Annotated in this window: 40 protein-coding genes and 1 tRNA gene; 22 read left to right on the forward strand and 19 right to left on the reverse strand. The window is 47.1% G+C overall.

Annotated elements, in window-relative coordinates:
• Positions 1-142: 142 nt before the first annotated feature.
• Complete coding sequence (locus QUA04_RS15575; RefSeq protein ID WP_333258265.1) at positions 143-760, forward strand: Uma2 family endonuclease; 618 nt, start codon at positions 143-145, stop codon at positions 758-760.
• Between the two features lie 186 nt (positions 761-946).
• Entirely contained in the window at positions 947-2,122 is a 1,176-nt protein-coding gene (locus tag QUA04_RS15580) for an AI-2E family transporter (protein ID WP_333258232.1), read from the forward strand.
• Positions 2,123-2,219: 97 nt separating this feature from the next.
• Here the strand turns inward: QUA04_RS15580 and QUA04_RS15585 are convergent, their stop codons facing one another.
• Entirely contained in the window at positions 2,220-2,870 is a 651-nt protein-coding gene (locus tag QUA04_RS15585) for a Uma2 family endonuclease (protein WP_333258233.1), read from the reverse strand.
• Between the two features lie 199 nt (positions 2,871-3,069).
• Here QUA04_RS15585 and QUA04_RS15590 point away from each other — a divergent pair, with 199 nt between their 5' ends.
• Positions 3,070-4,245: a homocysteine biosynthesis protein gene (locus QUA04_RS15590; protein WP_333258234.1), complete on the forward strand. Its 1,176-nt coding sequence runs from the start codon at positions 3,070-3,072 to the stop codon at positions 4,243-4,245.
• A gap of 92 nt (positions 4,246-4,337) precedes the next feature.
• Here QUA04_RS15590 and QUA04_RS15595 read toward each other — a convergent pair whose 3' ends face one another.
• Positions 4,338-5,579 carry a hypothetical protein gene (locus tag QUA04_RS15595; RefSeq protein WP_333258235.1) on the reverse strand — a complete coding sequence of 414 codons (1,242 nt, stop codon included), beginning with the start codon at positions 5,577-5,579 and terminating at the stop codon, positions 4,338-4,340.
• Between the two features lie 581 nt (positions 5,580-6,160).
• Between QUA04_RS15595 and QUA04_RS15600 the strand changes: the two genes are divergently transcribed.
• The 5 genes from QUA04_RS15600 (at position 6,161) to QUA04_RS15620 (ending at position 9,402) form a co-directional block, all read left to right on the forward strand.
• Complete coding sequence (locus tag QUA04_RS15600) at positions 6,161-7,093, forward strand: tetratricopeptide repeat protein (protein WP_333258236.1); 933 nt, start codon at positions 6,161-6,163, stop codon at positions 7,091-7,093.
• Between the two features lie 255 nt (positions 7,094-7,348).
• On the forward strand, positions 7,349-8,242 hold the full coding sequence (locus tag QUA04_RS15605) for a Uma2 family endonuclease (RefSeq protein WP_333258237.1): 894 nt from the start codon (positions 7,349-7,351) through the stop codon (positions 8,240-8,242).
• Between the two features lie 91 nt (positions 8,243-8,333).
• Positions 8,334-8,711 carry a hypothetical protein gene (locus QUA04_RS15610; protein ID WP_333258238.1) on the forward strand — a complete coding sequence of 126 codons (378 nt, stop codon included), beginning with the start codon at positions 8,334-8,336 and terminating at the stop codon, positions 8,709-8,711.
• Positions 8,711-8,926 carry a hypothetical protein gene (locus tag QUA04_RS15615; RefSeq protein WP_333258239.1) on the forward strand — a complete coding sequence of 72 codons (216 nt, stop codon included), beginning with the start codon at positions 8,711-8,713 and terminating at the stop codon, positions 8,924-8,926. The genes QUA04_RS15610 and QUA04_RS15615 overlap by 1 nt, the downstream gene beginning before the upstream one ends.
• Entirely contained in the window at positions 8,923-9,402 is a 480-nt protein-coding gene (locus tag QUA04_RS15620) for a hypothetical protein (RefSeq protein ID WP_333258240.1), read from the forward strand. Before QUA04_RS15615 ends, QUA04_RS15620 begins: the two co-directional genes overlap by 4 nt.
• Positions 9,403-9,490: 88 nt before the next feature.
• On the opposite strand, the gene QUA04_RS15625 is transcribed toward QUA04_RS15620, so the two are convergent.
• Together QUA04_RS15625 and QUA04_RS15630 are read right to left on the reverse strand one after the other, a co-directional pair.
• A complete protein-coding gene (locus QUA04_RS15625; RefSeq protein ID WP_333258241.1) occupies positions 9,491-11,218 on the reverse strand; it encodes a succinate dehydrogenase/fumarate reductase flavoprotein subunit in 1,728 nt (575 codons plus the stop codon).
• A gap of 129 nt (positions 11,219-11,347) precedes the next feature.
• Entirely contained in the window at positions 11,348-11,662 is a 315-nt protein-coding gene (locus QUA04_RS15630) for a hypothetical protein (RefSeq protein WP_333050135.1), read from the reverse strand.
• Positions 11,663-12,080: 418 nt separating this feature from the next.
• Here QUA04_RS15630 and QUA04_RS15635 point away from each other — a divergent pair, with 418 nt between their 5' ends.
• Positions 12,081-12,806, forward strand: a complete 726-nt coding sequence (locus QUA04_RS15635; RefSeq protein WP_333258242.1) for a lysophospholipid acyltransferase family protein — start codon at positions 12,081-12,083, stop codon at positions 12,804-12,806.
• Between the two features lie 106 nt (positions 12,807-12,912).
• Positions 12,913-13,734: an alpha/beta fold hydrolase gene (locus tag QUA04_RS15640; protein WP_006633214.1), complete on the forward strand. Its 822-nt coding sequence runs from the start codon at positions 12,913-12,915 to the stop codon at positions 13,732-13,734.
• A 159-nt stretch (positions 13,735-13,893) separates the two neighbouring features.
• Here the strand turns inward: QUA04_RS15640 and QUA04_RS15645 are convergent, their stop codons facing one another.
• From QUA04_RS15645 to nadA, 8 genes are all read right to left on the reverse strand, one after another.
• Positions 13,894-14,601, reverse strand: a complete 708-nt coding sequence (locus QUA04_RS15645) for a DUF2996 domain-containing protein (protein WP_333258243.1) — start codon at positions 14,599-14,601, stop codon at positions 13,894-13,896.
• 187 nt (positions 14,602-14,788) lie between these two features.
• A complete protein-coding gene (locus QUA04_RS15650) occupies positions 14,789-15,676 on the reverse strand; it encodes a hypothetical protein (RefSeq protein WP_333258244.1) in 888 nt (295 codons plus the stop codon).
• A gap of 137 nt (positions 15,677-15,813) precedes the next feature.
• Positions 15,814-16,368 carry a hypothetical protein gene (locus QUA04_RS15655; protein ID WP_333258245.1) on the reverse strand — a complete coding sequence of 185 codons (555 nt, stop codon included), beginning with the start codon at positions 16,366-16,368 and terminating at the stop codon, positions 15,814-15,816.
• Positions 16,369-16,705: 337 nt separating this feature from the next.
• Positions 16,706-16,822 carry a photosystem I reaction center subunit VIII gene (locus tag QUA04_RS15660; protein ID WP_293127047.1) on the reverse strand — a complete coding sequence of 39 codons (117 nt, stop codon included), beginning with the start codon at positions 16,820-16,822 and terminating at the stop codon, positions 16,706-16,708.
• 57 nt (positions 16,823-16,879) lie between these two features.
• Positions 16,880-17,389 (reverse strand): photosystem I reaction center protein subunit XI, encoded by a 510-nt coding sequence (locus QUA04_RS15665; protein WP_333050145.1) that lies wholly within the window; start codon positions 17,387-17,389, stop codon positions 16,880-16,882.
• Between the two features lie 113 nt (positions 17,390-17,502).
• Complete coding sequence (locus QUA04_RS15670) at positions 17,503-18,219, reverse strand: TIGR04283 family arsenosugar biosynthesis glycosyltransferase (RefSeq protein ID WP_333258246.1); 717 nt, start codon at positions 18,217-18,219, stop codon at positions 17,503-17,505.
• A 420-nt stretch (positions 18,220-18,639) separates the two neighbouring features.
• Positions 18,640-19,257: a TIGR04282 family arsenosugar biosynthesis glycosyltransferase gene (locus tag QUA04_RS15675; RefSeq protein ID WP_333258247.1), complete on the reverse strand. Its 618-nt coding sequence runs from the start codon at positions 19,255-19,257 to the stop codon at positions 18,640-18,642.
• 161 nt (positions 19,258-19,418) lie between these two features.
• Positions 19,419-20,387, reverse strand: a complete 969-nt coding sequence (nadA, locus tag QUA04_RS15680) for a quinolinate synthase NadA (protein ID WP_333258248.1) — start codon at positions 20,385-20,387, stop codon at positions 19,419-19,421.
• A gap of 211 nt (positions 20,388-20,598) precedes the next feature.
• Between nadA and QUA04_RS15685 the strand changes: the two genes are divergently transcribed.
• Positions 20,599-21,516: a TIGR04168 family protein gene (locus tag QUA04_RS15685; RefSeq protein ID WP_333258249.1), complete on the forward strand. Its 918-nt coding sequence runs from the start codon at positions 20,599-20,601 to the stop codon at positions 21,514-21,516.
• A gap of 34 nt (positions 21,517-21,550) precedes the next feature.
• Positions 21,551-21,635: transfer RNA gene (locus QUA04_RS15690), tRNA-Ser, on the forward strand.
• Between the two features lie 160 nt (positions 21,636-21,795).
• Here the strand turns inward: QUA04_RS15690 and QUA04_RS15695 are convergent.
• A complete protein-coding gene (locus QUA04_RS15695) occupies positions 21,796-22,176 on the reverse strand; it encodes a translation initiation factor (protein WP_333258250.1) in 381 nt (126 codons plus the stop codon).
• Between the two features lie 108 nt (positions 22,177-22,284).
• Positions 22,285-22,788, reverse strand: coding sequence for a hypothetical protein (locus tag QUA04_RS15700; protein ID WP_333258251.1), 504 nt, complete (start codon positions 22,786-22,788; stop codon positions 22,285-22,287).
• Positions 22,789-23,460: 672 nt separating this feature from the next.
• Between QUA04_RS15700 and QUA04_RS15705 the strand changes: the two genes are divergently transcribed.
• Entirely contained in the window at positions 23,461-23,979 is a 519-nt protein-coding gene (locus tag QUA04_RS15705; RefSeq protein WP_333258252.1) for a pentapeptide repeat-containing protein, read from the forward strand.
• 99 nt (positions 23,980-24,078) lie between these two features.
• Here the strand turns inward: QUA04_RS15705 and QUA04_RS15710 are convergent, their stop codons facing one another.
• Entirely contained in the window at positions 24,079-24,201 is a 123-nt protein-coding gene (locus tag QUA04_RS15710) for a hypothetical protein (protein WP_006633228.1), read from the reverse strand.
• Between the two features lie 20 nt (positions 24,202-24,221).
• Here QUA04_RS15710 and QUA04_RS15715 point away from each other — a divergent pair, with 20 nt between their 5' ends.
• Together QUA04_RS15715 and QUA04_RS15720 are read left to right on the forward strand one after the other, a co-directional pair.
• Positions 24,222-24,833, forward strand: coding sequence for a DNA-3-methyladenine glycosylase (locus QUA04_RS15715; protein WP_333258253.1), 612 nt, complete (start codon positions 24,222-24,224; stop codon positions 24,831-24,833).
• A gap of 49 nt (positions 24,834-24,882) precedes the next feature.
• On the forward strand, positions 24,883-25,182 hold the full coding sequence (locus tag QUA04_RS15720) for a hypothetical protein (RefSeq protein WP_006633230.1): 300 nt from the start codon (positions 24,883-24,885) through the stop codon (positions 25,180-25,182).
• 143 nt (positions 25,183-25,325) lie between these two features.
• Here QUA04_RS15720 and QUA04_RS15725 read toward each other — a convergent pair whose 3' ends face one another.
• Positions 25,326-26,822: a glycosyl hydrolase family 57 gene (locus QUA04_RS15725; RefSeq protein ID WP_333258254.1), complete on the reverse strand. Its 1,497-nt coding sequence runs from the start codon at positions 26,820-26,822 to the stop codon at positions 25,326-25,328.
• 180 nt (positions 26,823-27,002) lie between these two features.
• On the opposite strand from QUA04_RS15725, the gene QUA04_RS15730 reads away from it, so the two are divergent.
• From QUA04_RS15730 to QUA04_RS15755, 6 genes are all read left to right on the forward strand, one after another.
• Positions 27,003-27,731 carry an AIM24 family protein gene (locus tag QUA04_RS15730; RefSeq protein ID WP_333258255.1) on the forward strand — a complete coding sequence of 243 codons (729 nt, stop codon included), beginning with the start codon at positions 27,003-27,005 and terminating at the stop codon, positions 27,729-27,731.
• Between the two features lie 177 nt (positions 27,732-27,908).
• On the forward strand, positions 27,909-28,712 hold the full coding sequence (locus tag QUA04_RS15735) for a DUF928 domain-containing protein (protein ID WP_333258256.1): 804 nt from the start codon (positions 27,909-27,911) through the stop codon (positions 28,710-28,712).
• A gap of 113 nt (positions 28,713-28,825) precedes the next feature.
• Positions 28,826-32,011 carry a tetratricopeptide repeat protein gene (locus QUA04_RS15740; RefSeq protein WP_333258257.1) on the forward strand — a complete coding sequence of 1,062 codons (3,186 nt, stop codon included), beginning with the start codon at positions 28,826-28,828 and terminating at the stop codon, positions 32,009-32,011.
• A 277-nt stretch (positions 32,012-32,288) separates the two neighbouring features.
• Complete coding sequence (locus QUA04_RS15745) at positions 32,289-33,017, forward strand: response regulator transcription factor (RefSeq protein WP_333258258.1); 729 nt, start codon at positions 32,289-32,291, stop codon at positions 33,015-33,017.
• 231 nt (positions 33,018-33,248) lie between these two features.
• Positions 33,249-33,977, forward strand: a complete 729-nt coding sequence (locus tag QUA04_RS15750) for a response regulator transcription factor (protein ID WP_333258259.1) — start codon at positions 33,249-33,251, stop codon at positions 33,975-33,977.
• Positions 33,978-34,126: 149 nt separating this feature from the next.
• Entirely contained in the window at positions 34,127-34,879 is a 753-nt protein-coding gene (locus QUA04_RS15755; protein ID WP_333258260.1) for a hypothetical protein, read from the forward strand.
• Positions 34,880-35,051: 172 nt separating this feature from the next.
• On the opposite strand, the gene QUA04_RS15760 is transcribed toward QUA04_RS15755, so the two are convergent.
• From QUA04_RS15760 to QUA04_RS15770, 3 genes are read right to left on the reverse strand one after another with little or no spacing between them, the layout of a single operon-like run.
• Positions 35,052-37,442: a CHASE2 domain-containing protein gene (locus QUA04_RS15760; protein WP_333258261.1), complete on the reverse strand. Its 2,391-nt coding sequence runs from the start codon at positions 37,440-37,442 to the stop codon at positions 35,052-35,054.
• Positions 37,443-37,500: 58 nt separating this feature from the next.
• Positions 37,501-38,493, reverse strand: coding sequence for a DUF1822 family protein (locus tag QUA04_RS15765; RefSeq protein ID WP_333258262.1), 993 nt, complete (start codon positions 38,491-38,493; stop codon positions 37,501-37,503).
• Between the two features lie 51 nt (positions 38,494-38,544).
• Positions 38,545-39,327 (reverse strand): sigma-70 family RNA polymerase sigma factor, encoded by a 783-nt coding sequence (locus tag QUA04_RS15770; RefSeq protein ID WP_333258263.1) that lies wholly within the window; start codon positions 39,325-39,327, stop codon positions 38,545-38,547.
• A gap of 438 nt (positions 39,328-39,765) precedes the next feature.
• Here QUA04_RS15770 and glgA point away from each other — a divergent pair, with 438 nt between their 5' ends.
• The gene (gene glgA, locus QUA04_RS15775; RefSeq protein WP_333258264.1) at positions 39,766-41,241 is read left to right on the forward strand and encodes a glycogen synthase GlgA; all 1,476 of its coding nucleotides are present in this window, start codon (positions 39,766-39,768) and stop codon (positions 41,239-41,241) included.
• Positions 41,242-41,527 lie beyond the last annotated feature (286 nt).

Genomic DNA, 41,527 nt, shown 5'->3' on the forward strand with positions numbered 1-41,527 from the left:
AATGCAGTTCACGCTTCTGTTGACGCTCTACCTATTATCCTCTCTGCATAGCACTTTTACAAAACCGGGATGCTCCCAAGTCAATCTCCCCTATCAATTCCGGTCCAACACAAAAATCGAAACCACACTTGAGGCACTCACCATGATTCAAACCATACCTGAATTAGGAACATTCGATGAATTCATTGACTGGGATCCTGAAAATTCAGAACCCCACTACGAACTGCACAATGGAGAAATTGTTGAGAAGCCAAAAGCAACAGGTAAACATTCTAAAGTGGCCGGTTTTACCGCACTGAAAGTCGGAATAGAGATTGAGCGTCTCAATTTGCCCTACTTCATCCCCAAAGAATGCGTCATCAAACCCATGCGCGAGGAATCGGGATATGAACCAGATATTATTGTACTTAACGAACAAACCATTGGAAACGAGCCGCGATGGGAGAAATCATCAATTATCACAATGGGCTCATCAGTCCCCCTAATCGTCGAGGTAACTAGCACTAATTGGGGGGATGATTATGCCCTAAAGCTTGAGGCATATGAGTCAATGGGTATTCAAGAATATTGGATTATAGACTATCTAGGATTGGGCGGCAGACGGTTTATTGGCAACCCCAAACAACCCACTTTTTCGATTTACCAACTAATTGACGGGGAATACCAAGTCAAACTGTTCAGAGGGGGCGAGTGTATTGAGTCCCCAATTTTCCCCGAATTGAAGCTGACAGCGCAGCAGGTGTTCGCAAAAGGGAATTGAGGAGGCTGCTTATACTGATGTCCGAGTAGGCGTATCTGATTAAAGATGCGATCGCCCCCATCTAAGGTATCTTATAGAGATGCGATTCATCGCTTCTGGGCTGCAGAACAATTACCAAGCAGCAATTCCCCATACCCTATTCCTCAATCTAAAATCTAAAATCTAAAATCTAAAATCTAAAATCTAATGAAGCTAGGACAGTGGATGGGCTTATTAGCCCTCATCGCATCTTGTTACATCCTGTGGCAAATCAGGCAGGCCCTACTGCTGCTTTTTGCTGCCGTAGTTTTAGCCACAGCCTTAAACAGACTAGCACGCTACTTGCAAAAATTCGGACTCAAAAGATCGATCGCTGTACTCTTATCAGTTAGCTTCCTAATCCTCATATTCGTAGGCTTATTCCTGATAATTGTACCGCCCTTTACCCAACAGTTTCAACAACTTACCCAAAGAGCCCCTCAAGGAATAGAAAGATTAAATCAGTGGATTGATCAATTTGAGGGTCGCTTTTCAGGACAATTTGGTCAGCGGCTGCCCAATCTTGATGTTAACGACATCATGCAACAACTGCAACCTTTATTCAACCAACTCGTCGGCGGTGCAGGAGCCTTTGTCGGCAACACACTAGGCGTTATTCTCAGCTTTTTGCTCGTCATAGTTTTGACCTTGATGACATTAGCCGAACCTCTATCTTACCGCAAAGCATTCATCCAACTATTTCCCTCTTTTTATCGGCGACGAGTCGATGGCATCTTAGATGAATGCGAAATAGCTCTCGGCCGATGGGTCATTGGCGCTCTCATTAGCATGAGTGTGATTGCTTTTTTGAGCTTAATCGGTCTGTCGGTCTTGCAAGTTCCCCTACCGCTAGCTCACGCTGTAGTAGCAGGGTTTCTTAACCTAATTCCCAATATAGGCCCCACTCTGAGCGTCATCCCGCCAATGACGATCGCACTTTTAGATTCTCCCTTAAAATCCGGTTTTGTCTTCATCCTTTACTTCCTAATTCAACAGTTTGAAAGCAACGTCCTCACCCCCTACGTCATGGCACAGCAAGTATCACTGCTGCCAGCAGTAACGTTAATAGCTCAAGTATTCTTTGCTACCTTCTTTGGATTTTTAGGCTTATTGCTAGCCCTACCCCTCACCGTTGTAGCTCAAGTTTGGATTAGGGAAGCCCTAATTAAAGATATTCTAAACCAGTGGAGTGCCAGCCCTAAAACTTTAGCAGCAATCGATTATGCCATCCATGAAGAACAAGACTCTATAGGAGTCACCGCAAGCCTGCCAGAAAAATATTTACCAGAACAGAAACCCGACATCCCCGCTCCGGCTGAAAATGAGGATCCTGACAATCAATAGTTAAGGTTCATAATGACCTCACTCCGCATTAATTCCCAGTTATAGAACATAATTATTTACTACAGACTTAGGAAAATTGTGGTAAGAACACCCTCAACTAACTATCTTCAAGCCTCGCATTTTCTACCGGATCTCTGCCGGCGCTAAAAATCTGTTGAACACTCAAATTTAACTGCCCAAATGTGGGCGACACAACCCTATCACTACCCCGAAACTGACTGACTTGATACTCACCGTCAATCAACTGGTAAATAGAAAAAGTAGGTTGTTTAGGATTGCCAATATAGCGTCGCCCGCCAAGTCCCAAATAATCCGCAATCCAGTATTCAGAAATGCCCAAAGCTTCGTAGTCAACCAATTTGTAGCCGTAATCATCCCGCCAATTGGTACTGACAACTTCGACAATTAGCCGGACAGAACTACCCATTGTAATGATAGATTCCTTTTTCCATCTCGGTTCGCTGTCCGTGCCTTGCCTGTCCAAAACGATCGCATCCGGTTCGTAACCAGATAGCTCATTATCAGCTTTGACAACGCATTCTTTGGGAACGAAGTAGGGCAACCCTAGCCTCTCGATTTCAATCCCTAGCTTCAGGCAGAGGAAGCCGGCTACTTCTGAATGTTCTCCGGTTGCTTTAGGCATCTCAACAATAGCTCCATTGTGCAGTTCGTAACGGTTTTCAGAATTTTCAGGATACCAGTCAATAAATTCATCAAACGTGACTGGTTTTAATATCGCTTGAGTCATGGCGCTCGCTCCTTATTTTATTTATAATATAACCCTGATATCTGTTATAGCATTTTGCGGTGTTATCAAACCGAGGTCGATCGCCAAAACTGCATTCGCTCGCTCGACATTCCATCAATCCAAAATCAATCCCCAATCAAAATCACTCCAAAATCAATCAATTCAAAATCTAAAATCCAAAATCTAAAATCTAAAATATATGCGATCGATCGACGAAATCAACGATAAAATCAGCCAGGGCAAAGCCACAGTCTGGACAATAGAAGAACTCAAAACTAGAGTTCAAGAAACTAGCATTACCCAAGCAGCCAAAGAAGTCGATGTGATTACCACCGGCACCTTCGAGCCGATGGAATCCTCCGGTGCAATCATCAACCTCGGCCATACCGATCCGCCGATAAAAATCCGCCAGTGCTGGCTGGACGGCGTTTTAGCCTACTCCGGCTTCGGGGCAGTAGACTTGTACCTGGGAGCCACCCAAGTAGCCGAAGACGGCGAAGAATCCCGCGAACGGGGCGGCGGACACGTCATCGAAGACTTAATAGCCGGCAAACCCGTGCAGTTGCGAGCCTTGGGGCAAGTAACAGACTGCTACCCGCGCGCCTCCTTTGAAACCACGATTACCCGCGATACAATCAACCAGTTTTATTTATTCAATCCCCGCAACGCATATCAAAACTTTATTGTTGGCGTCAATGGAGGCGATCGCCCGCTGTTCACCTACCTCGGCCCCCTGCAACCAAACCTCGGCAACGCCGTCTACTCGAACCTTGGAGCCATGTCTCCCCTGCTCAACGATCCCGACCTCCAAATCATCGGCATCGGCACCCGCATCTTCCTAGGAGGCGCCACGGGCTACATCACCTGGGAAGGAACCCAGCACTTCCCGCTGCAAAAACGCCAGCCCAACCGCACCCCCATCGGCCCGGCCGCCACCCTTGCACTCATCGGTGACGCGAAACAGATGAACTCGAAATGGGTGCGCGGCTGCTACTTCAAAAACTACGGCCCATCGCTGATGCTGGGAGTCGGCATCCCCTTTCCAGTCTTAAACGAAACAGTCGTCGCCAACTGTGCAGTATCAGACAAAAAAATAGTAGCGCCGGTGGTAGATTTCTCTATCCCCCGGCGCGTTCGTCCGACCTTCGGTTTAGTCAGCTATGCTCAATTAAAGACTGGCCGCATCCTGATAGAGGGCAAACCTGTGCGGGCCGCCCCCCTTGCGAGTATGTTTCTCTCCCGGCAAGTAGCATTGGAATTGAAGCAGCAAATTGAAGCGGGTCAATTTACCCTCACGGCCCCAGTTGCTCCCCTACCCACCGATAGAGTATTTCTCCCCCAAGATTTGTGGGGCGCACAAGTCCGCCTCGAATAAAGGACTTTAGATTGGCGATTTAGCGGTTGTAAATTAGTCTTGGACACACTAATCTAAAATCTAAAATCTAAAATCTAAAATCTAAAATTGGTTCATTCCTCGATCGGCTTAGGCTTCTTAACCGGCTTAGGAAGAGGTTCCTTCGGGACAGGCGGTGGTGCTGCTGCTGATTTGATGGTAGGACGCCCTACAGGAGCACCGTCACCGCTGGGCCTAGGAGTAAACGGACGCTTCCCTCCTCCCTTGAAGCCACCGGGCGGCTTGCTGCCAGGCGGGAATTTCCGCTTTTTAATCGGCAGGGCACCAATATTATTAGCCTGCTCAATCATCAGACTGTCAGCTTTCAATTTGACGTGGAAATCCCAAAAAAACCCGATCGCTTTTGTTGCTAAATCTCCCTTAAGTTTGAGTTTAAAAAACTTCATCTTGTCGTCATTCTTGCGGGGAGCTTGCTTGATTTTGACGATGACATACTTTTCTTGGTCTTGGGATTGATAAATCACCTCACCTCTAATCGAAAAATAGCCATCTTCAACATCAGGTTCCGAGGGAGGCAAAGATGCGGTCGATGCTTCCCCGCTACCCTCAATCTCCGCTGCTTCCTGATTTTCCTCATCAGAGGACGGTTCGGGAGGTTTCTTGAGCGTTTCCGGCTCCCAAACCCCCATAATCTGGGCGTGCAAGTTGCCGTCTTCTTGCCTGGTGCGGGGATAGACCACCCACAGGTGTTCTTGTTCCAGATCCAGGTGATTTTTGACTAAACTCATGACTCTACCCAGCAAAACTGCGTCGATGGCAGTTCCGTCGGCAGCTATCAGCATACCCCGGGTGAATTGCTCTTCTGATGGCGTGTAGCGGCCCCGCACCAAACCAACAGCTCGGTACTGTCTGGGTTCGCTGGGGGGGGGAATGGGATGTTGGCGCATGACGGAGGGTATGTCCTCAGCGGCCTGACTTTCGTTAGCGGCAGGCTCGGCGTTTGCGGGCGGTGCGACTGCTAGGGCTGGAGTATCGCTGACAGGTGTCGAAGACGCTGCTGGCGGGGGTGCAGGAGCATTGCTGGGCTGGTCTTGTGGCTTTGTTTTGTCCTTGTCGGGGGCAGAACTGTAGCGTGGTCGTTGCAGCCTATCCTTGGACGCTGGGGCGTCTGTTGGTGTTGCCGGTTGATTTTGGTCAACAGGTGCCGCCAACGCCGAAGGCACCGAACTTTCGTCTGGTGTCTCAGGGATGGAATCTGTATCTTTAGGCAGATTGACGGCCAGTTCGCTGGGCTGAGCCTTGGGAGTTGAAGTAGATTTGGACGATTTGGAAGACCGGTTGGGAGAGGGGTTCATAAAAACTCCTTGCAGCGGAGACACATCCCTTAAGGGAAATTAGGAATAAACTGAAGAAACTGCTTTAAAAACTACTAGCACCTGACTTGGGGCTTGCGCCCGGAGGTCTGGTTGTGACCCGTCAACGCCAACTTTCAACGCTACGAGTGCCGATCGGTTCGCTGGCTGCTAAAATCCTTGCTCGCAAGGACTTTGGCAGTTGCTGACCGCTCGATCGCCGATCGCGCTGAGCTGGAGTTGCTGGCTAATAGCATTTAGGATATTCAGCTTGCCTATTTTACTTAATCCAATTACCTAACGGCCTGATCCGCCATATTTTCGGTAATTTTTAGCTTGACCAGACTAAATTGGACAGACACCGCAGTCCTTGGGGCTGCGGGTCTGAGTGTCCAAAATTGTTTAGCTAGCATGGAGTTGTGGGTCTGTTACCATATTAGCTGCAAGTAAAAGGCTGCTTTGTCCGTTCCGACTTTGAAGTTAAGAACTTTTATGGTTGCATGGATCTAGTTAAGTGGCAGACGCCCCTGGGCGATGCGTTAATTCTTAGAAAATAGTAGATTTTAAGCTGGGATAGTTGAATTATGGAAAAAGCAAACAAGCGTCGTGGGTTGATTACTGTCGTGGTGGTGCTGTCGCTCATCGCTTTTTTGGGATTTTCCCTTGTGCCAATTTTAAACAGTATTCTCCAGGCCAGCCAAGCGCAAAGTCGGTCAACTCCAACGCCTACTCAAACGGCGCAGTCTGGGGAGAAGCAATCAGAGTTGCTGCAAGCTCAGGCTAGGGGGTACGAATTGGTTTTGCAGCGGGAACCTGACAACGTAACAGCTTTGCGGGGATTATTGCAGGTGCGACTGGAGTTGATCGGGCAAGGAGTGGGCGACATTAAGGATGCGATCGCTCCTTTGGAAAAGTTGGCTTCGCTGAATCCTGAGACTACTGAATACGGGATTTTGCTGGCTCAGGCTAAGGAACGCACGGGCGATCGCGAAGGGGCTGCTCAAGCTTACAGGTCAATTTTAGCGTCTAAGCCTGGGGAAATTAAGGCTTTGCAGGGGTTGGTCAATTTGCTGCTAGTGCAGCAGCGGCCCGAAGCAGCGATCGGACTGCTGCAAGATACGCTGAAGGCTGCTCCGGCTGCTAATCTGGCTAAACCGGAAAGTGTGGATGTAACTTCAGTGCAGTTGATTTTGGGGCAGGTTTATGCTGTCCAGAAGCGCTACGAGGAGGCGATCGCAATTTACGACGAATCTGCTAAGGCTAATCCCAAAGATTTTCGCCCGACTTTAGGAAAGGCGATCGTGCTGAAGGAACAGGGCAAAACAGATGAGGCAAAAACGCTGTTCGATCGAGCTACTGAGTTAGCTCCTCCTAACTATAAAGACCAAATTAATCAGTTAGCTAGTGGCACTCCTTCGCCTTCTCCTGCCCCGAAAGCGAGTCCCGACTCGGCTGCTTCTCCTAGTCCAAAATCGGCTGCTTCTCCTAGTCCAGAAGGTGCGCTACCGAAACCTTAAGGAAAGTTTTAAGTGAAAGAGTTTTGAGTTGTCAGTGAAAAAGTTTTAAGTTAAAAACTTAATAATTTAAACTCAAAACTACTCGCTTTCTTCTTAATTACGCAGGAGTTAGGAAAAGAAACCCGGTTTCTACGATAAATCTTGGTTGAACGACGACAGATACATGAAGAAACCGGGTTTCTAAGCCCTCGCCCAGCGTCCTGTTACCGACTACCAATTACTAATTACCAATTATGTAAGACCTCGGAGGGAATTATGACCCAAAGCGCTGACCGCGTTGTTCTACCTCCTGCTTTTCCAGACCACACTCAATTACCAGAGTCAGACGGTACTTTTGTGAAAAATTTTCAGGAGCATCCGCAGAGTTTAATTTTAACTGATTCGCTCGGTCAGATTTTGCAGCAGCGGCATCCTGACGGACAATATGCGATCGGTCAAGACTGTGGCATTTACTGGCGAGAAACCGAGCCGGCGGAAAAAGGTGCAGAAGCTCCTGATTGGTTTTATGTTCCCAATGTACCTCCTAATTTAGACGGTCAAATTCGCCGTTCCTACGTGCTGTGGCGAGAACACATAGCACCGTTAATTGCTTTGGAATTTGCGAGCAGCGGGAACGGTGACGAAGAGCGCGATCGTACTCCTTTATCTCGCACTGATGAAGGGGTAATAACGAAACCGGGCAAGTTTTGGGTGTACGAACAGGTGATGCGAATTCCCTATTACGGCATCTATGAAATTAACAGCAGTCGATTAGAAGTTTATCGGTTGATTGAGGGGTATTATCAACTGTTAGAACTCAATCAACGCGGTCATTTTTCCATTGCATCTTTAGGCATAGAATTGGGACTTTGGCAAGGCAGTTATCAAAATCAAACTATGCTTTGGCTGCGCTGGTGGGACGAAGAAGGTAATTTGCTGTTGATTGGCGATGAAAGAGCAGAATTAGAGAGATTGCGAGGGGAACAAGAGCGGGAAAGAGCTGAACAAGAAAGATTGCGAGCCGACAGTGCAGAACAGGCACGACGAGCTGAAGCTCAGACAAGAAGGGATGCCATTCCCCGATTGTTGGGAATGGGTTTGAGTGCCGAACAAGTGGCGGAGGCGTTAAGTTTATCTGTGGAGGAAGTTAGGGAGGATTGTGGAGACTGAGATAGCTGCAACGAGTTATACAAAAACCTTCGGCCTATCCACGTGATTTGTGGTATAATTCTCTAGTCTAGGACTTTCAGCGCTAACTATTATGATTCAACTTGTAGTAGGGTGGGTCAAAAATTTTTTTGAGCCCCCCGGCAAAGTAGAGCAGTTTAAGCCTGTCGAGACACTAACGGACAGTCAAAGGGACTATAAATTCCAGCATTTCGAGACACCAACGCCCAGTCAAAGGGGATATATATTTGAGCATGATGAGCTAAAACGCATCATGGAGAGGCTAAAAGGTTTTGAGACAGTTGAGTTGACCGATGTGTATGGCACATTACTTACACCAGATAGCATAGACGAACGTTTCGGTAAAGATGGTGGAATTGACTGTGTGATCCACATTATTGCTCCCACCGAAAGAGGAGCAAAAAATGTAGCCACTCGGCTCAGAAATATTATTGTTAACGGTGACTACTGATGGCTTCGCAAAAAATAGCCCTTGAGTTTAAGGATCGCCACCTCACTCGTCCAATCTTGGATCAAATCGTCGGTGCTCAACTTCGCGCTGTTCCCGATGCAACTGAAATTATCATTCGCTGTCGTTCCGCTGCGAAAACCGCACGCGAAGCCGTTAATTTATATGGTATCAAAATCACAATAGTAGCTAGAGAAAATAATCCTCAAGACCCATGAAATATACTCTAAATTTTTCGCTGAAACTACAGAAGAACAACTCATTTATCGTCTACAACCGAGAAGCATTCGCCGAAACGCCAATTTCAATATCTGTTCCTGATGTTGTAAAAATTTTCGATCATTTTATTGAAACATTTGAAAAAGTAGGCATTACTGAACAGCCTGCGAATAACACTATATCGAGTGAGGAGAAAACTAAAGATACTACTGCTTTGACAGGCTTGTCTGCTACAGCATATATCTGTCAAGTACAAAAACTAAATGATACGGTTTTCAATAAATTTTGCACTGAACTCACAGAATATTTACAGAAGTGTTGCTCAGAGATTTCAAAGAGTTTTCTTTCTGAGGAAGTCAACTTGTCAATTTCAGGATTAAGAGAGGTAATTGAGGTACGCAACTATCTAGCTAAGTTTACGAAAAGTGAAAAAAAGGCTTACCAGAACGGATATTTGTATATCATGGTTGTTTGAATATGCAGCCAGTAGTAATTAGGGTGCGTCAGCCATTGGGTAATCATGCAAAAAACAAAATTTATTAAGGGCTGACACACCCTACAAATCAATACTTCCTCTCCTGCGGCTCAAACATCGTAATCGCCACAGGCATATAAGCCAAATCAATCCCCGCAGGCGAATAATACGCCATTGTATGCTTCAAGAAATTGCCGTCATCGCGCTCAGTAAAATCTTCCCGGGAATGAGCTCCCCGACTTTCCTGTCGGTTCAAAGCAGAAGTTAAAATCATTTTCCCGACAATTATCAAACTCCGCAACTCCAAAGCTTCCACAATTTCCGTATTCCACAACTTACCTTTATCGTCTAAGTAAACCTCCTCATATTGTCGCTCTAAATCCTCCAATTTCTTTAAACCTTCCTGCATCAATTCGGCGCTACGAAATACGCCACAATACTCAGTCATAGTATCTTGATACTGCTGTCGCACTTGATTGAGTCGGTATTTTCCGGGACGTTCTAAAAGTGCCTGAATTTGCTCGCTGGCTTCCTTGATATAACGATTTTCGTCTACAGATGGTAACTTGCGATTTTGTACGAATTGTGCTATGGTTGCACCAGTAACTTTGCCGTAAACTACGCATTCTAAAAGCGAATTGCTGCCCAAACGGTTGGCGCCGTGAACTGACACGCAAGCTGCTTCGCCGGCTGCAAAGAAACCGTCTACCAAACTGTCAGGACTGCTGCGAACTTGCCCGCTAACATTAGTAGGAATTCCCCCCATTGAATAGTGAACGGTAGGGCGGACGGGCATCGGCTGATTTACGGCATCAATTCCTAACAAACGGTGGGCTTCTTCCCAAGCAAAAGGAATTTTGCTCATGATTTTTTCGCGTCCCATGTGCCGCAAATCGAGGTAGATAAAGGGACCGCCGGCACTACCATCAACATTAATTCCTCGGCCGGCGCGAATTTCTATGGAAATTGACCGCGAGGTGATATCTCTGGGCGCTAATTCCATGCGCGACGGGGCATAATTGGCCATAAATCGATCGCCCTCTGAATTAATCAAATAAGCGCCTTCGCCCCGCACAGCCTCGGAAATCAGCACTCCCACGGGATACAAACCCGTCGGGTGAAACTGTACGAATTCCATATCTTCCAGCGGCAATCCAGCTAAAGCCGTCATCGCCAAACCGTCTCCCGTCGAGGCGTAATCGTTCGACGTAGTATTGTAAACTCGGCCGTAACCCCCCGTAGCAAACATCACCGCCTTAGCACGGACAACCTCAATTTGACCGTCTAGCAGGCGGTACATAACTACCCCCTTGGCTTGGCCTTCTTCCAAAATCAGGCGCGTGACATACCACTCCTGATAGATGTGAACTCCGCAGCGGCGCAGATTGTTGACTAATTCGTGGAGGATGGCGTGACCAGTTTTGTCGGCAGCGTAGCAGGTGCGGCGGTGGGAATGTCCGCCGAAAGCGCGCTGGGCAATTCTGCCGTCTGGGAGGCGGGAGAAGAGGACTCCCATGTGTTCTAAATCTATGACTACACCGGGGGCTTCCCGGGTGAGGATTTCTACCGCGTCTTGGTCGGCTAAATAGTCTGAACCTTTTACTGTGTCGAAGGCGTGGGCTTTCCAACTGTCTTCGGGATCGACATTTTGGAGGCTGGAGGCCATGCCACCTTGGGCTGCGACGGAGTGCGATCGAATTGGGTGAGTTTTGGCAACTACAGCTACCTTTAAACTCGGGTCAGTCCGGGCAATTTCTACTGCGGCGCGGCAACCTGCTAAACCGCCGCCTACAATGATTACGTCGTGTTCTAGCATTTTTTTTAATTATTTTGAGTGTTCTGCTCAACTTATGGTGACGCAAAAAAAAACTTCCTACCAAAAGAGCAGGAAGTTTTTTAACTTTTGATTTGAATGGAAAATCAAAAGTTAAAATTTTAAATTGGACTAGCCGGCGCTTTCGACAGACTGCTGATTGGACTGATTTCCCGTTGCAGAAGGTTGAGTTTCCGTGCCGGGCTCTACGGCAAGCACTTCAATGTTATTTAGCAGAGTTGTAACGAAAGCAAACAGCAAGAAGGGCAGAGACAGCACTAAAATCAAGCCGACGGTAGCCAAGGCGTAGATTTGGCGGGCGCTACTCCACAAGGCGAGTGCCGACGCTAGACTTAGGAAGATGACTATCAGCCAAACAATGATTTGACCGTAAATGTCGCCAAAGGTGAGGGTACATTTAAGGCGATAGTTTTGGATGTTATTCATTTGATGCCTCGCGAGATTGCTATTACGACTTGTCCAAAAATACTTTGACAGTGCGTTAATGCCCACTGTAAATTTCTAAGTTTAGCTGCCGCAACTTGGTTTTGGGGCTGTTTTAAACATTCTTTATATAAGTTGCCACAACACTTGATAAATTTTTGCTTCTGACTGGGAAATTCGGCCCAAACAGTTCGCGATCGCACTCGCCCGGTCTAGAAACCGGGTTTTTTAGGGTTTTGGCCGGCCAACTAGAAGTAAACGTGCGAAAAACCAAGGTGATTGCCGCCCGTGCCTCCAGGATTACGAAACAAAGGCATAAGGGGAAAGTCTACTTTTTGAGGGAGCCCTGACTTGGTAAAGTAATGTTAAGCTGCGTGGAAATGGAATCAACCTTTATAGCGTCGCACCTGTCTTTTCGCCCATGTCTTCAGAGAGCAAATTGCTGATTTCGCGTTGTTTCCTGGCTGGTTTGGGAACACAGATGTTTATGTACCGCGAAGACCGGATTCCCCAAGAGAGTCCGGTGCTGGTGGTGAGCAATCACCGCAGTTTCTTAGATCCTGTGCTGCTGACGGCTGCTTTGGGTCGATCAATCCGCTTTGCTTGTCATCATTACATGGGTCAAGTTCCGGTGATGAGGGAAATTGTCACGACTTTCGGCGCTTTCCCCTTGGAAGCACCGGAACACCGACAGCAGCATTTTTTCTCTCAAGCGACAGCGCTGCTGCAAAGCGGGGAGATGGTGGGGGTGTTTCCAGAGGGTGCAGAACCGATGGTGAAGCTTACTGGGCCGAATACTGTGGGGAAGTTTCAGCGGGGATTTGCTCATTTGGCTTTGCGGGCACCGGTGCGGGATTTGGCAGTTTTGCCGGTGGCGATTAGTTCTTTTGAGGAACACTCAGTACGATCGGGTGTACCGCTCAAGTTGTTGAGTTTGTTTGATCCTTCGGAACCGCTGTTCGATCGATCTGGGTGGCATCCTGTGATAATTTATCAGCGAGTTAATGTTTTAATCGGTCGCCCTTACTGGATTACTGTCGATCGACAGCAGCAATATCGAGGCAAAAAAGCCAAAGCAGTTGTTGCTGAACTCACAGACCACTGTCAGGGGGAAATTGCAGAATTACTCCAACGACGTTGTTTGTAAGTTTGTTTACTGTTGACTGTTGACTGTTGGCTGTGGACTATTGGCTGGTGTCAGATTTCCCATCTAAAATCTAAAATCTAAAATCTAAAATCGATTGACTTGAATCATGGCAAATGCTAACAACAAGGTTCGTTTCCTAACCCCCAAACCCCCGAAACCCGATCGCCCGTTATTTGTATTTTTGCCCGGTATGGACGGGGGCGGTTTGCTGCTGCGCTCCCAAATTCCTAAATTAGCCAATCATTTTGACATTCGTTGCTTAACTTTACCTGCTGACGATACGCCTAGTTGGGATGTACTGGTTGGGGAAACAATTGCCTTAATTGAAGCCGAAAAGCAAGCCGGAAAGCCGAAGCGGCCGGTTTATCTGTGCGGCGAGTCATTTGGGGGGTGTTTAGCGATGAAAGTGATGTTAGAAGCTCCCCAATTGTGCGATCGATTAATCTTAGTTAATCCAGCTTCTTCCTTTCGACAGCAGCCTTGGGTGCAGTGGGGTTCGTACCTGACTCAGTGGCTGCCGGCCAACCTTTATCCGCTGTCGGTAATCGGTTTATTGCCGATATTAGCATCATTAGGAAAGATTGGGCGCGACGATCGCCGCGCGTTGCTAGAAGCGATGCAAGCAGTACCGCAAAACACGTCTGTGTGGAGATTGGCGTTAGTGCGATCGTTTAATGTTGACGAAAATCAGTTGCGCGGCATCAAACAGCCGACGCTAGTAATTGCTAGCGGTGCCGATCGGCTGCTGCCTTCCCTAGTAGAAGCGAAGCTTTTAGTCAAAGTAATTCCCAATGCTGAAATGGTGCTGCTGGCTAACAGCGGTCATGCTTGTTTGTTAGAAACCGATGTTAACCTTTACGGGATTATGCAAGCTCGCAATTTTTTGACAAAATCCGAAGAAAATCTGTCCTTAGTCAATAGTCATTAGTCATTAGTCATTAATTATGACTTCTCACTTCTGAGTCAGTCGGGGCAAAATTAGAGATTGTGGGAGGGGTAAAGTTTATATTCAAATTAACCCGTCCTAACACTCATTAGTAAGTGCCGGGAGACAAGCCACTAATAACTAATGACTAATGACTACTGACTAATTAAGATTTAGCCATTTTTGAGCGTTAAGGCGCTGGACTACGCCAAACACCATGAGGTCTAGCGTTACCTTGCGCTCATCTATCAAAAAAGGCTCTAAAGTGCTAGTTTTGGTATTATTTTCAGCGCAGGAAAACGCCCTTTGACTTTGAATATTTTCTTGAGGAAAATATAGGTTAAATTGGCGCTGACCTTCTTGGAATTTCCCAATGACCTGCCAGCAATCCCCGGCGGAACTCATGCCCGCAACCGGGAGTTTTTGCTTGGTCAAACTCACCTCTAAATCCTTAACGCCCTGCTTAGTCAAAGCAGTTTGCAAAGCGGGCAAATAATCTTGTTGAATAAATTCCGCAAAGGGCTTGTCTTCAACAGCAGGTGCTTTTTCCTTTTTAGCTTTAGCTGGGGGCTTGTCGCCTTCGGCCTTGGCTGCGGGCTTTTTAGCAGCCGCCTGGGGTTTGTCAGTGCTGGGTAAGTCGGTTGTCTCGGGTTCGTCGGAACTCGGGGCGTGATCGATCGAAGCACTGGGAGTTTCGGATTCTCCAGCGGTAGGATTTTTCGGTTCTTTTGGTTTTTTAGCAGTCGGCTGAGGCTTGTCAGTGCTGGGTAAGTCGGTTGTCTCGGGTTCGTCGGAACTCGGGCCGTGATCGATCGAAGCACTGGGAGTTTCGGATTCTCCAGCGGTAGGGTTTTTCGGTTCTTCTGGCATTAACGCTTCCTTTTAAAAGTGATCGGTAAAAAGAGTTGTGAGTGCAGGTGGGGGCGATCGAATTTCTTGATCGCGCACACTTTTTATCGAAAACCAACAGAGAGAGAATTGTTCCTTCCAAAAAATTTGAACTCAAAACACTCTCAAAGGGCGATCGCCCGCAAACATCACAACTCCTTTGGTTATTCTAAATCTCAGCGACAGCTCGTTCAATCAAACGGCGGGCGAGAGTTTGAACACCGGTGTGTTCGTAGTAGTTGGTAGTCATATCGAGGAATGCGCCCACGTAGTCCACCTTGTCGGCAGAAATGTCTACAAAATTCTGCAAGTGGCCGAGTACGTTTTGGGGAGTCAAACCTCGATCGCCCACAAAAGAGCTCATCCAGCCAGAAACCGAGTTAAAGCTTTCACCGATAAAGCCGAGTTGGCCTGCGGGAGAGCCGCCAGGAATCATGCCGCCGATCGCATTAAATGACGGATTGGATTGCAAATCGCTAGGAGAGAGCTTTTGAATCCAAGACTGGGTGGCGAGGATAAAGTCTGGGCCCAAAGGAATCAAACCGTCAAAACAAACTAAAGCAGCCATCCGCATCAAGGATTCGCCGCCGTAGTCACCCAAGGATGCGGCAAAATCGCCGATGCTGTCGCCGGGAATACCGTTGATTTGGCAAAAAGCCAGCAACTCAGTGACTAACTTCAGAGAAAGGTCGATCGTTTGAGCTTTTTCCGGCTTGGGAGTGAGATTGCCCAGCATGGACAAAAACGGCACATTTTCCGCAACTTTGTTAGCGAGAGCGGCAGTGCCCAAAGCCTTGTCGGCATTGTCAATAGTTTGGTAGAGCCAGAGAGCGCGCTGGTAGCCCTCAGACTTATCGTTGTAGAGGTAGATGGCGCGATCGCCAATTTGCTGAATCAGATCTTCGTCAGTTTCGCCAGTAACGGTGCGAATGGTATTTTCAAAGCCAACTAAATTGTTCCACTCGCCGGGAACCACAAAGTCAAGCGCTCGCAGGGCTTTGACAGTCATGTTGTCTTTAGGCAGTGTATCGACTAATTCAAAGACAGTTTTGCTCACAAAAAACTCCTTATGCTGGAACGAAAATCAAAGGTATTACTTTTGGCAGATTGCAAAACTTGACAGTCTGATGATTGCAGACTTAGTTCTGATAGCGCCAGACTGGACTCGGGCGCGGAGTGTGACAAAAGAGATTGCTACTTGAGGCGGGCGAGACCCCCGAGGTTAAATTTTGACAGCCAAGCTTCGCGATCGCTCGCGGTAAAAGAGGGATTGCGGGATTGAACTTTCACCTGATAGCGATTTGCCACTAAAACAGCAGTGATATTAGCACCCTGATTAACAGCGGGATAGCCGCTGATTTGCTTGGTACTTTGCTTAAATTTTGCACCTGCGCTGGGGTTGCCGGCGATGTCGTTAATCGAGAGAACCGCGACATTTTTACCGCCTTTGTTCAGCTTAGCTTCAGCAAAACCGGATTTTTCTTGAGCAAAAACGCGATCGAATCCACCCCCAGAAGACGGGAAGTATTTATTTAACTTACCGCCTGCAACTGCCTTCTTGGGCAGGTTTTGATTACTAGCACTTGATTTATCAGTAGTTGTCTGCTTTGCTTTAGCAGGTTTTTGGGTGCTTTCCTGCTGGGCTTTGTCCCAGCGCGAGGGGGCTTGAGTTTGACCGCAGGCGGTCACTAACAGCAGTACCGAGATCAGGAATGGAGCTAAAATTCGGCGTGCGGGGGAAAATTGCATCGCTCTCTCCTAATTAGTAGGTTTCCATAACAATTGTGGCTCAGAATTTGGCAATTTGTGTTCCCCGATCGGATGATTTGTCTTCTTTGCAAAAAAATCCTCTGCCTGCAGGCAGAGGATTTTTTTGCAATTACGAATTCTGAAGGAAGAAAACTGAAAGATTGCTCCACAGATAAATTCTGGGGATGGGGGTAAAGAAACTAAGTTTTCGGAGAGCCACCAATCTCAAAACAATTTTTGCTGATTTTCCCTAGGTTTATCTAGAAATTTCAGAGCAATTGTTCGTCAATCGTCTTACTTCGGCTTTCCAACTTAGGTCTTACTTGAGGGGTAAGGATCAGGCGTCGCTTTCAATGTAGATAAACAACAAACCCATTACCACAACCGGCATCAGCCAGGTAATTAGGGGAATCAAAATCCAAGGCAAGAAAGAAGCAGCGTAGGAACCTGTCATATCAAATTCTCCAAACTAAAGTTAGTGTGTTCCAACAGGGATATGTGAGAGTGGAGTCTAATTGTTGACTAAACCCCGGAAAATGGCATCGATGCCGTTAAAGTTTTCGAGTAAGAAGTAGGCAACAAAGACGCCGCCCATCCCGCCAATGAAGAAACCACCGGTAAACTGGCTCCACCCTTCAGCATTTCTGAGGGCATCGGGGGTCATGGGATTAGCGCTCGGGTAGCTGGTATTGTCTTGTTTGAAAGAGACTAAACCGTAAGCAGACATCCCTAGTGTGCCAAGCAGAACTAAGACGAGGGCTGTATATAATCCGCCGAGATTAGCTGCTTCTGGATAATCCCGCAGGGGTCCGAAGACGATTTGGGGGCCGACAAGGAAATAGCCGTGTGCCAAGCCAATTTCCAGACCTCGAATTAGGGGCGAGAGTCCTTTGCGGTAGGCGGGCAAGTTCCCAATGAATGCTTTTGTGAAATCAGAAGCACTGATGGGGGTGGCTAGATGACCCGTGAAGGGGTCGCCGTTAAAGGGTTTAATAAGCTCTGCATCTCTGGGATCGGCCATATTCTGTTTGTCCTCGCAGTTTAAAAAGTTGAGGCGTTCAAGTCATATTTTACGCAGGGACGTGTTTCCTATTTACATAATTAACGGCGAGCTTTAGAAAAGTTCACTATTCTTTAGTTTTTGGAAGAATTTTTCTTTTGCCTCTTATACCAGAAAGCGAGTCGATCGGGCGACACTCCCAGGAAATAAGCCATGATTACTATTTGATTAATGGCGGTGGTTTTGATGACCCCAAGCTGCTGCCACCGACGGGCGGATGTCAGCACTGGCTGGGGTACTATTTCAATGCGGCCTTGTTTTTTCAACCGACGCACGAATTCAAAGTCTTCCATGAGGGGCAAGTCGGGAAAACCGCCGATTTTGTCAAAGGTAGCTGCTTTGAGGAAAATGGCTTGGTCGCCGTAGGGCATTTGCAGAAAGTTCGATCGCCAGTTTACCGCTGTTTCTACCAGCCGGAGGCTGAGCCTGCGGGCGTCAATCTTGAGTTCAAAGGCCCCCGCTACAGCGGACGGGTTAGCTAGTACCCGACGCGCGCTATCGTCGTACCCGCGAGGCAAAAGAGTGTCTGCGTGCAGAAACAGCAGGATATCTCCAGTAGCTGCGGCGGCACCTGCATTCATTTGGGTGGCGCGGCCTGGGGCGGTGGAGATAACTCGGACGCCCAAAGATTTTGCTATATCTGCTGTACCGTCGCTGCTGCCGCCGTCGGCGACAATTATTTCGACATTTTTGGCATTTCCGGCGGTGGAGATGACTGGGGCAATTGTAGATGCTTCGTTTAAGACTGGAATGATAATGGAAATTTTGAGATTGGGATTTTCTGGCGACATACAGAATTAAGCACCCCGTGTGTGAGGGGTTTTGTACCAAGCTTATCTGTTATTTGGCCAATTTCTTACGCCGGACTCGCCCCTACATTGGGCCTTAACCTGGGAGGGCGAGTTTTGTACAAAGCTTATCTGTTAGTTGCTCATTTTTTACGCCGGGCCCCCGCCTACATTGGGCTTTCATCTGGCAGGGCGGGTTTCCTACAAAGCTAAGCTGTTAGTTGCTAATTTATTTGCTAATTTTTGGCTTTTTCTCGCGCCTGGGACTATTGTCCCAAGCGCTGTCTAACTGCTACTGAGATTCAGCATTTGGTTAGACAAATACAATTACTATATTATGACGTTCTGGTTTCACAATCAAGCATTCTTATTAAAAATAAGATGACAATTATTAATAAATTATAAAGGTTAAATAGACTTTAGTTATTTCAATATATTAATATCTAAACCGAGAAGATCTTCTGGTATATCGATATCTGCAAGAGTGGGAAGATAAGCAATATTGAGACCTAGCTTTTGGGCGATCGCCCGCGTACAAGCAAATACTTCACTGGTTCCCCAGTGAATGCCACCGAACAATTCCGGTATCGCTCGCCGCAGCCCGATCAGATAATAACCTCCGTCTTTTGCCGGGCCCAAAACTAAATCGTGCTGGCTCAATTCCTCAAAAGCTTGTGCCATGATTTCTGCTTTCAAATCAGGACAATCTGTACCGATTATTGCAGTTTTTTCAACGCCTGAATTAAAAGATTTCTCAAACGCTGCTGTCATTCTCGCGCCCAAATCCCCGTCTATTTGATTTTCACAAGAAATATCACTTCCCAGCCACTCTTGCATCAGTTGTTTGCTGCCGCCGGCTCGGTGAATTTCTACCGATAATCGGCGGGATTTTTCCAGAGAGAGAGCGCAGGCGATCGTCCGTTGGGCCATCAAGCGGTGAAGGTTGGCAGCGCCTGTTTTTCCCAGCACCGGAATTAGTCTAGTTTTGGTTGTCCCCGGTTCGGGATAGCGGGTGAAAATAATCAGTTTTTCTGGGATCATTTATGGTTGATGAGTTTTAAAGGAATGAAACGCAGAGGAAGAGAAAGAGTTAACCCCTGCTTCACGAATTGCAGATCGATGTTGGTGGGTTAGGCGATGGCTTAATTTAATCGTCGCGCCCAACCCAGCATACAATAGATTTACTTAAAAATAGCCAGCGGTTAGCTCATTTCTAGCATTCGCTGGATCGGCTGCAAGGCTGCTAGTTGAATATCTAACGGCATGGTAATTTCAGGAGTTTGATTTTTTAGGGAGAGATACAATTTTTCCAAGGTATTTAATCTCATGTGCGGGCATTCGTTGCAAGCGCAGTTATTATTGGTTGAAGGAGCGGGGATGAAGCGTTTGTGCGGAGCTTGCTTTTGCATTTGGTGAATGATTCCCGGTTCAGTCGCGACAATAAAAGCTTGGCTGGAACTAGCTTGAGAATATTTGAGTAAAGCGGTGGTGGAGCCGATGTAATCGGCGTGGCGCAGCACGGGAGGTTCGCATTCTGGGTGGGCAATTATTTCGGCTTCGGGATTTTCGATTTTGAGTTGAACAATCTTTTTTTCTGAGAAGTTTTCGTGGACGATGCAGGCCCCTTGCCAGATATCCATGTTTCTGCCCGTTTGTTCCATGACGTAGCGGCCGAGATTGCGATCGGGCCCAAAAATTATCGGCTGATTTTCGGGAATTTGGTTGACAATTTTAACCGCGTTAGAACTGGTGCAAATTATATCGCTCATTGCCTTAATGGCGGCGGTACAATTAATGTAGGAAATTACCAAATGTCCTGGCCGATCGGCTTTGAAAGCTGCAAAGGCTTCGGGAGGGCAACTGTCGGCGAGGGAACACCCAGCATTCAAGTCTGGCAACAATACTAATTTGTCGGGATTGAGAATTTTTGCGGTTTCAGCCATGAAATGAACTCCGGCAAAAACTATGACATCAGCGCTGGTGTTGGCGGCTTTGCGGGCAAGTTCTAGGGAGTCGCCAATGAAGTCTGCGATGTCTTGAATCTCGGAGTCTTGGTAATAGTGGGCGAGAATGACGGCGTTTAACTCTTGTTTGAGGGCGTTAATTGCTGCAAACAAGTCGTGGGGCAGTCGGGTTTGAGTAAAGTTCGGAGCAGGTGCGGTGGTAAACACAGTTAGAATATTCCGGGGAAGGTGGCGAAGACAGCTAAAGTGTATTTTGAATTATAGTTGAATTCACCAAAAAGTGCTGGCTGTTCAGTGGAGCCCATCTAAAATCTCAAATCTCAAATCTAAAATAGGCTGGGGGAGAGTGCCAAAATTGGTCGCTGTTTCTTATGCTGAGTAAGAAGGGGCTAGGGATCGATCGCACATGACAAATCACATGAATAAAGCTAAATCTATCAAAATTGCGGTGGTGGGGGACGTTCACGATCGCTGGGAACCTGAAGACGGCGAGGCCCTCAAGCATCTGGGCGTTGATTTGGTCCTGTTTGTGGGGGATTTTGGCAATGAGTCGGTGGAGGTGGTGCGGGCGATCGCCCAATTGGACATTCGGAAAGCAGCAGTTTTTGGGAACCACGATGCTTGGTACACGGCGACTGAGTGGGGCCGCAGTCAGTGTCCTTACGATCGCACTCAAGAAAATTGGGTGAAACAGCAGTTAGATTTAATGGGAGAAGCTCACGTCGGTTACGGGAAACGGGATTTTCCCGAATTGGGCGTAACTGTGGTGGGAAGCCGCCCGTTTACTTGGGGGGGCTCGGAGTGGAAGTACGGGGATTTTTACTCGGAGTGGTTTGGGGTAGAAAGTTTTGAGGAGTCGGCGCGGCGCATAGCAGGGGCTGCGGCAGATGCCGATTGCGAAAATGTGATTTTTTTGGGTCACACGGGCCCGACGGGGTTGGGAGAGGCTCCTGAAGACCCCTGCGGGCGAGATTGGAAGCCGCTGGGAGGGGATTGGGGCGACCCCGATTTTGCGGAGGCGATCGATCGAACTCGGAGTTCTGGAAAGCACATACCTCTGGTAACTTTTGGTCATATGCACCACAAACTGCGACACACAAAGCAGGAGTTGCGGAAGTCGCTGGAGGTAAGTGCGGAGGGTACGGTGTATTTGAATGCCGCCAGCGTACCGCGAATTGTGGAGAGAGAGTGCTCGAAACTGCGGAATTTTTCGATCGTCCTCCTGGAAAATGGAGCAGTGTCGGAAGTGTCTCTGGTATGGGTAGGCGAAGATTTCGCGGTAGAAAGAGAACAAATTCTGTATCGGCGCACTGAATCTGCCGCTATTTGTAGTTAGAGACATTTGCTGGTATGATAAAATTTATGCGCCGGGAGAGGTGGCAGAGTGGTCGAATGCGCCTGACTTGAAATCAGGTGAACCGCAAGGTTCCGTGGGTTCAAATCCCACCCTCTCCGTTTAACAATTCTCTTGTCCGTTAAGGGTTTCAGATTCTCTCTCCCCTCAAGAGTTCCCTTTTCCGCTCATCTTTGGCTCACTCTTGGTATTTCGCAACAAAAAAACACCCCCGTAGGGGTGCTGTTGCTTACCAGGTAATTTTTCTTCTAGCTAACTGACTTAACTAAACCCTTCCTCATCCGCGGGGTCGCCGTAGGGGTCTTCGCTGGCGGGGGTCACATTGCCGAACATTCCAGCATCCGCTACGTAGTCTGCCGGGTCGCCGTAGGGGTCTTCGCTCGCCGGAGTCAGGTTGCCGAACTGTCCGTAGTCGGTACCGGCGTAGTCTGCGGGGTCGCCGTAGGGGTCTTCGCTGGCCGGAGTCAGGTTGCCGTACTCTCCGTTCTCAGCCGGGTCGCCGTAGGGGTCTTCGCTGGCCGGACGCGCGTTGCCGAACTGTCCGGGATTTGAGGCATCTTCGTAATAGCCGTCAGGATCGACTTGCTCGCTGTCTGGCCCGACGATCGCATCTTTTAACTTCCGCAAAAATCCATCTACCATGATAAAGTTCCTCTTTTTTATGTGTTGAAAAACGACTGTTTTAGATTGGGAATCCCAGATTTAATTGAAAATCACGCAACCGGCAATCTAAAATCTCAAATGGTTAGGCTACTGTGCCGGAACAGGAGCTGTAGCTTCCGGCAAGCCTGTGAGGTCTCGACCTGTAGTTTGGTTGTTGTACCCCTGGAATTCGCGGTAACGCGCTGCCTCGGACTCCGGAACTTTAATTCCTTCAGGCGGGGGCGTTACCCAGTGAGCGCGATTCTGGGCATCGCGGTAGTAAACGCGACCGTTTTTGGAAAGGTAATATTTTCCCTGGGGCCCCTTTTCTTGCTTGTTTTGGTGCTGGCGGTAGAGGTAGTAAAGGGCGGCTGCTCCGACTAAAGTAATCCCTACTTTTTGAGCATTGCTCAGTCCTTTTTTCGCTTGTGGCGTAGGAGCGGAGCCCGGATTAGTTTGCACTCGTCCAGCCCGAGTGTTGTCAACAGGAGGCGGGGGAGCGGAACTTTCCTGACTAGAGCCGCAAGCACTCATAAACGGAAATGTCAGCAGCGTTGTCAGCAGCAGAGCCATGAAGCGCGATCTTTTGGGTTCGGGTTTGATTGTGTTCATTGCCGCTCCGAAGTGTCGGGATTATTGGTAGAGTGTGTTCTGGCGAGGTTGAGGAACCTGAGCTGCTGCCAACAGTTTTGTAAGTAAATTAATTTCTCAAAGCAATTTTGACCAAAAAAGTAGTTGCTGAGAACTTAACAGCGCAGCTACAGTATTGCGTTTCTCTATTAATTATCCTCAAGTCTCTCGAAAATTTCCTCTTTCCAGGGATATAAATAAAGTTTCTTTTATTTCAGTCCGCAGGTATATGCCAATGCGCGCCTTTGGCTAACAATAAATTTCGTTTGTGGACTACTCAAAGCCAAGTGAAGCAGACGGACGGGGCGAGTCCGAAACTCAAAGCAGCACTGGCGAAGACAAGGAGGGGGATTTAAAGCTGAAGGAAAAAAGAAGAAGACCCTTCGACACTTCAACTACCCTCTGTGCACCGCGAAGCTGAGCGGGTAAAAAGAAGGAACAAGGAAGAAGGAATAATAGCAAGGGTTTGAGAAATTAAGAACCTCCTAACCGTCTGGACGGTTGCTGCTATATAAGTCCAGCGGTGTTTAATTGTGCCGGACTGCTTGACTCAGATGCAGACAATTTTGTTTGGGAAATTCTGGAGAGGTCGATCGCACTATTGTAGAAATCTATTAACAGCCAGAGAAAGCCCCCGAAGCTTTTCCGATATTTATGAAATTAAATAATTTATTTACTGCTGGATTGTCCATCGCAGTTGTCTTTACTGCGGTAAAATATCTAACTTTTTTAAATCAACAAAACCAAGTTAAGGAATTGCTGCAAACAAAACAGTGTCCCGAATGCAATTTCAGCAATGCCAACCTAAAAGGATTAGACTTGCAAGGAGTCAACTTGCAGGGAGCTAATCTAGAAGGTGCTAACTTATCAGGAGCCAAATTGACCAATGCCAACCTCAAAAATGCCAACTTAAATAGAGCCAACCTCACGGGAGCTGATTTGGGCTGTGCCGGCATCACTTTCAACCTTGAGGCTAATGAAAAAGAAGCAAATATGGATTTTAATGTCAGCGCTGTTCCACAACATAATAACCCAGAAAATGCAGTAGTTGGTTTCAATATGAAAGCAACGGATCGAGGAGCGACAATGCGTTTTAACCTCATGGGATGCGCGGACTTCTCGAATGCTAGCTTGCAAGAAGCTAAAAGGCCAGATGGCACAATTCATCCTTAGTAAGGCCAGCAAATACTGTTTATATCTATTAAATCGAAAGAAAACCGCCGCCTGACAAACAGGCAGCGGTTTTTTAAGAAAGGAACTGCACGCCTAAAATTAGTGAGCAGAACCGTTACCGTGATACTTGTCAGTATCGTAGAATCCGTTTTTTGTACCGAAGAACAGACAGCAAACGGTGAAAACTGCTGTCAAGACTGCTAAAACTAACTTAACGTCCATAATTTACCTGCTGTTGTTGAGTGAGTGCAAATACTCAGATTGTAGAATCTTTTTGGCTGGCGCGGCCATCTACCAGCGTAGCGCCAGATTTGCTGGGGTGCTCGCTGGTGCGGCAGTTTCCTGACGGCGAGACGATTCGGGGAATTATAGTCGAAACCGAAGCTTACGGCCCGGGAGATCCCGCTTGTCACGCTTACCGAAAGCGCACTTCTCGCAATGAGGTGATGTTCGGGCCTCCGGGTATGAGCTACGTTTACTTAATCTACGGGATGTACCATTGCTTTAATGTCGTGACGGATGCAGAGGGAGTTGCTAGTGCTGTGCTGATTCGAGCTTTGCAGGTAGATGCGGTTCCCCAAGAATTCGCTGCAATTCCTGAGAAGAAGCGATCGCGCCTCGCCGCCGGGCCTGGGAAACTGTGTAAGGTGCTCGATATCGATCGAACTTTAAGCGGTTTTCCCTTGGGTGCAGGCCAACCGCTGCGATTGGAACACCGGAGCGAGAACTTTCAGCAAGCTGTGGAGGAGGGTACAATAAATTTTGTGCAAACTACGCGGATCGGGATTTCTCAAGGAATTGATTTGCCTTGGCGGTGGTATGTAGGGAACTCTACGGCTGTGTCACAACTCTAGTAATGTCAAAGGTATCAGTGTAAATTTTGTCGCTTATCTTAGTGAAATTATGGCTTACTCTTCTGAAAATCCGATCGTACAACTGAAAAAATGCCTAAGCCTGGTTCAGGATGTTAGCACTCACACCGAAGCCAACCGGGCCTTCGAGCAATTGTGTGGGATTATCGATGCTGAAAACCCAATGGCGGCCCAACTTTTGGAGATGTTGTGGGAAGAAGCAATTATGGCGAGGCGCTCGGCTTTATTTTGGCAGCAAATGAGCGATGTTGAGAAAGATATGGCTAATAGAATGATGGAAAATATGACGCAGATGCGGCAGAACTATTTGCGGCTGATGCAGGAAATGTAGACAGTAATTGGTAAGTCTGTGTTTGTAGTGAGGACTTTAGTCCTCTCTTTATCAATAAAGTTTTCTAGATGTAGGGTGCGTCAGCGCTGATATTTGAAGAGGCTCAAACAGTTTGTTTCCGAGGCACCCTACAATAAATTCTGCTACTTCATTAAAGCAGCGCCACGGTTGTAAAGTTCCCGCGCGTAATCAGTCCAAGTTCCCTGTCCCCAATAGCGGAAACAGCTTGTTTGTAGCAGCAAGTTGTAAAGCAAAGCTTGCTGGTATTCCAACTGGTTGGTAACGGCCGCATCTTGCTGCACCAGCGGATCGTATTTTTTGTGAAATGCAGCGCTGAGTAGATTCATCGGTTCCAAGACATTTTCGTAGCCTTTCACCCAACTCAAATCGTTCGTCCAAGAAGCACCATCCATGTGAAAATTATGGTCGGTTTGCTTGAGTTGGGCGATCGCACTTTCCACTTTTTCCGGTGTAGCACTATCAGGATCGACTAGGTGCCAGATTTTGTGCTGGTTAATCCCCTGACACACAGGATAATCATCAGGATTAACGCCCGCCGCCTCAATTATCTCCAAATATTCAGTGCCGTTTAAACCAACAACACCAGATTTTCCCCCGCCTTGTTCGCGGTTTTCGTGCCAAGCTTTGACAAAAGCGCTGGGAAATTCATTCATCATGACGCCGCCATTTTCGCCGTCAGCAATCTGAGTAACTAAAGAAGGAACTGTGACATTGCCAATTTGCTGTTTATTGCGTCCTTTGGCTTCGTAATAAGGCTGCATTTGACCCACCAATTTCGTATCCGAACCTTGGGTTTTAATCAAAGCCGTGATGCTGATTGTTTCGCCGTGAGAATTGCGAGCAACTAAACGGTTGGGAATATATTTTTGGTCTTGCGACAATCCCGAACCGTCTGGATTTTCTACAGAATGTTCTTGCACCATCAGCCAGCGATAGCCGCATTCTTTCAAAGCTTTGATGTATTCGTAAAGTGTATCAGGGTGATTGGGAAAGTGCATTTCTGGGGGCGAAAAACCTTTAACGCGCTTCAGGGCATCAATGCCAAAAATTGCCGCAAAATGATGTTGCCATGCTTGAATTTGGAGTTTAATATCGGGAATGGGAGTTGAGGGAATGACGGCGTGACTCCACATTGTCCCCAGCCATTCTACATGAGGTTGATATTGAGGATCGCAGGTAATCCGCTTGAGATTATCAAAGATATCGTCGCGTCCCATTTGGCGCAATCCCCACAATAAATTGCCCGAATAGTCGAGCATAATTCGCGGGTTGCAGCCTTCAGCAATCAGTTGTGGGATGAATTCTCCCATGCGAGAATAGCACCAAGCAAACACTCCGGCATTGTGATTGTCTCCTTGGTTGGGATGTTCAAACATATGCTGGAGATTGCAGATTAGTTCGCCGTTTGCACCCGCAGGAATTGTCGGTTGGTGCATATGCAGGGCGCAGGCGAATCCGGCTTGAATGTTTTCGAGGCGGAGGTTTGTGGCAGGTAGAAAGACTGGTTCGTTGCTATTGGCTGCGGCACTGATTTCTGCTTCGGAGCCGCAAATATTGGGCAATCCTGAGTTGATTTCTTGTAAAATCTGTAAATTGGGAGATTGTGCGATCGCAGGCATAAATTTTTCTCAACAATTGTGGAGGGGCGCTGTCTGCTATTGCTAAGATAGCTAGATAATTTAACAGTAGCAGAGGATGTCTGCAAAAGATAAATTTCACAAGATAAGTTCGGGAGCGCGGAAGCCCCAAATCATAAGTCAAATGTTTAACACATTTCAAGTAAATATGCGAGGTAAATCATGAAATACGAAATCAAGGTTTTGGAACCGACGGATTTGTGGTACATCCAAAACATCAATCCTGAAACCAATAAGTTTTACCATCCCACTAAGAATATTCCCCTCGTTCAGCAAGCGGAAATTAACTTGAACAATTCGGGAGTGATAATTCAAAAAGGTGCGCTGCATTGGTGTATGGGAAAATTGACTTCTGGTGTGTATAAAACGGATAACCGTTTGAAAGATATGTGGGTATCTTTGACAACGGAAATGGACTACAACGCTCCTGTATATCAAGGAACTGGTACGGTGAAGCTCGAACCGAGACAAAAAGGGCATTTCCTGCATTATACGCCGATCGACCTTTCGGATGCAGAGCAGTGGGAGTTTGATGACGGTATATTTCAGTTTTGTTCGGACAATGTAGTTATCGGTGCTAAAAAACTGAAATTCCGACAACAAGTGGCTGCTTCTAATGACGGTAGGTGGAGAATTGCTGTTACAGCTTTGCGCGAGCAAAAAGCTACTGTCGTAGCAGCTACCAATTCACCGGCTAAGGTTGTCGAACTCAGACAAGGTGAAACTTTGATAGCTGATTGCGATTTGGTGAAAGGATTTACCAAGGGGATTGAAGAAGATTATCGAAAATTAGGTCATTTTGGCAAAGGCGGTGGAGAGGGTTATGTTTGGTATTATCAGGGGAAAGGTAAATTATTAGTATGTGAAAATGATGCTATGGGTTTGGGTTGAGTTGTTTCATTTTTAATGTAGAGGTTGCTGGAGCCGGGATCGCGGAATTTTATTGGGGAAATATAGTAAAAAATTTACGCGAAACTATAGACGCTAGCATAAAAAATCTGGCAAGATTATTTTCAGGGTGCCGTTGGAGCGAACTGAGATTTTATACCTCTACTTGGCGGATATTTTATGAATGTAACAAAACTGCTCCTACAGCAGGCGGCGCTTAATGTGCTTGTGGCTTTAACAATGGTTCAACCTGGATTGGCAGCGATGCTTGCTGATTCACCGGGGGAACCGAATTTGCTGCCACTGGTACTCGCATACGATCCGCCCGCGCGCGGAGCACCGGGCGATCGCACCGACGCAGGCAGCCGCGATCCTCACAACTTTTTAGCTTTGATTCCCGCTACAAATATAGGGTTGACAGCGATCGCACATCCGACTTTTTGGCTATACTTGCCTGCTTCATTGCCTGATGATATTCCCTTTGAGTTTGTGCTGCGGGACGAACAGCAAGAAGTAGTTTTCCGAACAGTTTTTGAGCTAGAAAAAGCACCGGGAATTGCGAGTTTTTCCTTACCGCAAAATTCACCTCCTCTGGAAACTGGCAAGAAGTATCAGTGGTGCTTTTTCTGCGGAAATATCTCCCGCCACGGGTGGATTGAGCGGGTGGAAATGAAACCAGAAATTTTGGTTCAGCTAGAAACAGCATCGCTGAGGCAGCGCGTTTTGCTGTTAGCTAAACAAGGTTTGTGGTACGAAACTCTCACAGAATTAGTTGCACTGCGCGGTAAACTGTTGAGCCAATTACAGGCAGCTACTTTAGAGGAGAGGCTGCTAATTTATGCTGAAAATGACTTGCGGTATGAAGCACTAGCAGAGCTATCTGGATTTGAGAAAATATCTTCTCTGGCGACTTTGGATGCTGACTGGGAGGCTTTATTGCAGCATCCGTTTGTGCGCCTGCACGGGATAGTTTCAGCACCGTAACACGCAAGATGCTTGTTCCACAAAGAGTAAGTTTTTTTGTGGGCCGTTGCAGCTAGCCCGCCCATCAGGAACAGGCAAGATGCCTGTTCCACACAAATTAAGTCAACTAAGCGATGAAATGCCCGATATTAAGCGTCTACAATACTTTCAATACAGAGCCGATCGCCCATTGGTCATTTGATGAAGCAGGCAACTTGGCGAGCGATCGCCCCGAACTCCCTCCGGCACGCCTAATTGACAGTGTTTCCCGTGCTGTTGAACCATTAGAAAACGGGTCGCACGAAAGCCTGCTGCTAACTGGAGGTTGCGTTACTTTCCCAGTCACTCCTTTACTGGATATAGGCAAAGAAGACTTTTCTATTTGTGCGTGGATTCGCACGGGAGATTTTGGTATTGCCAAGATTATCGATCAGCGTATTCAAAATTCTGGCCCTTTACGAGGCTGGTCTTTCTTTATTTATAAAGGGAAAATAAACCTCCAAATAGCGGATGGCAGCAGTTGGGTAAACTATTATTACAACCGCCGAGAAAAAGATATTCCATCTTTGCCGGTTGTCAGCAACAACCAATGGCATCACGTTGCGGTTGTTGTCGATCGCGATCGACCGGATGGAGGACGTTGGTATGTGGATGGCAAAGAAGTAGGTTTGCGGTTCAACCCAACACACAAATCGGCGTCCCTGAGCAATAGTATTCCCTTGACTATTGGCAGGCGCTCGGACGATTCGGGGGGAATTTTCTTGGGCAATATTGGGGATATTCGGCTTTACAAGCAGGCGCTGTCGGTAGCAGATGTGCTGCTGATTTACCGATCGATTCAGTCTCCTGTTAGTAATAAAATTGTTGTTCCAGATAAAATGAGGAAAATACCAGCAAGAGGGCCCCGCGAGAAAGATTCATTCGGGGAAGTGCTATATAGTTCCCTGGAAAGATACTCGCAGGCGATCGAATACTATAAGCAGTCGCTAAATATTCATAGAGACACCGACAACTGCTACGGAGAAGCGAAATCTCTGAACTATCTAGGCAATTTTTACACGTTGCGGGGGGACTACTCGCAAGCAATTGACTATCACCAGCAGTCGCTAAATATGCAGCGAGATACTGGCAACCGCAGCGCGGAAGCTGTTTCCCTAAACGCTTTAGGCAATATTTACGATGCCCTGGGGGAATACTTGCAAGCAATTGAGTGCCACCTGCAATGCCTAAATATTCAGCGGGAAACCGGCAACCCTCACGGAGAAGCTAGTTCCTGGCGCAATTTGGGGAGTGCATATTATGCCATCGGGGAATACCAGCAGGCGAGCGAGTGTCAGCAGCAGTCCCTAGATATGGCGCGAAAACTCAATTCTTGGAATAGAGAAGCGGAATCCTTGAACGCTTTGGGCCGTACATATGTTTCCCTAGGGCAACATCAACGGGCGATCGAATACTCTCAGAAATCCCTGAATCTTGACAAGAAAATCAATAACAGTTATGGGGAAGCTAATTCCTTAGTGACTCTGGGCAATGCTTACAGTAATTTGGGGAATTACTTGCGGGCGATCGAATTCTACAAACAGTCCTTAGACATTCAGCAGGAAATCGGCGATCGATCTGGGGAAGCGACTTCCTGGCGAAATCTGGGCAATGCTTACCGCTGTTTAGGGCAGTACCAGCGGGCGATCGAATACAGCCAGCAGAGTTTAGAAATCGCGCGCGCGATCGGCGAAAGCGCGTCAGAAGGCGCAACTCTCAACAATTTAGGACTAGCTTTATTTGACTTTGGACAGTTTGCAGAAGCTGAAACATTCCTCCGCAAGGCGATTCAAATTTGGGAATCGCTTCGGGGAAGATTGGGCAAAAACGATAACTTTAAAGTATCTATTTTTGAAACCCAAGCAGCAACTTACCGCCACCTGGAAAAAGCCCTGATCGCCCAGTCAAAAACAGAACAGGCGCTGGAAATTTCGGAGCGGGGACGGGCGCGGGCTTTTGTGGAGTTACTGACTGCTCGGTTATCTGCTAATTCAGATGCGATACCCAATATTAAGCCGCCTACGATCGAGCAAATTAAACAAATTGCTAAAGCACAAAATGCAACTTTTGTGGAATATTCGATTTCTTTTTTAGAAGAACTTTTTATTTGGGTAATTCAGCCGACGGGTGAAATTGCATTTCGCCAAGTTGACCTCAACTATCAACATACTCCGCTCAAAGAGCTGGTTGCCGACTCTCGCGAGTTGATCGGCATCAGAAATCGCGACTTCAATCCCACCCTAAAATTTGACCCAGGCGATTTAGTTAAACTCCACGACGATGCCCCTAATTGGGAACCTTGGCAAATCATATCTGTTGATGAAACTCACGGCATTCTCTCGCTCTGGCAATCCTCTTTTCCCGAAGGATTGACTATTCCCAGACCTGCAATTGATGTAACAGCAAAAGTGCAATCGAGTCGCACCAATCACCCGCGCTTGCAAAAACTCCATCAACTGCTAATTGAACCGATTGCTGATTTGTTGCCGACAGATCCAGAAGCTCGAATTATCTTTATTCCTCAAGGCGAAGTATTTTTCGTTCCTTTTCCGGCCCTGCAAGATGCTGCGGGTAAATTCTTAATTGAAAAACATACTATTCTAACTGCTCCTTCGATTCAAATTCTGGAATTAACCAGCCAAAAACGGCAAGAGATTTCCGATTTAGTTGGGGACATTCTAGTAGTAGGAAATCCGACTATGCCCGAAGTTTCTCTTGTAGCGGGAAAACCCCCACAGCAGTTATCTGCTTTGCCGCATTCAGAAACCGAAGCTAACGCGATCGCCCAATTGTTCCAAACCCAAGCCTTGACAGGCAAATCCGCTACCAAAGCCGCCGTACTTCAGCGCTTGCCAAACGCCCGCATCGTCCATTTTGCCACCCACGGATTGCTCGATAACATTCGCGGGCTCGGCAGTGCGATCGCCCTTGCACCCGATCGCACCGATAGCGGTTTGCTGACGGCTGAGGAAATTTTGAACCTGCACCTCAACGCGGATTTGGTAGTTTTGAGTGCCTGCAATACCGGCATGGGGCGAATTACCGGCGACGGGGTTATCGGTTTGTCCCGCGCTTTAATTTCGGCTGGTACGCCCAGTGTCATTGTGTCTTTGTGGGCGGTGCCGGATGCTCCTACAGCCGATTTGATGGTGAAATTTTATCAAAATCTCGATCGAACAGGCAACAAAGCTCAAGCTCTGCGAAACGCCATGCTGGAGACAATGCAGCAGCATCCAAATCCCAGAGATTGGGCGGCTTTCACACTGATCGGCGAAACATAATTGATTAAATTTTGTAAAAAATTGCCAAAACTGCGAAAAAATTAGTTTTTTCGCTGAAAGCTCCACAGAAACTCGATCGCGCCAGGAGCGATAAGTCATGTGTCGATTTAATTTCTTCATAAAAGTCACGCTTGCGATCGCAATCGGGGCAACCACGGGGGGATTGCCCCTACTGCACAAACTTTAGTTCACTCATAGCGGACTAAACAATAAAGAGTGTTTTCATACACTTGCTCGCTTTCCTAACTTTGCACCCTTAACAATAAAGTCAAAAATTATGACAATATCTGCCGATCGAAAAGCCAAAATTCTGGTTGTAGAGGACGACGCCCCCATTCGCACTCTCATCTACCGCTTTCTCAACCAGACATATCAAGTAAAATTTGCCGCAGACGGCCAAACTGCTCTCGAAATTTTTGAAGAGTTTAACCCAATCCTCGTGATTTTGGATTGGAATTTGCCCGATACTACCGGCTATAAACTTTGCCAAGAAATGCAGAAGCGCACTAATGTTTTAGTCGCGATTCTCAGCAGCCGCACCGCCCAAGAAGATCGAATTAAAATCATGAAAGCAGGTGCAGATGATTTTATGTGCAAACCCTTCTGTCTTGAAGAATTGGCAGTTAGAGTAGAAGTCTTGTTGAGGCGATCGAGATCCGTCACTCCGCCCAACCTTGTCTTCGGCCAATTAGCGATCGATTTAGTGAGTAGGGAAGTGAGATTGAAGGAGCAAATTCTAACGCTGACAGCCTTAGAATTTGAAATATTGTGTTTTTTGGCAACTCATTCGGGTAAAGCTTGCAGCCGCCAACAGCTAATCGAAAAAGTTTGGGGATGGAAATCTAATTATGCAGCAGAAGAGCGAGTGGTGGACGTGCATATCGGCCAAATTCGCAAGAAAATGGCTAAAGTTGATGCCGCTGTTCCCAATTTTATTCAAACTGTTCGGGGATACGGTTACACTTTCGCTCCGAGCGCTCGCAGGGACAGGGTACTTGCTAATTGAATCATCATAATTACGACTGGTTCCTAGATAGAGCGCGCGAACCAGTTAATTTGCTATTGTCCCACCCCATACTCGCCTTTTTAAAGGGAGTAGGGGTTGAGTAGGGGCAAGCTAAGGGGGCATCTACGGGGAAAGAAAACACGCCCTATAGGAGATCGAGGGGCTAATCAAAAGACAGCATACCTACTCGATTTTCTAAAGTTTGAACCATTAACAAGAGAGTCAAAATTTATGACGATATCTACCGATCAAACTTCCAAAATTTTGGTTGTAGAGAATGACGCCCCCGTCCGTAATTTCATCGACGGCTATCTGAATCAGACATATCAAGTACAATCTGCTGCAGACGGAAAAACAGCTTTAGAAATCTTTGAGGAATTCAACCCAGTCCTCGTAATCTTGGATGGGAATTTGCCCGATAATATCGGCGTTAAACTTTGCGAAGAAATGCAGAGACAGAATAATGTTTTTTTAGTCGTGATGTCCAGCAGCGTTACAGGCGAAAAAGATGGAATTAAAATCATCAAAGCAGGTGTTGATGATTTAATCGGCAAACCGTTCAGTCTTGAGGACTTGGCAGTTAGAATAGAAATCTTGTTGAGGGGGATGAAAACCGTCACTCGGCGCTATCTTGTCTTCGGTGAACTCGGGTTCGATTTAATTAGTAGGGAGGTGACATTGAAAGAGAAAACTTTAGCTCTGACGGCCTTAGAATTTCAACTATTGTATTTTTTGGCAACTTATCCAGGTAAAGCCTGGAGCCGCCAACAGCTAATCGAAAAAGTTTGGGGATGGAAATGCAATGACCCACGAGACGAGCAAGTGGCGGACGTGTATATCCGTATGATTCGCAGGAAACTGGCTAAAGTCGATTCGGCTGTTCCGAATTTTATTCAAACTTCTCACGGAGACGGTTACACTTTCGCTCCGATCGATCGCAATAACAAGGTAAGTAGGTAAGCGGGATTAAACACAGCTATGTAACAGTATGTAAACAGGGCTAACTTAGCCACGCTTAGGGCATTTGGATACTTTACAATCGTTTACATAATTGTGTTTTACAGCGCCTACCTACTTAGCCTAATTTTTGGAATAAAAGGATGAGATAAATGAAAATAATCCAGCAAACAGCAAGTGAATTAATAATTCAGACTCAAAGCATATTTGATTTTTGGCTCCCTAGTTGTTTATTCATGGCAGTTGGACTGATATCGCTGACTTTTGACTATCATGCAGCAACCCTGAGCTGCCAGCGATTGCAGGCAAAACAAGGAAATTGTCAGATTGTGCGATCGAATTTACTGGGGTCGAACATCAAAGAAATTGAGCTTGGTTCTTTGCAGGGAGCTAAAGTTGAAAGATGCGGCTATAAAACCAGAGTTGTACTTTTGACTTCTGTTGGCAATGTTCCTTTCACTGCTAACTCCACTAATTGGGGAACCCAAGACGCTGTGGCTTCTGACATCAATTTTTATGTTAAAAATGCCAAAGATCGATTGCTGCGCTTAAGCCAATACGATCACTGGTTGGGATGGACAGGAGGCATATTTTTGCTTGCAGGAATCGCAGTGATCGTCTTGAGAAATAATGAAACTTACAGCTTCGATGAAACTTTAAATACCTTGACTGTTAAACAGCGGGGTTTGTTGGCACGTAAAGTAATGGAATACTCTCTGTGCGAAATTTATGGCGTGGAAGTCGATCGAACAAAAGATCGGGATCATGACATTTGGTACGAAGTTAGACTGTTAGTTTGTGGAGGCTCTCGCATCTCCCTACCCCGCACGATGAACCCATACCAGCAAGCAAAAATCGCTAAAGCGATTAACAACTATCTGCACCAGCAAAATAACCAAAAATAGCCGATCGCGATCGGGAGCATCTCACTTTTGCCGCCAAGCTAGAAATAGGAGTTGGGAGCCAGGAGCTAGGAGGAAAGAGTCAGAAGGAAGGAGCCAGAAGAAGTGTTTTTACAACGATGAGATGCTCCCTCGCGATCAACCCGATTTCTCAAGGTTGCGGACTTACTTATTGTCATTTCGGCCGAAAAGTAAAAACGATCGCAATTAAACCCGCTGCTACCATTGCCAAAGCTGAGGGTACCAAAGGTACCCACCAACCCCCGATTAGCAAAAACCAGCAAACCCCGCACGAAATCCCCGCAGATGCGATCGCCCCCGACACCACGTGCAGCCTGCGTCGGCTGACAATCGCGATCGCGCTACCAACTGCTGCCCAACCCACAATCCACAGCATTTGGGCCCATTCAGGTGCAATTTGCAGCAGCGGGCGTCGATCCAAAGCAGCGCTGATAATTTGACTCGACATTTGCGATTGAATTACCACCCCCGGCATTTTCTGGGAAGGCGATTCTCCCGCACTGTAGGGCGTCAAAAAATAATCTGGATTGGAAATCGGAGCCGTCACGCCAATAAAGATAATTCGGTCTTTTATCCAATGGGGATTGACTTTTCCTTCTAATAGTTCTGCCAATCTGACTCTGCGAACAAAATTTTTGGGTTGTCGGTAATTGAGCATTATTTGAAAACCGCGATCGTCCAAGTTTTGATAAGCGCCTGTACTGCCGTGAATCGGTGCAAAAACTGCATTACCCAGCCTTATCTTATCTCTGGGAATATCTTCCGGTTTGATGCCTTTTGCTGCTAGGTAATGGAGGGCAGCCCTCGCGCTCAAAGAGTGATCTGTAGTACAAGGATCGCTGCTGTGCGGCTGCATAAACAGCAAGTGGCGGCGGAGAATACCGTCGGCATCTGCCACCACATCGCTGAACCCGAGGCGCTCTTTTGGCAGTGCGGATGGCGGTTTGATGCCGCCTTTGTTGGGTTTGCCGGTTTCTTTGACGCTGCACAAACCAATTAAATTTCGATCGCCCTGAAAGCGAGCGGCTAATGCTGCATAACCGGGTTGTAAAGGGCGATCGCGGAAGATATCCAGGGCGATCGTTTGCGCCCCATACTGTGCCAATTTTCCCACTGCTTTTGCGATCGTCGCATCCGGCAGCGGAAAGCCGTACTGGTTGATATCCGTTTCCGTCGCCTCCACCACCAGCAAACGCGAGTCTGAGCTTTCAGCAGGACGCAGCCGCATCAGTTGGTCAAAAGCTTGCAATTCCCATATCTGGAGCAAGCCCAGCGATCGCGCTCCCATGACAGAAACAGCAGCAGTTGCGATCGCCAACAGCCCGATCTGAAAGCGGCGCAGCCGAGATAAAGATGGCGGATTGCTGACAGTTTCCGGCTCGGCTTTGTGCAGCAACTCTTGCCAAGTTGGCGGCTTAGCTGCCGGATTTTGACAAATTATCGGCAGCCAATCAGCGCCGGGAATTTCTGACTCTAATTCTGCCAATCTTTGCCTCGCGAGGCGCACTGCCACATACAAAGATTCCCCGCTGCAAAAAGCTTGGAGAAAATACTTTAAAAAATCTTGGGCAGCTCGATCGCACACCGGTTCCCGCATTACGATCGTTTGCGGGATGCCCAAATCTTCAAGCTGTCGCCCTATTCCCAATCCATCACAGGAATTCAAAATGGCTAACTGCAAGCCGCTGCTAACCGCTAGCTTGAAACCGTGTGTCAGTTCTTCTACTGTTAAACTCTCGGTTTGATTAATATAAAATTTACCCGATCGGCCGTCGCTGCGGGTGGAACTGTGTCCGGCAAAAAATAAGATATCCCAGCTTTTTTCCCAAAGCTGATCGCCTATTTGGCGGCGACTTGGTTCTACTAAAAAAGTAACTTCTGCTGAGGGCAATCCTGCAAGTATAATTCGATCTTGCTCAATATCAATTTTTTGACTGTTCCCCAAAATTGCTAAAATTTTTACGCTGCCTTTAGCGTGATTTCTGTTGGCGATCGCCAGTTTTTTATAAGTTGCGGGGCTCAAAGCAATTTCGGCTTTCGGGTAGCGCTCAAAAATATCCCAACAGTACCAAGGCAGCCGCCGCAAATCGATGTCGTCAGTTTTGATTAAAAATCGAATCGTGTCCGACGGCATTAATTGTTCGAGCAATGTTTCTTTGAGTTCGCGAAACGGTTCGGAGTTGAGCCAGCTATTGATTTGCTGGCTTAACTGTTCCCGCAACAAGCGGCATTTGGACAACTGTTCCGCACGAGAGCCCCTAATGCTAATTTCGATCGGCTTAATGCGGAAATCTCCCAAACTGCGGTAGGTTGACTGCCAGCGATCGTAGTGTTCCGTTATTTCGGGTTTCGGAGGCAGGAAGGCTTGGATTTCCACTGCAGGCCGCTCTCCTTCCGCACCGATTTCCAGAGAAACTCGCACCCCTTTTATCAAGTTATCATCTAGCTTCAAAACAACTAATTTCGGCATGGCTAACAACTGATAAGCCCAGGCGCATCTAAATTTTACAGTCACGGCGCGATGAAATTCTTGTGGGGTGGGCATCCTGCCCGCCCAAAAGGTTCAATTTTCATGCTCAACAACTTATGACAGGCGGGCCTCTTTAGGCGGCAAAATTCTCTGCAATACAGAATTCTTTCAGTTTTACCACAACGCTGAAACATTCTCCGCTATCGGCGGCAAATTCTAGAGTCATGTAGCCGTTACCGCTGCCGGCGCAAGCTTCCATGACAGTTTTTCCCTCGCCGTCGGTGACTTTCAGAGTCAGATTGAGCGGCAAGCTGTCTGCCCCGCCGGCGGGATGCACCTGTACTTTAATATTAGTTTCAGTCTCGGTTGTTGGTTCGATCGCCACCAGCAAAGCTACCGTTGGGGCTGGTTCTCTTACACCCCTCCAGAAATTAGGTTTTTCCTGAACAGAGTCGAGGGTTGCTGATGCTTTTTCCGAGATATCTGCTGTCAGATGGATTATCTTGCCCCGCACGACTGCGCTGCTGTAACGAAAAGCTAAATGAGGTTCTTTTGGCACTAAAATATCTTCTACAGACTGCCAACCTGCCTCAAAAATATTGTGCAGCCACTGGTGTAGTTGTACAGTTTTTCTGCTGCGTTCCAGACAATCCAAATGTTGGAGAAATTTGTCAAAACTTTGCAATTTATCAATAGCTAAATCGCCAGCGCTTGCAGTTTTCATAAATCCCAGCAAAGTAGCTTTTTGTCGCTTTATATCGATATCAACTGCTACTAAACCAATGCGATCCTCCGGTATTTCCAGCGGAATGTAACAAAACTTGCCCGACTTCAGAGGTCGGCATTCCAAATGACCTAGTTGAGTTAATTTCAAGTCGGCTGCATCGGTGTAAAGGCGCATGGCCGCGTTCCAACTGTCGCTGGCATTCAAGTCTGTGGGAATGTCCATCATTTCCATGTAATCTTTCACTGCACATACAGCTAAAGTGTTGAAATAAACTTGCTCTTTTTTCTCCGGGGATGTCACTCCGTCAAGATTTGAAAACTTCTGTGCCAGCCGCAGGGCTGCGGCGGTAATGGGCAGGGGAATAGATTTTTCTCTGATATTTTCGGTGCTGTTATTCATCACGGTTTTCCTTTTTTACAGATTTTTTGTAGGACAGGAGTTGTCCTGCCTTTATTCCAGATATCCTTGATTTTTGGCAAAATTTCGCAAGCGGGGCAGACATTCTCTTTTATAAAAATTTGGTGCGGTTGACGGCGGCAAGTTAAATTCAAGAGCAATGTTTTTCCAGGGAGTCTCCGGGGGAAGACGCCTCAGAATTAAGGTTTGGCAAGTGACATCGGGGCGTTCTTTGATGTGAACGCTTCTCAATTCCCCCTCCGGATCAGCCCGCACCCATTTTTTTGTCTCTTCTAGGATGGCTAGCGGACTGTCAGAATAAGTCGGCGGGTTTTCGATATTATTGATCAGGTTAATTTCTGCTGAGTCTTCTGAAATCAACGGTAAATCACGTCTAACTTTTTCCTGCGTTTGTTCGAGAGTGAAGTCTTTCAGCCGCATCTTGAGATATTTGTCCAGCCAAGTAATGACGCTGCCCAGATTGCGATCGTAAGGTTTGTTTGCGGTGTTCGCTTCGCAAACATTGCGACAAAAATACACCCAAGTTTGCTGTAAAGCATCGTTGTAATGAGGCGTGTCTTCTTGCCAAAGTTTGCCTGATTTTACAATCAGCCTCACTATCTCGCTGAGTTTTTCCCGCCGCATCAAGCTTTTGGGCGGATGCGAACAGGCTTGTGCAACTAGCTGTTGCAGTTGTTGGTTTAAATTGTTTTCCTTACCGTTGGTGTCGGGCATCGGCGATCGCCTCCTTAAGAGTCTCTGGATCAATGCTGGACACGGCATTTGCTGGTTTAAATTCCAAGATAGAATCCCTGATTTGATTAGTCCTGGACGCATTTCAAGGTAATTGTGTCATTAGCAAGTGAAACGAAGAATCTCAAACCCTTGTAACACCGCCCTTGAATGCGTAAGTCCTGTTGATGTTTGGCAGTCGAACAGGTGCTCTGTGCCAATCAGTTATCAGCATCGTGCGAGAAAATTTCGCGCAAATTAGGCAAAAATTTTAAAAATATTTAGTTGACAAATGCCAGCAAATAGGGTAATAAATCGATTTGAGATTGAACCCACGGATGCGTTCTCTGCCTCGTCTGCGGTTTAAATAATTCAGATCTGAGCGAAAACGATATCACCGATCGCCCGAATCTGCCCTAACATCCGCTAGCTGTGCGTATTTCCGTGTATTCCCAATGGCCTACTTGCTTATTTGCCGAGAACTCCTATACTTTGTCAAGTTAAGAAAATATTTTTTTATTCATCCAGGAGCGAGAAAAAAAAATGTACATAGTACAAATTGCCTCGGAGTGCGCCCCCGTCATCAAAGCAGGAGGCTTGGGCGACGTAGTTTATGGCCTGAGCCGGGAGTTGGAGCATTCCGGCCACTGCGTCGAGATTATTCTACCGAAGTACGACTGCATGAGGTACGACCACATTTGGGGACTTCACGAGGCCTACCGGGATTTGGCTGTGCCCTGGTACGGCGGCGAAATCCTCTGTGATGTCTTGTGCGGCTGGGTGCACGGGCAGTTGTGTTTTTTCATCGAACCTCGCTCTCAAGATAACTTTTTTAATCGGGGCTGTTATTACGGGTGCAATGACGACAATATGCGGTTTGCATTTTTCAGCAAAGCCGCTTTGGAATTTTTGCTCAGAAGCAACAAGCGTCCCGATGTGATTCACTGTCACGATTGGCAAACTGGTTTGGTTCCAGTCCTGCTGTTTGAAATTTACAAATACAATTGGATGGAATATCAGCGAGTCTGCTATACCATTCACAATTTCAAACATCAAGGCATGGGAGGTAGCGATATTTTGCAAGCCACGGGTTTGCACAGACCGGATTATTATTTTGAGTACGATCGCCTCCGAGATAACTTTAACCCTTTTGCCATCAACTTTATGAAAGGTGGCATTGTGTACTCTAATTTTGTCACCACAGTTTCGCCGCACCACGCCTGGGAAGCTCACCTCGGCGAGTTTGGCTACGGTTTGGGCCACACTTTGCATTTGTATCAAGAGAAGTTTCGCGGGGTGCTCAACGGCATTGATTACGATGTGTGGAATCCCGAGACCGATCGCTATATTCCGCACCACTACACTCAGGAGGATTTGGCAGGAAAAGCCAAAACAAAAAAAGCTTTGCGCGATCGGCTGTTACTGCGCGATGCTGACAAGCCTATTATTACCTTTATCGGTCGTTTGGACGACCAAAAAGGCGTTCATCTCGTCCACCATGCAATTTATTACTCTCTGAGTAAGGGAGCGCAATTCGTGCTTTTGGGTTCCGCCACGGAAGCGGGAATTAACGCGCATTTCCAGCACGAAAGACAGTTTTTAAATGATAATCCAGACTGCCATTTAGAACTAGGTTTTAATGAGGAACTGTCGCACTTAATTTACGCGGGTGGGGATATGATTGTGGTTCCCAGTAATTACGAACCCTGCGGGCTGACTCAAATGATCGGGTTGAGGTACGGCACTGTTCCTGTGGTGCGGGGAGTTGGCGGTTTGGTGAATACTGTGTTCGATCGAGATTACGACACCCGCCACCTGCCGGAAGAACGCAACGGTTACGTGTTTTACCAAACCGACTACTCGGCTTTAGAGTCGGCGCTCGATCGCGCGATCGGCTTGTGGTATGACTATCATGATGAATTTGAAAAACTCATGCTTCAAGGCATGAATTGTGACAATTCGTGGAAATATCCAGCTAAAGACTATGTGGAAATTTACGAGCTAATTAGACACAAATAATCCGTAGGATCTCAGATGCTGCACCCTTGTCAAGAACGGGCTCTGGGGCCCGTTCCACAAAGAATGAGTTTTCTCGCTTCACAGGCCGGAAAGCCTGTTCATAAAAGGCTTATTGAGAATGGTGCAACATCTCAGATGAAATTGTTGTGGGCAGTAGGGGTTGGGCGTCCCGCCCGCCCGAAAAATACAACGCAAGATGCCCGACAGCTTATAGAACCCATTTGAGATCTTTTTAGGCGGTGCCTAGTCGTTTAAGCATCAGTCGAATAAAACAAAGCTGGAGCTT

This window comes from Microcoleus sp. S13_C5 (assembly GCF_036700845.1).
In the GTDB taxonomy this organism is placed as follows: domain Bacteria; phylum Cyanobacteriota; class Cyanobacteriia; order Cyanobacteriales; family Microcoleaceae; genus Microcoleus.

Coding starts and splice junctions, on each gene's coding strand:
- QUA04_RS15575 (WP_333258265.1), top strand. CDS start 143: ATGATTCAAACCATACCTGAATTAGGAACATTCGATGAATTCATTGAC.
- QUA04_RS15580 (WP_333258232.1), top strand. CDS start 947: ATGAAGCTAGGACAGTGGATGGGCTTATTAGCCCTCATCGCATCTTGT.
- QUA04_RS15585 (WP_333258233.1), bottom strand. CDS start 2,870: ATGACTCAAGCGATATTAAAACCAGTCACGTTTGATGAATTTATTGAC.
- QUA04_RS15590 (WP_333258234.1), top strand. CDS start 3,070: ATGCGATCGATCGACGAAATCAACGATAAAATCAGCCAGGGCAAAGCC.
- QUA04_RS15595 (WP_333258235.1), bottom strand. CDS start 5,579: ATGAACCCCTCTCCCAACCGGTCTTCCAAATCGTCCAAATCTACTTCA.
- QUA04_RS15600 (WP_333258236.1), top strand. CDS start 6,161: ATGGAAAAAGCAAACAAGCGTCGTGGGTTGATTACTGTCGTGGTGGTG.
- QUA04_RS15605 (WP_333258237.1), top strand. CDS start 7,349: ATGACCCAAAGCGCTGACCGCGTTGTTCTACCTCCTGCTTTTCCAGAC.
- QUA04_RS15610 (WP_333258238.1), top strand. CDS start 8,334: ATGATTCAACTTGTAGTAGGGTGGGTCAAAAATTTTTTTGAGCCCCCC.
- QUA04_RS15615 (WP_333258239.1), top strand. CDS start 8,711: ATGGCTTCGCAAAAAATAGCCCTTGAGTTTAAGGATCGCCACCTCACT.
- QUA04_RS15620 (WP_333258240.1), top strand. CDS start 8,923: ATGAAATATACTCTAAATTTTTCGCTGAAACTACAGAAGAACAACTCA.
- QUA04_RS15625 (WP_333258241.1), bottom strand. CDS start 11,218: ATGCTAGAACACGACGTAATCATTGTAGGCGGCGGTTTAGCAGGTTGC.
- QUA04_RS15630 (WP_333050135.1), bottom strand. CDS start 11,662: ATGAATAACATCCAAAACTATCGCCTTAAATGTACCCTCACCTTTGGC.
- QUA04_RS15635 (WP_333258242.1), top strand. CDS start 12,081: ATGTCTTCAGAGAGCAAATTGCTGATTTCGCGTTGTTTCCTGGCTGGT.
- QUA04_RS15640 (WP_006633214.1), top strand. CDS start 12,913: ATGGCAAATGCTAACAACAAGGTTCGTTTCCTAACCCCCAAACCCCCG.
- QUA04_RS15645 (WP_333258243.1), bottom strand. CDS start 14,601: ATGCCAGAAGAACCGAAAAACCCTACCGCTGGAGAATCCGAAACTCCC.
- QUA04_RS15655 (WP_333258245.1), bottom strand. CDS start 16,368: ATGCAATTTTCCCCCGCACGCCGAATTTTAGCTCCATTCCTGATCTCG.
- QUA04_RS15660 (WP_293127047.1), bottom strand. CDS start 16,822: ATGACAGGTTCCTACGCTGCTTCTTTCTTGCCTTGGATTTTGATTCCC.
- QUA04_RS15665 (WP_333050145.1), bottom strand. CDS start 17,389: ATGGCCGATCCCAGAGATGCAGAGCTTATTAAACCCTTTAACGGCGAC.
- QUA04_RS15670 (WP_333258246.1), bottom strand. CDS start 18,219: ATGTCGCCAGAAAATCCCAATCTCAAAATTTCCATTATCATTCCAGTC.
- QUA04_RS15675 (WP_333258247.1), bottom strand. CDS start 19,257: ATGATCCCAGAAAAACTGATTATTTTCACCCGCTATCCCGAACCGGGG.
- QUA04_RS15685 (WP_333258249.1), top strand. CDS start 20,599: ATGAATAAAGCTAAATCTATCAAAATTGCGGTGGTGGGGGACGTTCAC.
- QUA04_RS15695 (WP_333258250.1), bottom strand. CDS start 22,176: ATGGTAGATGGATTTTTGCGGAAGTTAAAAGATGCGATCGTCGGGCCA.
- QUA04_RS15700 (WP_333258251.1), bottom strand. CDS start 22,788: ATGAACACAATCAAACCCGAACCCAAAAGATCGCGCTTCATGGCTCTG.
- QUA04_RS15705 (WP_333258252.1), top strand. CDS start 23,461: ATGAAATTAAATAATTTATTTACTGCTGGATTGTCCATCGCAGTTGTC.
- QUA04_RS15710 (WP_006633228.1), bottom strand. CDS start 24,201: ATGGACGTTAAGTTAGTTTTAGCAGTCTTGACAGCAGTTTTCACCGTT.
- QUA04_RS15720 (WP_006633230.1), top strand. CDS start 24,883: ATGGCTTACTCTTCTGAAAATCCGATCGTACAACTGAAAAAATGCCTA.
- QUA04_RS15725 (WP_333258254.1), bottom strand. CDS start 26,822: ATGCCTGCGATCGCACAATCTCCCAATTTACAGATTTTACAAGAAATC.
- QUA04_RS15730 (WP_333258255.1), top strand. CDS start 27,003: ATGAAATACGAAATCAAGGTTTTGGAACCGACGGATTTGTGGTACATC.
- QUA04_RS15735 (WP_333258256.1), top strand. CDS start 27,909: ATGAATGTAACAAAACTGCTCCTACAGCAGGCGGCGCTTAATGTGCTT.
- QUA04_RS15740 (WP_333258257.1), top strand. CDS start 28,826: ATGAAATGCCCGATATTAAGCGTCTACAATACTTTCAATACAGAGCCG.
- QUA04_RS15745 (WP_333258258.1), top strand. CDS start 32,289: ATGACAATATCTGCCGATCGAAAAGCCAAAATTCTGGTTGTAGAGGAC.
- QUA04_RS15750 (WP_333258259.1), top strand. CDS start 33,249: ATGACGATATCTACCGATCAAACTTCCAAAATTTTGGTTGTAGAGAAT.
- QUA04_RS15755 (WP_333258260.1), top strand. CDS start 34,127: ATGAAAATAATCCAGCAAACAGCAAGTGAATTAATAATTCAGACTCAA.
- QUA04_RS15760 (WP_333258261.1), bottom strand. CDS start 37,442: ATGCCCACCCCACAAGAATTTCATCGCGCCGTGACTGTAAAATTTAGA.
- QUA04_RS15765 (WP_333258262.1), bottom strand. CDS start 38,493: ATGAATAACAGCACCGAAAATATCAGAGAAAAATCTATTCCCCTGCCC.
- QUA04_RS15770 (WP_333258263.1), bottom strand. CDS start 39,327: ATGCGTCCAGGACTAATCAAATCAGGGATTCTATCTTGGAATTTAAAC.
- glgA (WP_333258264.1), top strand. CDS start 39,766: ATGTACATAGTACAAATTGCCTCGGAGTGCGCCCCCGTCATCAAAGCA.